Origin of the sequence: Methylobacterium gossipiicola, from assembly GCF_900113485.1 — a bacterium.
GTDB classification, from domain to species: Bacteria; Pseudomonadota; Alphaproteobacteria; order Rhizobiales; family Beijerinckiaceae; genus Methylobacterium; species Methylobacterium gossipiicola.
The window spans coordinates 1-55,059 of sequence record NZ_FOPM01000020.1 but is presented as its reverse complement, the minus strand read 5'-3'; the positions used below and the strand labels follow the sequence as shown (position 1 = coordinate 55,059).

Sequence of the window (55,059 nt, the reverse complement as noted above, 5' to 3'; positions counted from 1 at the left end):
GCCGCGCCCGATCTCATCGAGGATCACGAGGGACCGCCGCGTAGCCTGATTGAGGATCGCGGCGGTCTCCACCATCTCGACCATGAAGGTCGATTGCCCACGCGCGAGGTCGTCGGCGGCGCCGACGCGCGAGAACAGGCGGTCGACGAGCCCGAGACGGGCGCTCGCCGCCGGCACGAAGGCGCCGATCTGCGCCAGGACGGCGATGAGGGCGTTCTGGCGCAGGAAAGTCGATTTGCCGCCCATGTTCGGGCCGGTGATGAGGCGGATGCGACCCCGGCCCTCCCCCGAGAGATCGCAATCGTTGGCGATGAATGGCTCGCCCGACAGGCGCAGGGCGGCTTCGACCACGGGGTGGCGGCCGCCCGTCACGGTGAAGCCGTAGCCGTCATCGACCACGGGGCGGCGCCAATCGCGTTCCACGGCGAGGTCGGCGTGGGAGGCGGCGACGTCGAGGGCGGCGAGGGCGTCGGCCACCTCCGCGATGGCGGCGGCCTGGGCCAGGACTTCGCCGCAGAGTCCGTCGAACACCGCCGTTTCCAGGGCGAGCGCCCGGTCCGTGGCCCCCGAGATGCGCCCTTCGAGATCGCCGAGTTCGACGCTGGTGAAGCGCATGGCGTCCACCATGGTCTGGCGGTGGATGAAGGTCTCGCGCATCACCCCCTTGAGGCAGGTCTCACCGACGGCCTGCGGCACCTCGATGTAATAGCCGAGCATGTTGTTGTGCTTGATCCGCAGGGTCCGGCAGGCGGTCTCCTCGGCGTAGCGCGCCTGGAGGGCGGCGATGACCTTGCGGGAATCCTGGCCGAGCAGGCGGCACTCGTCGATCTCCGGCGAATAGCCTTCCCGGACGAAGCCCCCGTCCGTGCGCTTGAGCGGCAGGTCGTCGGCGAGGGCCGCGCGTAAATGCGCCACCAGGGCGGCGTCGACCTTTTTCAGGCGCTTTCCGAGGGTGGCGAGGTCGTCCGGTAGGGCGTCGAGGGCCGCGAGATGGCTGGCGAGAGCTTGCGCGGCGTCGAGACCGTCGCGAAGCGCCGCGAGATCGCGCGGGCCGCCCCGCCCGAGGCCGAGGCGCGACAGGGCGCGGGCGAGGTCGGGCGCGCGGGCGAGGATCTCCCGGAAGGCTTTTCGCGAGACGCCCTGCTCGGCGAGCCACGCCACCGCCGCATGGCGACGCCGGATGGCGTCGAGGTTCGTGAGCGGACCGGCGAGGTGTTCGGCGAGGAGCCGCGCGCCGCTCGCCGAGACCGTCCGGTCGATGGCGTCGAGGAGACTGCCCCTGCGCTCGCCCGACAGGGTGCGGGTGAGTTCGAGGTTCGCCCGGGTCGAGGCGTCGATGGCCAGCGTCGCCCCGCTCGCCTCGCGGACCGGCGGTGAAAGGGTCGGGCGGACCCCGATCTGCGTCCGCTCGATGTAGAGGAGGGCCGCGCCGGCCGCCGCGATCTCGGCCCGGCCGAACTGGCCGAACCCGTCGAGGGTGGAGACGCCGAACTGCGCCTTGATCCGCCGCTCCGCCGCCGCCGGCTCCAACTCGGCCTGGGCCAGGGGCGTCACCGGGGCGGGAATCTCGCGCCACAGGCGGGCCAGGGCGGGATCGGCGTGGATGGTCTCCGACAGGACGATCTCGCGCGGCTCGTGCCGGGCGATGGCCGAGGCGAGCTCTGGACCCGGCACTTCGCTCAAGGCGAAGCGGCCCGTCGAGATGTCGAGGGCCGCGAGACCGTAGACTTGGTCGGCCTCGGTCTTGCCGGCTCCGATCCTGATACGGCCGATGGCGAGGAGGATGTTGGCCCGCGCCGGATCGAGGAGCCGGTCTTCCGTGATGGTGCCGGGGGTGACGAGGCGCACCACCTCGCGTCGGACCACGGATTTCGGGCCGCGCTTCTTGGCTTCCGCCGGGTCCTCGGTCTGGGCGCAGACGGCGACGCGGTGGCCGAGGGCGATGAGGCGGCTGAGATAGTCGTCGGCGCGTTCCACCGGCACGCCGCACATGGGGATATCGGCACCGCCATGCTTGCCGCGCTTGGTCAGGACGATGCCGAGCGCCCGGGACGCGATCTCCGCGTCCTCGAAGAACAACTCGTAGAAATCGCCCATCCGGTAGAACAGCAGGCAATCGGTGTTGGCCGCCTTGATCTCGATGTACTGCGCCATCATCGGCGTCGCGCCGGCCGTGTCGAGCACCGCCGCGCTGGTGGTGTAATCAGAAGGGGCGGCGCCGGTCTTCGGGACCGAACGGACGGGACGCGGGGACGTCGCTGGGCGCTGTGACATGGCGGCAGCCTAGCAGACGCCTCGGCTCCTGATCAGCACACGCGCCGATTCCGGCTGGGGAGAAGGGTGGACAAGCCACCGGCCCAAACGGAAAGGGCCGGCGCTCGCGCACCGGCCCCTCGAAACGGTCGAACCGAAATCTCAGTAGCGGGGGCCGCCCGTGGTCTGGCCCTTCTGCTGCATGTAACCCGGCTGCTGCGGGTTGCGCGAATTCGGGTTGCTGCTCATGCGCGAGACCGGGCGGCGATGCATGTGGCGGCCGTGACCCATGCCGCGGTAGCGCATGCCCTGATAATGGCGATGACGGCTTGCCACCTGCTCGACGGAGTGGTCGCCAGCCACGATCGGGGCACCGACCGGCATGGCCGGAGCGGCGGAGACGGCGGTCATGCCGAACGCGCCGAGGAGCGTGCTGGCAGCGAGGGCGATGGCGATCTTGGTCATGCGGTTCGTCTTTCGTCGATGCCCCGAGCGGGCGTCGCGGCATCAATTCGCCGTTCGGCGTTCCGTTCCCTCGATGCGGCACGATCTTTGTTTGTAACCCCCAGACTTGGTGAATGGGTTTGTTCGGGCGGAGAGGAATAAATCGCCATTGCCCTGTTCACAGAGGGCATCGGGAGCATGTTTGTCTCCATCGCGCCTTGCTAAAATAAGAAACGCAAGGATTTCAATGAAAAATACGTTTTTCTGCTTCGAGCCAGCTTGCCGCATCATGGAGTAGGCCGATCAAGATTTCGTGTGAGAGCCATCCTCGCAGGTACAAGAAAGACGACGACGGACCGCGATAGAGGGCGCCGCATCGGCGCTCCCTGGGGGCTCGCTATCCCGCCGTCTTGCGGTTGGGACCGGTTCGCGGCACGAGCCGGATGATGTCGTCCGGTCCCGCTCCCTCCCGCGATCTGCCCATCGAGGCGGTTCTTCCCACCCTCGCGACGACGCTCGCCGCGTGCAACGCCTGTGTGCTCGTGGCTCCGCCGGGGGCCGGCAAGACCACCCGCGTGCCCCTGGCGCTCCTCGAGGCCACCTGGCTCGACGGCGCTAAGATCATCCTCCTGGAACCGCGCCGCCTCGCCGCCCGGGGCGCGGCCGAGCGCATGGCCCGGACCCTGGGCGAGCGGGTCGGTGACACCGTGGGCCTGCGGGTCCGCCTCGGCTCGAAGATCTCGGCGCGCACCCGCATCGAGGTGGTGACGGAGGGCGTCTTCACCCGCATGATCCTCGACGATCCCGAACTCACCGGGATCGGGGCCGTGCTGTTCGACGAGTTCCACGAACGCTCCCTCGACGCCGATCTCGGCCTCGCCCTCGCCCTCGATGCGCAGGGCGCGTTGCGGAACGATCTTCGCCTTCTCGTGATGTCGGCGACCCTCGACGGCGCCCGCGTCGCCGGATTGCTCGGCGACGCGCCCGTGGTGGAATCGGAAGGACGCGCCTATCCGGTCGAAACCCGCTACAGCGGTCGCGATCCGAACCAGCGCATCGAAGAGGCGATGACGGACGCCATCGCCCGGGCGCTGCGGGCCGATCCGGGCTCCGTCCTGGCCTTCCTGCCGGGGCAAGGCGAGATCCGCCGGGTCGCGACCCTGCTGGCCGAGCGGGTCGACGACACCACCGACATCGCCCCCCTGTACGGCGCCCTGACGCCGACCGAGCAGGATCGCGCCATCGCGCCCGCCTCCACCGGCCGTCGCAAGGTGGTGCTCGCCACCAGCATCGCCGAAACCTCCCTGACCATCGAGGGGGTGCGGATCGTGGTCGATTCCGGTCTGTCGCGGGTGCCGGTCTACGAGCCGGGCCTCGGACTTACCCGCCTCGTCACCGCGCGGGCCTCCCGCGCCTCCGTCGATCAGCGCCGGGGTCGTGCCGGGCGCACCGAGCCGGGGGTTTGCCACCGCCTGTGGGCCGAGGCCGCGACGAGCGCCCTCGAGCCGTTCGGGCGCCCGGAAATCCTCGCCGCCGACCTCGCGGGCCTACTCCTCGATTGCGCCGCCTGGGGCGTGGCCGACCCCACCACCCTGGCCTTCCTCGATCCGCCCCCGGCCTCGGCCCTGGCGGAAGCCCGCGCCATGCTGCGGGTTTTGGACGCCCTCGATGCCGATGGGCGCCTCACCCCCATGGGGGTGGCTCTTCGCGCCCTGCCCCTGCCGCCACGCCTCGCCCGGATGGTGGTGCAGGCGGCCGCCCGGGGTCGGGCCCGCGAAGCGGCCGCGCTGGCCGCCGTACTGGTCGAACGCGGCCTCGGCGGCGATGCCGTCGATCTCGGCGACCGGGTGGAGCGCCATACCCGCGATCGCGGCCAACGCGCCCAGGATATGCGTCGCCTCGCCGAGGGATGGGCGAATCAGGCGCGGGGGTTCGCCGCCGAACCGACGGGGCAGGCCGTCGCGCTCGACGAGCCCGGCCCCCTCCTCGCCCTCGCGTATCCCGACCGGGTGGCCCGGGCGCGGGGCCGCGATGGCGAGTTCGTCATGGTCAACGGCCGCGCCGGGCGTCTCGACCCGGCCCTGGCGCTGGCTCGCGAACCGTTCCTCGTCGTGGCCGACCTCGTCGGCACCGCCGCCAACGCCCGCATCCTCGCGGCGGCGCCCATCACCCTGGACGCCATCGAGGCCCTGTTTCCCGAGCGCATCGCCTCCGTGACGCAGGTGACGTTCGACAAGGGCGCCCGGGCCTTGCGGGCGCGGGCCCAACGCCGCCTCGGCTCGCTCACCCTTGGCGAGCGCATTCTTCCGGTGCCGGCGGATGCCGAATCCGCCGTCATCCTAGCGCAGGGCATCGCGGAATTGGGGCTCGCGGTTCTGCCGTGGACGCCCGCCCTGTCGCAGTGGCTCGCGCGCCTGCGCTTCCTGCGCAAAGCCGATCCCGCATGGCCGGACCTTTCCGACGATATTCTGACGGCGACGGCGGGCGTGTGGCTGGCGCCCGAGATCGTCGGGCGCGCGAGCCTCGACGCCGTCACGGCCGACGATCTCGGGCGGGCGCTCCACGCCCTGCTGCCGTGGGACCTGCGCGCCCGCCTCGACACGGAGGCGCCGATCCATTTCGAAGTGCCGACGGGTTCGCGCATCGCCCTCGACTACGATGCCGAGGGCGGGCCGGTGCTCGCCGTCCGCGTGCAGGAACTGTTCGGATTGGAGCGCCATCCCGCCATCGCGGGCGGGCGGGTGCCCCTCGTCCTGCACCTGCTCTCCCCGGCCTCGCGGCCGATCCAGATCACCCGTGACCTGCCGGGCTTCTGGCGCGGGTCGTGGAGCGCCGTGCGCTCCGAGATGCGGGGCCGCTATCCCCGCCACCCCTGGCCGGAGGACCCCGTGGCCGAACCGCCGACCCGGCGGGTGAAGCCACGCGGGACATGAGGATCGCGACGGGCCTTCGGCGGGTTGGCCACGCCCTCGATCCCCGTGGCCGGATGTCGGCGCGGGCTTATCGAGCCTTCGTCGTCCGGGGCCTTCTCTATGGTGCCGGCCTGCTCTGCCTCGCCATCTGGCTCGCGGCTTCGAGCGCACGCGGTCCGGCCATCGCCGTGGTGACGGCGCTTCCGATTCTGGGGCTCGTCGTCCTCGCGGCCACGGCGCGGCGCCTGCACGATCGCGACCGCTCGGCCGGTTGGCTCGTCGCCTGGGGATTCGTGCAGGCCCTCGGCTTCGCGCCCCTCGAACGATGGGTCGATACCCGACCCATCCTCGTGCTCAACGCGCTCCTGGCAATGCTCGGCTTTTCCGCTTGGTTCGTCGTCGAGACGCTCCTGCGCGCGGGCACCCCCGGCCCCAACCGGTTCGGACCGCCCCCGCCGGGGTAGGCGGCGGTCCGGGCGCCCGTCAGTGCGGCCTTGCGCCGTCCACCACCGCCCGCGCCGCCGCGAAGGCGGCGTCGGCATCGAGTTCCGTGGTGTCGAGGAGGACGGCATCCGCCGCCGCCTTGAGCGGCGCCGTCGAGCGCTGGGCGTCGCGGGCGTCGCGGGCGACGATGTCGTCGAGGATCGCTCCGAGGCTCGTGCTCTCGCCCCGGCGCTGGAGTTCGAGGTGGCGGCGACGCGCCCGCTCCTCGGGCGCCGCCGTGATGAACAGCTTCACCCGCGCGTGGGGGCAGACCACGGTGCCGATGTCGCGCCCGTCGAGGACCGCGCCCGTGGCGTTGCCGGCGAAACGCTGCTGCCAGGCGAGGAGGGCGGCCCGCACCGCCGGCACCGATGAGACCCGCGAGGCGGCTTCGCCCATGGCCCGGTCGCGCAGGCGCGGATCGGCGAGGCGATCGGCGATCAGGGTCGCGGCGGCCCGGGCGGCGGCGGCGTGATCGTCGATACTGTAGCCGGCGTCGAGGACCGTGAGGGCCACGGCGCGGTACAGCAGGCCGGTGTCGAGGTGTGGCAGGCCGTAATGGGCGGCGAGCCGCTTGGCGAGCGTGCCCTTGCCGGAGGCGGCCGGGCCGTCGATGGCGATGACGAGGGGAATGTCGCCCATCACGCGATCCGCCCGCCCAGCGCCTGCATGGTCGGCAGGAAGCTCGGGAAGCTCGTGGCGATCATGGCGCCGTCATCTACGGTGACGGGCTCGCGGGTGGCAAGACCCAGGACGAGGAACGCCATGGCGATGCGGTGGTCGAGATGCGTCGCGACCGTGCCGCCGCCCTTCGGCGCCGTGCCGTCGCCATGCACCACGAGGTCGTCGCCCTCGATGACGTGGGCGATGCCGTTGGCCTTCAGGCCATCGGCCACGGCGGCGAGGCGGTCGGATTCCTTGACCCTTAATTCGTGCAGGCCGTTCATCCGGGTGGTGCCGTCGGCGAAGGCCGCCGCGACGGCGAGGATCGGGTACTCGTCGATCATGGCGGGCGCCCGCTCCGGCGGCACGTCCACGCCCTTCAGGCGGCTCGCGCGCACCCGCAGGTCCGCCACGGTCTCGCCGCCCTCCTCGCGCTCGCGCAGGCGCTCGATGTCGGCGCCCATCTCGATGAGGGTGGTGATGAGGCCCGTGCGCAGGGGGTTCATCATCACGCCCTTGATGGTCACCTCCGAGCCCGGCACGATGAGTGCCGCGACGAGGGGGAAGGCCGCCGAGGAGGGATCGGCCGGGACCACCACGTCGGTTCCCCTCAAGGTCGGCTGGCCGGTGAGCGCGATGGTGCGGCCATGGCCCTCCGGCCCATGGGCTGTGACCTCGACATGGGCGCCGAACAGGCGCAGCATCCGTTCCGTATGGTCGCGGGTGGCCGCCGCCTCGATCACCGTGGTGACGCCCGGGGCGTTAAGGCCGGCGAGCAGCACGGCCGACTTGATCTGCGCCGAGGCCACCGGTGTCTCGTACGTGACGGGAATCGCCTCGCGGGGGCCGCGCAGGGTCAGGGGCACACGGCCGCCCTCTTCCTCGCTGACCACCTCGGTGCCCATGCGGACCAGGGGATCGAGGATGCGCCGCATGGGCCGCTTGCGGAGGGAAGCATCGCCGTCGAACGTCGCGGTAACCGGCTGGCCGCCGACGACGCCCATCATTAGGCGCGATCCGGTGCCGGCATTGCCGAAATCGAGGACGCCCTCCGGGTCGGAGAGGCCGCCGAGCCCGACGCCGACGATGCGCCATTGACCTTCGCCGAGGCGCTCCACCGTGGCGCCGAGGGCCTGCGCCGCGGCGGCGGTGCGCAGGACGTCGTCGCCTTCCAGCAACCCCTCGACGCGGGTCTCGCCGATGCTGAGCAGCCCGAGGATCATCGCCCGATGCGAGATCGACTTGTCGCCCGGCGGACGCAGCGCGCCCTGGAGGGCGAGGCCGGCCGTGGCGGTGAGGGGCTGGGGAGGAAGGTCGTGTGACACGGGCAGGGACTCGGGGTTTCGTTCAGCGTGTGTCGTGCCCGGACAAAGGCCCGGGACACCGCGCGGGAACCGGGTTCGAGGCCCGCTCGCGACAGGCCGGTTACCATGCAGCGCCGGCCACGTCATCCGAGCTGGTTTCGGCGCGATCCCCAAGAGGGCGGCGCCCGTCCATCCCGAAGCGGTCCACCGCATTTGACAGGAGCCTTGCGCGCGACTAACGGGGCGCCTCCCCCAAAATCGACTTTAGAGGTTCGCCCGTGGCCAGACCGGAACTCGGCTTGAAGCGTCAATGCATGAGCTGCGGCGCCAAGTTCTACGACCTCGACAAGGACCCGGCCACCTGCCCGAAATGCGGCACGATCTATCAGGCCGCCGCCACGTCCCGCGTCGCCGCCCCCGCCCTCGCCTCGCGCTCGGCCTCCGTGCCGGCCGATGACGACGAGGACACCGACGCCGAGAAGGGCGGCCCCGAGATCGTCTCCCTCGACGAGGTCGAGGCGGGTGACGATGACGCCGATACCGTGACCGACGACACAGATGCCGACGGCGCCGATGGCGACGACACCTTCCTCGAGGAAGAAGATGCCGGCGATGACGATGTGGCCGATCTCATCGACGGCGACCTCGAGAACGACGAGGAAGGCTGATCCCTCCCCTCCCCCTCGTTTCGTCCCGGCCGGTAAAAACTTTGCCGGCCGATGAGAAAGGGGGTTGAGGCCGAGGCGGCGGGCGAATATAGAACCGCCATCGCCGGCCGCCACTTCGGAGGCCGGTCGAAACGCTCTCGAAAACAGCTTAACGGCTGAGTTTGGAGGCGGAAACGGGGCCTTAGCTCAGCTGGGAGAGCGCTTCCATGGCATGGAAGAGGTCATCGGTTCGATCCCGTTAGGCTCCACCATCGGCTTTCCCAAAGGCCGGCAGACGTAGACAAGACCAGACGATCAAGATTGGGGCCTTAGCTCAGCTGGGAGAGCGCTTCCATGGCATGGAAGAGGTCATCGGTTCGATCCCGTTAGGCTCCACCAGTCTGGTCCGTCTTACAACACCTTCATCGCAACGGACATCCGCCCCTCGGCTCTGCCGTAACGGCGCGGGACGGACGAAGGACCGCCGTGATCGTGCGTCCGTAGCCCGGTTTCCGATGTCGACTCGATTCCCCCGATCATGAACCAACCCGTGGATCGACCGCAGCGCGAAGCTTCGGCGCAGAGCCTCGTTGCGGTTCTCACCGCGCGGCTTCTCACCGGGTCCAGCGCCACCGCTATCTTGGAGGATTGGTGCGCCGAGCGCGGTTTCCCCGACGCCCAGCTCCGGGCCGAGCGTCTTCCAGGATGCGAGCGGCCGCCCGAGGCCGCGCAGCGTGACCATTTCAATCTCGCGGCCGGCGAGACCGTGCGCCACCGCCGCGTCCGCCTCGTCTGCGGGCCTTACGTTCTCTCGATGGCGGACAATTGGTACGTCCCGGCCCGCCTCACCCCGGCCATGAATCGCAGCCTCGACACGACGGAGGTGCCGTTTGGCCGGGTGGTGAACGCGCTGGCTCCGACCCGCCGAACCCTCGACCTGCGGACCCTGTGCGCGGTCGGGGCAGACCCTGAGCCCGATATGGCGCTGTTTACCGTAACGGCTCTCCTGGCGACCCCGGACGGCGTGCCGTTCTGCGCGGTGGAGGAGACGTATTTCGGGGGGGTTTTGCGGCGATAGGCTGGGGCGCCGCGCCCGGCGGCGTCACGCGAATGAGCCGACGGGGGCAATGCAGCGCCGGGGGGCGGCGCCATGCCGTGGCGTGGAGCCCGTGAAGAGGTTCAGGAGACGAAACGGGTTTACCCGCGACGGCTCCGTGGAGCCGTCGCCCTTCGGGATGAACCCGACCTCGCTCAGCGCGCGGCGAACTCCGCAAAGGTGTCGTCCTTGGCCAGACGCAGCAGGTTCTGGCCGTAGGCGGTCTTGGCGAAGAGATTTCCCCGGGCGATGAGCTGCTCCTTGTCGATGAAGCCCTGGAGGTAGGCGATCTCCTCCAGACAGGCCACCTGAAGACCCTGACGGTGCTGTAGGGTCCGGACGAACTCGGCCGCTTCCAGCAGGCTGTCATGGGTTCCGGTGTCGAGCCAGGCGTAGCCCCGCGACATCCGCTCGACATGGAGCTGGCCCATCTCGAGATAGGCTTGGTTGACGCTCGTAATCTCGAGTTCGCCCCGGGCCGACGGTGTCACGGCGGCGGCGATGTCGAGGACCTGATTGTCGTAGAAGTACAGTCCCGTGACCGCCCAGGGGCTCTCCGGCTCCGGCGGCTTCTCGACGAGGCGCAAGGGGCGCCCCTGCTTGTCGAGGGTGACGACGCCGTAGGCCGCCGGATTGTCGACGTGATAGGCGAACACCGTGGCGCCCGCCTTCCGGTCGCGCGCCCGGGTGAGGAGTTCGCTCATCCCGTTGCCGAAGAACAGATTGTCGCCGAGCACGAGGGCGACGTCGTCCTGGCCCACGAAGTCGCGGCCGATTACGAAGGCCTGGGCCAGCCCTTCGGGGCGAGGCTGAACGGCATAGGTGAAGGTCAGGCCGAACTGCTCGCCGGTGCCGAACAGGCGCTTATAGTTGTCCAGGTGCTCGGGCGAGGAGATGATCAGGATCTCGCGGATGCCGGCGAGCATTAACACCGAGACCGGGTAGTAGATCATCGGCTTGTCATAGACCGGCAACAGCTGCTTGTTGATCGACAGGGTGGCCGGGTGCAGGCGCGTGCCCGATCCACCGGCGAGGACGATGCCCTTCATGCCCGTGTCTCCGTGTTGGTCTGAGCCGGCCCCACGAGCCGGTCGAGGATGTCGTCGAGGGCGGCTTGCCACGGGCGCGGTGCGAGGCCGTAGGCCGCCGTGAGGCTCGCCGTCGACAGGCGGGAATTGGCCGGACGCCGGGCCGGGGTCGGGTAGGCGCTGGTGGGGATGCCTGTGACGGGAACGGAGCGGCCGCCGCGCGCGGCGGAGCCCGCCACGATGGCTTGCGCAAACCCACGCCACGTGGTCGAGCCGGCATTGACGCAGTGGAACGTGCCCGTGGGGGCGTCCGCGTCGGCGGCGAGCCGCAGGGCGATCTGAGCGCAGGCGGCAGCGAGGTCGGTGGCCGAGGTCGGGCAGCCGTGCTGATCGTCCACTACGGTCAGGGCGTCCCGCTCGGCCGCGAGGCGCAGCATGGTCTTGACGAAGTTGCCCCGGTGCGGGCTCACCACCCAGGCCGTGCGCAGGATGGCGTGGCGTGGGTTGGCTGTGCGCACCGCCATCTCGCCCGCCGCCTTGCTGGCGCCGTAGACGCTGCGGGGGTTCACGGGCGCGTCGGGTTCGTAATCGCCCGCGCCGTCACCGTCGAAGACGTAATCCGTCGAGACATGGACGAGGGGGATACCCCGGTGCCGCGTCGCTTCCGCGAGAATCGCGGGGGCGAGCGCGTTAAGGCGCCACGCCGCGACGACGTCGGATTCGGCCTTGTCCACGGCGGTGTAGGCGGCTGTGTTGATGACCGCCGCATAGCTTTTGGCATCAAAGGCGCGGGCGATCGCTTCGGGATCGGTGATGTCGAGGGCCGAGCGGTCGGGTGCGTCCACCCGTACGCCCTCCGGCCAGGCATGGGCCTGCAGTTCGGTGCCGACCTGACCCGCACCGCCGAGAACGAGGATGTCCATTTAGGAGGCCTTCGTGCCGAGGCCGAGGCGTTCGCCGGTGTAGCGGCCCTCGCGGATGGGGCGCCACCACGCCTCGTTGTCGAGGTACCACCGCACGGTCTCTTCCAGGGCCGTCTCGAAGTTCTTCGTCGGCGTCCAGTTCACCTCGGCCTCCGCCTTCGACGGGTCGATGGCGTAGCGCCGGTCGTGGCCGGGGCGGTCGGCCACGTAGGTGATGAGGCGGTCGTGGGGTGCATTCTCGGGGCGCAGGCGGTCGAAGGCGGCGCAGAGCCCCTTCACCACCGCGAGGTTGTTGCGCACGGAACGCCCGCCGAGCAGGTAGGTCTCACCGAGGCACCCCCGCTCCAGCACGGCGACGAGGCCGCGGGCGTGGTCCTCGACGTGGATCCAGTCGCGCTCGTTGAGCCCGTCGCCGTAGACGGGCAGGTTCTTGCCCTCCAAGGCGTTGAGAATCATCAAGGGGATGAGTTTTTCCGGGAAGTGCCGCGGCCCGTAATTGTTCGAGCAGTTCGTGATGAGCACCGGCAGGCCGTAGGTCTCGTGCCAGGCCCGTGCCAGATGGTCGGAGGCCGCCTTCGAAGCCGAATAGGGCGAGCGCGGATCGTAGCGGCTCTCCTCCGTGAAGAAACCGTCCGGCGGCAGGGAGCCGTAGACCTCGTCGGTGGAGACGTGAAGGAAGCGGAATGCGGCCTTGGCGGCGCCGTCGAGCCCGTCCCAGTAGGTACGGGCGCCGTCGAGCATCACCTGGGTGCCGACCACGTTGGTGCGGATGAACGCGCCCGGATCGGTGATGGAGCGATCGACGTGGCTCTCGGCGGCGAGATGCATCACCGCGTCCGGCCGGAACTCGGCGTAGAGCGCGTGAACGGCCTTCGGGTCGCAGATGTCGGCTTCCACGAGGCGATGCCGGGGGTTGTCCGCGAGGGGCGCCAGGGAGACGGGGTTGGCCGCGTAGGTCAGGGCGTCGAGGGTGACGACGTCGTGACCGAGATCCTGAACGAGGTGCAGGACGAGGGCGGAGCCGATGAAGCCGCAGCCGCCGGTGACTAGGATGCGCATGCGTGTCGTCTCCTCAGCGTCGATGTCTTGTTGTCAGAACACGGTGCCGAGATCGGCGAAGCGCGGGGCGGCGCGGTCCTTGTCCGACAGGACGGCCGCTGCCTCGTCCACCGGCCAGGCGATCGCCAGATCGGGATCGTTCCAGATTAGGTTCCGGTCATGGGCCGCGCTATAATAGGCGCTGACCTTGTAGGCCACCATGGTGTCGGGCTCCAGGGTGCAGAAGCCGTGGGCGAAGCCCGCTGGAACATAGAGCTGCTCGCCGCCCTTGGCATCGAGGGTCACGGCAACGTGGCGTGCAAAAGTCGGGCTGTCGCGGCGCAGGTCCACGGCGACATCAAGGATGGAGCCGGCGAGCACCCGCACAAGCTTCGCCTGCGCGGCGGGTGCGAGCTGGAAATGCAGACCGCGCACTGTGCCGGCCTGCGCAGAGAAGGACTGGTTGTCCTGCACGAACGGTACGTCGATGCCGCCGGCCGCCAGGGTGTCGACCCGGAATGTCTCGGAGAACCAGCCCCGGTCGTCGCCGAAGCGGTTCGGAACGACGCGCTTGACCGCCGCGATCTCGGTTTCGATCACCCGCATGGTGGATCAATCCTCGCAACATCTCGAATTAGAACCGTCCTAGGCCGGGGTTCCGGCCGGGATGTCAAGGCTGTGCCGAGCCTCCATAGGCAAGACGGGTGGCACGTAGGACGGAATGCTTGCCCGTGCGACCGGCCCTACGCTATGCCCCTCGACCGCGCGGGGCGCGCCCTCAGGAGACAGTGGACGATGACCATGACGAACCGGCTGGCCTGCGCTGCCCTGGGAAGCCTTATCCTCGCCCTGGCGGGCCCGGCATCCGCCCAGAACGCGGGCGATCCCACCGGCCTCTGGCTCACCGAGACCGGTGATTCCAAGGTCCGCATCGCCCGCTGCGGCGCCGGCTATTGCGGCACCCTGGCGAGCGTGTCCGGCCCCGGCCTCGACACTCAGAATCCCGATGCCTCGCTCAAGGGCCGCAAGCTCGTCGGCGTGCAGATCATGAACGCCAACCGGCCCAAGGGCGACGGTTTCGAGGGCACGCTGTACAACCCGAAGGACGGCAAGACCTACGCGGGTTCCATGGTCCCCAAGGGTCCGAACACCGTCGAGGTCTCGGGCTGCGTCATGAGTGTGTTCTGCAAAACCCAGACGTGGAAGCGAGTGAATTGAGGCTGTCGGGAAAGACCTGCGTCGTCACCGGAGCGGCGCGTGGCATCGGCCGCGCCATCGCCGAGGCTTTTCATCGCGAGGGCGCCCGCGTCGTCGCGACGGACAAGGACGGTGCGGCGGTATCGCAAACGGCGATCGCCATCGGCTGCGAAGCCCTGCCCCTTGATGTCAGCAGGGAGGCGGATTGGGACGCCCTCGCGGTGGCGGTTCCGACCCTCGACGTGCTGGTGAACAATGCCGGCGTCACGGGCTTCGAGGACGGGATCGTCGCGCACGATCCGGAGCACGCGTCGCTCGCGGATTGGCGTGTGGTTCATGCCGTCAACCTCGACGGCACCTTCCTTGGCTGCCGCTACGCCATCCGGGCGATGAAGACGCGGGGCACGGGGTCGATCGTCAACATCTCGTCGCGCTCGGGCCTCGTCGGCATTCCGGGGGCCTCGGCCTATGCCTCGTCGAAGGCGGCGATCCGCAACCACACCAAGACCGTGGCGCTCTACTGCGCCCAGCAGGGATGGGCGATTCGCTGCAATTCGATCCACCCCGCCGCCATCCTCACTCCCATGTGGGAGCCGATGCTCGGAACCGGGCCGGACCGGCAGGCGCGGATGGACGCCCTCGTGGCCGACACGCCCCTGCGGCGCTTCGGCCGTCCCGAAGAGGTCGCGGCTTTGGCCGTCATGCTGGCTTCCGATGAGGCCGCCTACGTTACCGGGGCGGAACTCACCATCGACGGCGGCCTGCTCGCCGGATCGGCGGCGTCGCCCGGTTAGGCGACGCCTCGGCTTTCAGCCGGCCACGGTCGCCCGGATCGCATCGAGGGCCGCTTGCGCCCCCGCCCCTTCCGGCCCACCGGCTTGGGCCATGTCGCGGCGGCCGCCGCCGCCCTTGCCACCGAGATGACCCGCGCCCGCCCGCACCAGGGCGACGGCATCGAAGCGGTCCGTGAGATCGGCGGTGACGCCAACGACGAGACCGGCCTTCCCGTCAGGCGCGACGCCCACGAGGGCGACGATGCCGGAGCCGATCCGGTTCTTTCCCTCGTCGGCGAGGGACTTGAGATCGCGCATCTCGACGCCCTCGACCACGCGGGCCAGGAGCTTCACGCCGCCGAGCTCTGCGATCTCGTCACCGCCCGACCCGGCACCGCCCATGGCGAGTTTCTTGCGCGCGTCCGTGAGTTCGCGCTCCAGACGACGGCGATCCTCGATCAGGGCCGCGAGGCGGTCGGGCACGTCGGCGGTGGCGGATTTCAGGAGGCCGGCGATCTGCGCCAGGGTCTTGGCCTCTTCGGCGCGATACCGCCGGGCGGCCCCCGCCGTCAGGGCCTCGATGCGGCGGACGCCGGCGCCCACCGCGCTCTCGGCCACCACGGAGACCTGCCCGATCTCGCCCGTGCGCGCCGCATGGGTGCCGCCGCAGAGCTCCACCGAGAATGCTTTTCCGTTCTCGCCGGGCGGACCCATGGACACGACGCGGACCTCGTCGCCGTACTTCTCTCCGAACAGGGCGCGGGCGCCCGAGGCCACGGCCTCGTCCTGGGCCATGAGCTTCGTCACCACGGGGGTGTTCTGAAGGAGGACCGCGTTGGCGATGTCCTCCACGGCGCGGATCTCGGCTTCGTCGAGGGGCTTCGGATGGCTGAAGTCGAAGCGCAGGCGCTCGGCCGAGACCAGCGAGCCCTTCTGGGCGACGTGGTCGCCGAGCACCTGACGCAGGGCCTCGTGCAGAAGGTGGGTCGCCGAATGATTGGCCCGGATGGCGGCGCGGCGCTCGCCCGTGACGGCGAGTTCCACGGCCTGGTTCACGGCGAGCCGGCCCTCGTCCACGGTGACGTGGTGGACGAAGAGGTCGCCGAGCTTCTTCTCCGTGGCGGTCACCCGCGCCTTAAGGCCGGAGGCGGCGAGCGTGCCGGTGTCGCCGACCTGACCGCCGGATTCGGCATAGAACGGCGTCTGGTTGACGAGCACCAGGCCGGTCTGCCCCGCCTCGATGGCCTCGACCTCGGCGCCGTCGCGAAGAAGCGCCGTCACGATGCCCTCGGCGGACTCGGTCTCGTAGCCCAGGAATTCCGTGGCGCCGGTACGCTCCTTGAGCCCGTACCACACGGTTTCGGTGGCGGCCTCGCCCGAGCCCGTCCAGGCGGCCCGGGCCGCCTTGCGCTGGCGCTCCATGGCGGCCCCGAACGCCTCGGTGTCGACGCCGATGCCGCGGGCCTTCAAGGCGTCCTGCGTCAGGTCGAGGGGGAAGCCGTAGGTGTCGTAGAGGGTGAAGGCGGTCTCGCCGGAGAGGTTCTGACCCTGGGCGAGATCGCGGGTCTCGGCATCCAGGATGGCGAGGCCGCGCTCCAGGGTGCGGCGGAACCGGGTCTCCTCCAGCCGCAGGGTCTCGGCGATGAGGCCCTCGGCGCGACCGAGTTCGGGATAGGCCTGCCCCATCTCGCGCACCAGGGTCGGCACGAGGCGGAACATCACCGGTTCGCGCGAGCCGAGGAGTTCGAGGTGGCGCATGGCCCGGCGCATGATCCGGCGCAGGACGTAGCCCCGGCCCTCGTTGCCCGGCAGCACGCCGTCGGCGACGAGGAAGGATGAAGCGCGCAGGTGATCGGCGATCACCCGGTAGGAAGCGCGGGTCGCGGGTTCGGGCGGGCGCCCGACGGCGTGGCTCACGGCGTCGATGAGGGCGCGGAACAGGTCGGTGTCGTAGTTGCTCGTCACCCCTTGCAGGATGGCGGCCATGCGTTCGAGGCCCATGCCGGTGTCGATGCTCGGGCGCGGCAGGGCGAGGCGGTTGCCCGGCTCGACCTGCTCGTACTGCATGAACACGAGGTTCCAGAATTCGAGGAAGCGGTCGCCGTCCTCGTCCGGGGAGCCGGGGGGCCCGCCCTGGAGCCCGGGGCCCTGATCGATGAAGATCTCCGAGCACGGGCCGCACGGGCCGGTGTCACCCATCTGCCAGAAATTGTCCGAGGTGCCGATGCGGATGATCCGGTCGTCCGAGAAGCCGGCGATCTTGCGCCACAGGCCGGCGGCCTCATCGTCGTCGGCGTAGACCGTGACCAGCAAGCGGTCCTTCGACAGGCCAAATTCCTTGGTGATCAGCGTCCAGGCGAGCTCGATGGCCTGCGGCTTGAAATAGTCGCCGAAGGAAAAATTCCCCAGCATTTCGAAGAAGGTATGGTGGCGCGCCGTGTACCCGACATTGTCGAGGTCGTTGTGCTTGCCACCGGCGCGAACGCATTTCTGCGCCGTCGCGGCGCGGTCGTAGGCGCGCTTCTCGACTCCGGTGAAGACGTTCTTGAACTGCACCATGCCGGCATTGGTGAACATCAAGGTCGGGTCGTTGCGCGGCACCAGCGACGAGGACGGAACCACCTCGTGGCCGGCACGGGCGAAGTAGTCGAGGAAGGTCGACCGGATCTCGTTGACGCCGCTCATCGCAATAAAGACTCTATCCTTGGCCCCGTCGGGTCGGTGCAGGCGACCGTTTGGGCCGGTGCCCGCGCAGGCGTCTCATACGGAGGGTTCCGCCTCAAGTCACGGGCGGTTTCACGTTTCGCACCATCGGGTGCCCCTTCCGCGCGCAATGGTCTAGGTACGGTCTCTCAACGCTCAAAGGGATACCCCCGAAGATGCCCGTCGAAATCCGCCTCCTCGCCTGGTCCTGCTTCCTCGGTCTGGTGCACATCATCGCGGCGTCCGCCAGCGGCCTGCAGCAGCGTGGCGGATTCGCCTGGGCGTCGGGCAACCGCGAGGGCCAAACCCCGGAGGTGACGGGCGCCGCCGCCCGCCTCGAGAAGGCGTCGAAGAACTTCTTCGAGACGTTCCCGATCTTTGCTGCCCTGGTGCTCGCCTGCGTCGCCGTGGGGCGCCACAACACGGCGGTGGTGCTGGGCGCTTACCTCTATTTCTTCGGGCGTCTCGTCTACCTGCCGGTCTACGGCTTCGGTGTGCCCAAGGTCCGCTCCATCGTCTGGGGCGTGTCCATTGTCGGCATCCTGTTCGTCCTGTGGGGCCTTTTCATCAAGATCCTGCCGTACTGACGGCCGCGTGCGCCCGGAGAAAGCCCCCGGGCGCCGCGCTTATCTCGAGACCAGAAGCGCCCAGTAGACCCGATATTTCGAGTTCGGCGCGTAGGCCGTGGCGATGCCCATGCGGGTGGCGTCGGGCGCCAGCATCACGGCGTTGTGGGCCGGACTCTCGCGCCAGCCCGAGAAGGCTTCGGCCAGGGTGTGGTAGCCGGCCGAGAGGTTGGCGCCCGCCGACGGATGACCGAGGCGTTCCATGGCGACCCGTACGGTCTGGGCCTTGCTCGGCCGGTCGGCGGTCGCCATGGCGGCCGCTTCCGCTTCGGCGAGCTTCTGGAGTTCGGGATCGAGGCGCAGGGGTGCGAGGCCCGAGCGGGCGCGATAGGCCGAGATCATGTCGCGGGCGGTGGCTGCATCCACCTGCGCCGTCGCCGTGGTCATCGGCCAGTACAGGCTCGGCAGGGTCGCGGCGGCGGTGGTCTCCAGGGGAGGCTGCGTGGCGCAGCCACCGAGCGCCAGAATGCCGGCCAGGAGGACGCCGGTCCCGCGCACGCCCGACCATCCGTGGATCACTCGATGTCCCCTCACCCGCTCACCCCTTCGGCATCTCGCTGGCCGTCCGACCGGACAAACCGCCGGCATCCCCCTTTGGCTCCACGAACGTCGCGGCGATCCGGCCCATGGCCTCCTGGAACGGCTCCAGCCCCTGGACGACGACGTTGCTCGACGCCGGTCCCATGGCGGGAATCATTCCGACCTCTGACAAGGCCTTGAACACGGCAAAGTTCAAATCGTTCTGAACCTTCAGGCCCAAACTTACGTCGACGATCATGGCGATGAGTTCGAATTCGAGGAACGGATCGCCGATCTTGCGGAACACCACCCGGGGGGCGGGCTCCTTGAGGACGTCGGGGTGGGCGTTGGCACAGGCCACCAGCATCTCGGCGGCGCGTACGGGATCCTGATTGCGCAGGACGTTGACGGTGATGGAGACCCGGCCGGTGCGGTCGCCCCGGACCCGGTTCTTCACGATGCCGGAGATCAGGTTCGAGTTCGGGACGATGACGGCCGAACGGTCAAAGGTCTGGATCTCCGTGGAGCGCACGGAGATGCGCTTCACGATGCCCTCGCTGTCGCCGATGAGCACCTGATCGCCGACCCGGATCGGACGCTCCCACAGGAGGAGCAGCCCCGAGACGAAGTTGTTGACGATGGATTGCAGGCCGAAACCGATACCCACCGACAGGGCGCCGGCCACGATGGTGAGCTTTTCCAGGCTCAGGCCCAGATACGAGAACGACAGGGCGAGGGTGAGGAGGAACCCGCAATAGCCCGCGATGGTCGAGATGGAGTTGCGCAGGCCCGCATCGAGGTCGGTGGCCGGCAGGTAGGTGTTCTCCAGCCAACGCTGAATCGCCCGCGTGATCGCCATGCCGAGCACGAGGAGACCGATGGCCAGCGCGATGGTCGAGAGCGAGATGGTGACGTCGCCGACCTTGAACCCGAAGAAGGCGGAACGCACCGAGGTGAACACGTCGGTTGAATCGAGGCCCCACGGCGCGAGCGCCAGAAGCGCCGCAACCAGGATGAGGACCACGCGGGCAAAGCCCGAGGCCAGGACGGCGATCTGGTTCAAGGACCGCTTGCGCAGGCCGGTATTGGCCTGGAGCGCCGTGGCGATCTTGGTGTCGTCGCGTAGGGTTCCGCCGATGAAGGTGTCGGCGCTGTTGATGAACAGGAACAGGAGGACGAACAGGCTCGCAGTCCAGACAAGCTGGTCGATGAGGAAGGTCGCGAACGCCACGTAGCCGACCAGCGCCGCCGCGGCGATGACCACCACGGCGGCCCAGCCGAGGAGGCGGGCCGGTCCGCCGATGCCCGTCGTGGCCTCGGGTGCCACGTAGGGGCCGAAGCAGGCCTCCTCCTTCTCCGCCGTGTCGGCGAAGCGATGCAAGCCGATGGCGAGGATGAGGGACATGGCGAGGGCGCCGATCCCGCGCGTGGCGATAGAGATCGGCAGGGCCGCCGAGATCGCCGAGTTGAGGGCCTCGATGGATTTCACCACCGTGATCACCACCGCGATGCTCACCGCCAAGGTGACGATGCGGGAGGCGGCGGCATCGGTCATTGCCGTCATCCGCCAGGACGGCTTGTCGGGCGACAGGAGGGCGTCGGACAGGGCCTCGACGAAGGCGATGAACGCCAGGCCGCCCAGGATGGCGGCGGCCACCGGCAGGAGCCGCAGGGGCAGGAGATCCGTGGCGTCGAGGGCGTAGTAGACGGCATAGCTGCCCAGCACCGCCGGAACGGTGCCGAGGAGGAAGACCCGCCAGGCGGCGAGGAGCTTCTTGCGCTGCGAGGGATCGACGGCCTTGCCGTCGCGCCGCCCGAGGCGCGGCGCGATGTTCCGGCGTCCGAAATACAGGGCGATGGAGATGCCGAAGGCGACGCCGAGGAGGATCAGGTTGCCGATGGTGCCGTTGCGGGCGAAGAGTTCCGCGGTGTCCGAGATGGCGTTCTGGAGGGCGCGGACATCGCGCGGCACGTCGGCCGCGATCTTCATCCACAGGCTCGGGCTGACGAGGGCCGTCGAGCGCTCGAACAGGTCGCGCGTGAAGGCGGCGCGACGCCGGTTCGTCACCTGATCGATGATCTGGTCGCTCTGCACGAGGAGGGATTTCGCCAGGCGCTGGGTCTCGTCGATCTCGGCGACGGCCTGCTCACGCTCCGTCCGCTCGCGGGCGACATCCTCGCCCTCCGGACCCTCCTTGGGTTTGGGGCCGAGCTGGGTCAGGCGTTCACGCGCCGCCTCCAGGCGCGGCGTCGTCACCTCGATGACGTGCCGGATGCGGTCCGCGATGCCGTCGACGCCATCGCGGGCACGGGTGAGATCGCCGCTGCCGACCTTCTGGCCGGACAGGATCTTTTCGCGCTGTTCGAGCTCGTCCTTCGCCTTGTCGAGGGTCTCGCGGACCGTCTTGATCTCCTCGGAGACGGGTTTGGGCGCCGGTGGCTTGGCGGGCGCGGGCTGGGCGGCCGGCTGAGTCCCGGGTGCCGCCGGTTGAGCGGCGGGGGGAGCGCCCGGCTGTCCGGCGGGCGCGGGGGCCGGTGGTGCCCCGGGCGCCGTGGGTGGGGTGGCCTGAGCCGTCGAGGCCGCCTCCCCGCCATGCGTGCCACCGGCGAGCAGGCCGAGGCCGAGCCAGCCCGCCAACGCCAGGCGAGCGAGGCGCCTCGCGCCGGGCCTGCGACGGATGTCCCGCGACGTGGGGCGCTGCGCGGTTCGGGCGTTCGTATCCTGCAAGATGCCGTCCTTGGGCGTTTCGAACCCCCCTCCGGTGCCGCGCGCGTCCACCCCGATGGGCAACGGGATCTGTCGAGCGCGCCCGAGGGGGCTACGGGGCGGGAGCCGTCGCCTTCGCCGATCAATGGGGCGAAAGGCTGACGCCGCCGGTTCGCCCGGGGCAGCCCGAACGTCCTGGGGGCATGACGTCACGCCTGCGCGGGATGACCTTCACAAGCATGTCATGCTGATATTAGACTAAGCCGCGATGGACTCTGCCTTTTCGTATCGATGCGAGGGGGTGGTGACGGTCGTCGGCGTCGATGGACGTTGCCACGAACCGGGCGTTCCCGCCCGATGCGACCGCTTTTGGCTTAAGCCCTCCCCCCGGACGATGCGCGCACCCGCTCCAGGGCGCGGGGGGTGTCCACAAACCTCGATCGGGACTGCAAGCGCCTGCGGCCCGATCCGCGGCCGGCGCCGGGCGGCCCGGTTCAAGCTTCGAAAAATCCTCATCTTCCATCGGACAGGGGCAGCGTGCCGGGCGATTCCCGCGCGTTGTCCCCCTGTCGACCCGTCGAGAGAGTAAGCGCCATGCTGGATCTCCAAACGCTCGTTCTGAACGCGGATTACCGGCCGCTGTCGTACAATCCCCTTTCGCTGTGGTCGTGGAAGGACGCCTTCACCGCCCTGTTCCTCGACCGCGTCACCCTGGTGGCGAGCTACGACGTCGAGGCCCGCAGCCCGAGCCGGTCGTTACGGGTGCCGAGCGTCGTCGCCCTCAAGAGCTACGTCACCCTGGCGCGAAGTCCCGCTTTCACGCGCTACAACATCTACCTGCGCGACACCTTCTCCTGCCAATATTGCGGCCTGCGCCTGCCCTCGGGCGGCCTGACCTTCGACCACGTGGTGCCGCGCTCGCGGGGCGGCCTGTCGAGTTGGGAGAACGTCGTCGCGGCCTGCTCGCCGTGCAATCTGCGCAAGGCCAACCGCACGCCGGCCGAGGCCGAGATGCCGCTCTTGAACGAGCCGCACCGCCCGACGCGGCACGAATTGCACCGCCGCCAGCCGGAATTCGACCACCGGCAGTACCACCACACCTGGATGGATTACCTCTATTGGGATTCCGAACTGGAAAGCTGAACGGTCCCTCGGACAGGTGCTCGGGATCGCGTCAGAACTTCACCGCCGCGCCACCCCGCACGGTGTTCAGGTTGACCTTGTGGCCGTCGAAATCGTTGAAAAGCACGTACTGGTACTCGCCGCGTAGAATAATGTTCTGGGTCAATGCATATTCGAGTCCAGCTCCCAAGGCGATACCAGCAACCACCTTCGTGGAGGCGCGAGTCACAACGCGGGGGGGCGGAAGGCGGCTGCTGTCTGGATTCGACGCATTGAAGGAGGCGTAACCGAAATTGCCGACGTTCACTTGGGCGCCGGGACTTGTAGTAGTTACATTCGTCACGCCTGCAGTCGTCGTCGCTGTCGTGGTCGTGGCACTGGCAGCGACATTCGCCTTGTACGCAGCTTGGTCGTATCCGTAGTTACTGATGGCAACCGCATCGGTCACCTGTGCTCGGCCGATGGCCACACCACCTGTCACGAAAGGTAGGAAGTTGCCGAAGTTATACCCGGCTCGAGCGCGTACAGTCCCAAAATCTTCGATTCGTGTGGTAGAAAGACCGGCCAATGTGACGGTCTCCAAGTAGCCCAAGCTCGTCGTTGCGAAACGCGAGACTCGATCCGACGATTGGCCCGACTTCTCAAAGCGTGTGTAATCTGCTTCGACACCCACGACGGTCTCGTCAAATTGGTAGTTGAAGCCAGCATAAGCGCCGTAACTTGTCCCATCAATGCGCTGCGACCGAGGGCTCAGCAGCGTCGAGGCGTTGAGTTGCGATTCGGCCGTCGTTGCGATCAGCGCCCCCGCAACGAGGGGCTGAAACGTATTCCGGAAACCGAGTGCGGCAGAGGTATACCCCCCGTGTCCACCGACATACACACCATTCCAATCGATGATCGGTGCCGCCGGCTCGTAATCCGGGCCGCGCAGGACGCCGTAATCGAGATCGGCCGCCGTGGCGATTGTGGCGCCGCCGAGGGTGAGCGTGGTCAGGAGCGTGAGGGCCAGGATCCGCATCGATGTCGTCCTCGGAGGCTCGGAGGACTGGATTTCCGCCAAGCCCATGCGCCAACGGATAGGTGATTAACCTTAAGGGTTCGTTGTCTCGCCCGTTTCGTAGGGGTTGCCGCCGCTCCACATGACCGGCATGTCCCGGAAACTCGGAAGGGCTCCGATACTATCCGCGAAGGTGTAGCGCAGGCCGATTCGGACTTCGTTGGCGGCGAGATCCTTGAGGCGGGTGCGACCGCCGTAGGCGTCGGAGCCCGAGGCGGCTCGGCCGAGAGCGACGTAGCGATAGCTCGCATCGAGGCTCAATCCGGCCCAGAGGGCGTAGGACACGCCGCCCGTGAGGGACCACGCGAAATCCGTCACCGATCGATTGGGGCGCGCCACGGCCGTCCGGGCACCGATGCCGGGATTGCCGTCGCAGGCGTCGAGGAGGCAGGTGGTCTGCGTGTAGCCCCGGCGGAAATCCTTCTGCGCGAAGCCGAAACCGGCACCGAGATACGGCGTCAGGCCCCACCACGTTCCAAGATCGGCATAGACGTTGACGAGGCCCGTGAGCACGCCGAGACGACCGGCTTCGACGTTGTACCCCGTGGCGAAATTGCTGCGCGAGGAATAGGCGCTGTAACCGGCGGGCATGCGCTGGTCGAGGGTGGCGTCGATGCGCAGCCAGGGGGTGACGCGGTAACCGACGCCGCCGCCATAGCCGGGCTCGTGCCCGAGGGTGCGGCGAACCAGGGGCGGCATGCCCGGATCGCTGGGATCCGGCAGAATCGCATCCGTCGGACGCAGGAGGTAGCTCTCCGTGAAGTCGGCCCGCAGGTACCAGCCGCCTCCGATGGCGACGGGCGCCGGTTCGGGCGGCAGCAAGTCGGCACTTCGCACCGGGGTTTGGAACGCAAGGGTCAGTCCGGCGCCGATCAGGACGGCGCGCATCGCCGACACGGTCGGGCGCACGGCGCTTGGCTGTCGAATCATGGTCTTCCCCGGACTTGCGAAAGCTGTCTGGGCGATTTCAATGCCCCTCAAGATTTATCTTGTGCAGCAAGAGGGTTAGCGTCCGATTAAATGCAAAATCTTCAACGCAAGCCGAGTCAGTACAAGTGACATGAAAACGGCGCGAACCCCGAGGTTCACGCCGTTTCGATCTTTCAAGACAGGGTACTGATCGCTTCAGTATTTGCGGATCAGCGGGGCCGGCTCGGGCTGATATTCGGCCACGGCGCCGACGCCGCCGATCAGCCAACGCATGCCGATGCGGACGTCGTGCGAGGTGATTTCTTTCAGGCGATAGGAGGCGCCACCGCAACCCGGATCGTTGAAACACGTCACCGGACCGGTGCCGGCATGGCCGAGGTTCAGGTAGCGGTAGCCGAGTTCGAGCTTCAGGTTCGGCGTCACGCTGTAGCCGAGACCGGCCATGGCGGCCCAGGCGAGGGTGGTGGTGCGCTTCGTCGCCGCGATCCCGAATCCGCCCGCGGCCGACCCGGCCCCGGTGTCGTTGAAGCCGCTGATGGTGTGGAAGGCTGCGCCGATGCCGCCGCCGACGAAGGGTGTCAGGCCGTACCAGGTGCCGAGATCGATGTAGCCGTTGGCCATGGCGACGACGGAGGACAGATTGCCCTGATCGTAGTCGATACCCTTGGCCGGCACGCCATTGGGATAGGGGAGATTGAACTTCTCCACGAAGGAGAACCGGCTACCGCCGCGATACTCGCCGGTGATGTCTCCGCGCAGGAAGCCGTTGAACTGGTAACCGATACCGCCACCGGCGAAGACCTGGTCACCCATGTTCTTCTGATGAATCACGTAATCGCCGGGCAGGACTCCGCCCTTCACCGTCGTCACGACCTTCTCGTAGCTCACGGCGCCGACACCGACATCGCCGCGCAGGTACCAGGCTCCGCCGATCTCGACGGGCGGCGGCAGCGGCTCGGGCGGCAGGGGCGGAAGCAGGTCGGCGGCATACCCGAGGCAGGGCGCTCCTACGCTCGCAAGGAGCGTCAAGGAGCGCACCAAAGCATTCAGCTTGGAGCGGCGCATGGAATTCAGTCCTTCACTCGACCGTTTGCCGGGGGCGAAAGGCACCGGCTCTGATGACGAGGACATCCTTGCGGCAAGCGAGTTAAAGGTGGTTTAACGTTAAATCTTATCCTTGCCGAAGCGTTTCAGCCCCGGCGGCGTCCGATTGTCTTCAAGCGCCGCGCGGGCTTTGGGTGGGTCTCTGCTTTGAGCGAGGGGAAACCGGATCGGGAGCCGAAGCGCATCCTTTCCTCCGATGAGCGGTCGGCGTGCCGACCACGCGCATTGTCACGGATGGCGTGTGCGGGATTTCGCCTCCAGCCTGGATAGGCCGTCAGGACGTCATCGCCCGCGCCGCGGCGTCCAACCCCCAACGCACGAGATCTTCGGCTTCGGCCGCCGAGCCGGCTTCCGCGTAGCAGCGCAACTCCGGGGCGTTGCCGGACGCCCGGAAATGGATCGTCCGCGCGCCGTCGAGATCGATCCGGATTCCGTCCTGTCCGTCGACGGCGACCGGTGTGCCGATGGGTGCCAGGAAGGTCTGCCGGAACGAGGTCTCACCAAGGCGCGCCAGGAAGGCCCCACTCCGCTCGGGCGCGATTTCGGGCAAACGCGAACTCGCCATCTCGCCGGCATCGAGGGACGTCACCAGGGCGGCCAGCGTCGAACCGGCTTCGCGGGCGGTGGCAAGGCTCGCTAGGATCGGCAACACGGCATCGCGCGTGGGCAGGGCGGGGAGGCTTCTTCCGGCTCGGGTCACGGGGGAGCCGAGGAGGAATCCGCCATTCGCCTCGAACCCGGCGACCGTTGCGAAGCCGGCGCCCTTCGCCTGCTCCATCCCGGCGATGACGAAGGGTGAACCGACGCGCGTGCGGATGACCTGCCGAAATCCACCGGACCGCTCGATGGCGGAGCCGGCCGTCACGGGCACGACCACCGCCTCGATCCCGAGGTAGCGGGCGGTGATTAAGCCGAGGACATCCCCGCGCAGGATTCGCCCCGTCGCGTCGGCGACCAGGGGACGGTCGGCATCCCCGTCCGTCGTCACGAGGGCATCGAAGTTGCCCGACGCCATGATGTCCCGGATGAAGGCGATGTCCTCCGGGCGATGGGCTTCGGTATCGATGGGCACGAAGCGGTCGGAACGGCCAATGGGAACGGCCTGGGCACCCAGGGCCGAAAGCAGGTCGGCCATCAGGTCGCGGGCGACGGAACTCTGCTGATAGACGGCGATCCGCAGGCCCGCGAGGAGATCGGGCGCGAAGGCGTCGCGGTAGCGACGGCGATACCGTTCCGCAGCGTCGGGGTCGGGTGTCGCCGGCACGTCGGGCGGCAGGGCGTCGGCGCGGGCGATGGGGCCGAGTGCATTGAGGATGGCGGATTCATCGGCCTTGGTGATCTCGCCATCGGGTCGATAGAATTTCAGCCCGTTGCGATCGTCCGGAATGTGACTTCCCGTCACCATGACGGCGCAGGTTCCGCGTCGCATCGCCTCGAGGGCGAGGGCCGGGGTCGGCAACGCGCCACAGTCGATGGCCCGGAAGCCCGCCATCGCCGCCGCGTTGGCGACGGTCGCGGCGATGCCGGCGCTGCTCGCACGCAGGTCCCGGCCAAGGACGACGCTGCGCTCGGGGCCGGCCGTTTTGGCGACGGAGCGGAAGAACGCGCCGGCATAGGCATCGCTCGCTCCGCCCGCGAGGTCCGTCACGAGGCCGCGCAGGCCACTCGTCCCGAATTTCAGATCGCTCATCGCTCCAATCCTTCGCCGGCCCGGGCTCGCCGGGGCTTTACACCGTCCGGGTTGGATGGCCGTCCTCAGGCGGCGGCCTTGGCCACGGCCTCCACCACCGTATCGACCACGTCCGACACCAGGTGGCGGTCGTCGCCTTCCGCCATGACGCGGATCACCGGTTCGGTGCCGGAGGCCCGGATCACGAGACGACCCTCGTCACCGAGGCGCTCGCGGGCCTGGGCGATGGCGGTGACGACGGATTCCGTCCGCAGGGGTTCGCCCGAGCGGTAGCGCACGTTGCGCAGGATCTGCGGCAGCGGATCGAAGCAGTGGCACACCTCGCTGACGGCGCGCTCCGACCGCTTGACCACGCTGAGAAGCTGTAGGGCGGCGACGAGGCCGTCGCCCGTCGTGGCGTAGTCCGACATGATGATGTGACCGGATTGCTCGCCGCCGAGGTTGTAGCCGTGCTCGCGCATGTGTTCGAGGACGTAGCGGTCCCCCACGGCCGTTCGGGCCAGGGACAGGCCGATGCCGCCGAGATAGCGTTCGAGGCCGAGGTTGGACATGATCGTCGCGACGAGTCCGGGCTGGGTCAGGCGGTCGTCCTCCTTCCACGAGCGGGCGACCACGGCCATGAGCTGATCGCCATCGACGGACTGCCCCTTTTCGTCGACGATGAGGACGCGGTCCGCATCGCCGTCCAGGGCGATGCCGATATCGGCACGCAATTCCCGGACCTTCGCGGAGAGAGCCGCCGGTGCCGTCGAACCGACATCCTGGTTGATGTTGAAGCCGTCCGGCTCGTCACCGATGGCGATCACCTCGGCGCCGAGTTCCCACAGAGTCTCGGGGGCGACGCGGTAGGCGGCGCCGTTGGCGCAATCGACGACGATCCGCAGGCCGTCGAGGGTGACGTTGCGCGGCAGGGAGCGCTTGGCGAACTCGATGTAGCGGGCGTGCACGCTCTCGATGCGCTTGGCACGGCCGAGGTCGCGGGAACCCGACAGGCGCTTGTGCAACTCGCCGTCGATGAGGGCTTCGATCGCCCGCTCGACGTCGTCGCTGAGCTTGAACCCGTCCGGGCCGAATAGCTTGATGCCGTTGTCCTCGAACGGGTTGTGGGAAGCCGAGATCATCACGCCGAGATCGGCCCGCATGGAGCGCGTCAGCATGGCCACGGCCGGCGTCGGCATCGGGCCAAGCTGCAGCACGTCCATGCCGACGGAGGTGAAGCCCGCGATGAGGGCGGTCTCGATCATGTAGCCCGAGAGGCGGGTATCCTTGCCGATCACAACGCGGTGGCGATGGTCGCCCCGCTGGAAGATCAGTCCGGCCGCTTGGCCGACCTTCAGAGCCAGTTCGGGTGTGATGACCCCGTTGGCGCGGCCCCGGATCCCGTCGGTCCCGAAATACTTGCGCGACATGGCTGACGATCCGTCTGTTTCAGAGGCGGCGGGCTCCCAGCGCGCGATGGACCCGAGGCGGCCCCTCGCGGCGTTCCACGCCACGGTCGGTCGGGAGGATAGGCGCGCAACCCTGAACCGGTGGTTTCGGGCTGCGACCATCCTCGGATATGCGAGAGCCCGCCTTGCGGGCGGGCTCTCTTGTCGTTCGATGAACGCCGGCGATCAGGCCTGGGGCTGTGGCTCGTATCCGCCATCGGTCTCGCGAGGACGACCGCGACCGGCGGAGGGCACCGAGGACCCGCGCACGGTGCTGGACGGTCCGTCACCGGAATCACGAACCGGCGGCTTGCCGGCGATGAGATTGCGGATCTCGTCACCCGAAAGGGTTTCGTACTCGAGCAGGCCCTGGGCGAGGGCTTCAAGATCGTCCTTGTGCTCGCCGAGGATGCGGCGGGCCTCTTCGAGGCCGGTCTCGACGAGGCGGCGAACCTCCGCGTCGATCTTCTGAGCCGTGGCTTCCGAAACCGTCTGCTGACGGCCCATGGACATCCCGAGGAACACTTCGTCGTTGTTCTCGCCATACGCGACGGTGCCGAGCTCGGGGCTGAAGCCCCAGCGCGTGACCATCATGCGGGCGAGGCGCGTGGCCTGCTCGATGTCTGACTGGGCGCCCGAGGTCACCTTGTCCGCCCCGAAGATCATCTCCTCGGCGATGCGTCCACCCATCATGATGGCGAGGCGCGAGGTCATCTGCTCGAAGCTCATGGAGAGCTTGTCGCGCTCCGGCAGCTGCATGACCATACCGAGGGCCCGACCGCGCGGAATGATCGTCGCCTTGTGCACCGGATCGGTGGCGGGCACGTTGAAGGCGACGATGGCGTGGCCACCCTCGTGATAGGCGGTGAGGCGCTTCTCGTCCTCGGTCATCACCAGGGTCCGGCGCTCGGCCCCCATCATGACCTTGTCCTTGGCGTCCTCGAACTCGTGCATGGTGACGATGCGCTTGCCGCGCCGCGCCGCCAGCAGGGCCGACTCGTTGACGAGGTTCATGAGGTCGGCGCCCGAGAAGCCCGGCGTGCCGCGCGCGATCACCTTGAGGTCGACATCCGGTGCCAGGGGCACCTTGCGGACGTGGACGCGCAGGATGCGCTCGCGGCCGATCACGTCTGGGTTCGGCACCATGATCTGGCGGTCGAAGCGGCCCGGACGCAGCAGGGCGGGGTCGAGGACGTCGGGCCGGTTGGTGGCCGCGATGATGATCACGCCCTCGTTGGCCTCGAACCCGTCCATCTCTACGAGGAGTTGGTTGAGGGTCTGCTCGCGCTCATCGTTGCCGCCGCCGAGGCCGGCGCCGCGATGGCGGCCCACGGCGTCGATCTCGTCGATGAAGATGATGCACGGCGCGTTCTTCTTCGCCTGCTCGAACATGTCACGGACGCGGGACGCGCCGACGCCGACGAACATCTCGACGAAGTCCGAACCCGAAATGGTGAAGAACGGCACGTTCGCCTCACCCGCCACCGCGCGGGCGATGAGGGTCTTACCCGTACCGGGGGGCCCCACGAGAAGCACGCCGCGCGGGATACGGCCGCCGAGGCGCTGGAACTTCTGCGGGTCGCGCAGGAACTCGACGATCTCCTGAAGATCTTCCTTGGCCTCTTCGACGCCGGCCACGTCCTCGAAGCTCACGCGGCCGGACGCCTCCGTGAGGAGCTTCGCCTTCGACTTGCCGAAGCCCATGGCGCGGCCGGCGCCCGACTGCATCTGCCGGGACAGGAAGATCCACGCGCCGATGAACACGAGGATCGGCAGCCAGCTCACGAGAAGCTGGATGAACCACGGGGTGTTGTCGGACGGCGGACGGGCGGAGATCTGCACGCCCTTGCTCTGCAGCTTCGACACCAGGCTCGGGTCGTTCGGCGCATAGGAGGTGAAGTTGCCGCCGCCGACGTAGGAGCCGCTGACGTCCTGCCCGGAGATCACAACCGTCTGAATCTTGCCGGCATCGGCGTCGTTCAGGAGCTGGCTGTAGGCGATCTCGGTGCCGCCGCCACGATGTCCCGGATTCTGGAACAGGGTGACGAGGGCGAGCACGAGCAGGAAGATGACGACCCACAAGGCGAAGTTGCGGAAATTCGGGTTCATCGATCAATCCCTGGGGGGTGTCCGGGTCCGCTCTGCGAAGCAGCGGATATCAGTCCGGGCACTCCGGGCCAATGTAGGCACCCCCGCTCCCCTTGCCAAGTAAATCGCGCGCGCCTGCGGCAAGGCCGTCCGCGCCGCTCTTGCGGGCGGGAGCCGGCGCCAGGGTAAGCCCCCTCCCCCGCGACAGGGCGAGGAGGCATCCGCCCAGCGTCCGGCGCAGGGGCGTGCCGGTTGCGAGGGCCGGGCGAAGGGCCTCGAGTACCAATCCTTCCAGACGCTCCAGGCGCGCCCGACCACCGGCCCCGTCGAGAGCCTGCGCGATGACGCGGATCAGGATCGCGTCCGGCAGGGCCTCCAGCGTGGGGGCGTCGAGGCGCACCAGGGCGGGGGCTTCGGCCGGGCGGCGCGCTGCCGCGTAGGCGTCGCGGGCGGCCCGCGCGAGGGCGTCGTCGTCGCGGGCGCAGCGCGCGGCGAGGCGGCACAGGCGGGCGTCGCTCAGGCCCTCCCGAGCCAGATCGGGCAGGAGGCCGCGAAGGCGGGCGCGGGCGAAACGCGGGTCGGCGTTCGACGGATCTTGGATGGGGATAAGTCTCAAGCCGGCGCAATACGCGACGAGACTGGCTTTCGAAAGACCGAGGAGCGGGCGTCCGAGGCGCACGGTTCCGGTCAGGGCGCGCTCGGGGCGCATACCGGCGAGGCCGGCCGGACCGCTGCCGGCGAGGAGCCGCATGAGGACGGTTTCGGCCTGATCGTCCCGCGTGTGTCCGGTGAGCACCCAGGTGGCACCGACGCTCTCCGCATATCGGGCCAGAAGGTCGTAGCGGGCCGAGCGGGCGGCCGCCTGCAGCCCCGTGGCCGGCTTCGATCCGGTCCAGGTCAGGGTTCGATGCGGGAGTCCGAGTCGTAGGGCGGTATCCGCGACGCCGGAAGCCTCGGCGGCGGAGGCGGTTCGCAGGCCGTGATCGACGGTGGCGACGTGGAGCGGCACCGTCGCGCCGGCCCGGCAAGCGGCATGCAGGAGCGCCATGGAATCGGGACCGCCCGAAACCGCCAGAACCACGCCCCCATGCGGGGCCGCCGGGGCGACATAAGGCATGAGCGCCGCCTCGGCGGCGATGGAGTCGGGCTCGGGCGCGGTCACGCCGCGCAGCGGGCGCGCTTCTGCTCGCGGGTCACGCCCTGGCGCACGGCGGGGGAGGCACTCGGGAACTTGCGCTCGAGTTCGGCCAGCGTCGCGCATGCCTGCTCCTTCGCCCCGAGGGCGTGGAGGGAGGTCCCGAGCTTCAGCATGGCCTCGGGCGCCTGGGCCGAGCGAGCATAGTCCGTCGAGACCTTCAGGAACTGCTCGGCCGCCTCGCGGTTGCGGTTGCGCTGCAAGTAGCTTTCACCCAGCCAGTAGGTCGCGGCCGGCACGAGCCCGTCGCGGGGGTGGGACTGAATGAATTGGCGCAGGCCCATTTCGGCCTGCTCGTATTGCCGCTGCAGGATGTAGCTGTACGCCGCCTCGTAATCGGCCCGGGCGTCACCCGTGCCCGTGGCGGCCACGCTGCTGCCTTGACGGGCCGGCGGGGCGATGGCGCCCGTCGTCGGCACGCGCGGCGGTGGCGTCAGGTCGACGGGCTCGCCGTAACCGGAGGGAGCGGGCCCGGCCTCGTCGTCTTCGATGTCCGCCACGGCGGGCGGCACTGCGCGCGGGCGCGGCGCCTCGGCAACGGGAGAGCTCGGTGGGGTCGTGCCGAGGGGCATCGGTGCGCCCGGGCGTCCCGGATTCTGCTCGGGGTCGAAGGCGTCGCTGCGCTTGGCCGGCTTCTGCGCCGCCGGATTGCCTCCGGGCACCGGAGCGGGCCGCCCACCCTTGTCACCCCCCTTGGCTTCCTGCAGCCGGAACTCGACATCTTCCTGGAACTTGCGCAGCTGCTCCTTCAACTGGCGGTTCTCGTGCTGAAGCGTCTCGATCTGTCCCGCCTGCTGGCGCGACTGGTTCTCCAAGCGGTTCAGCCGCACGACGAAATCGGAGCCGTCCTGAGCCGCGGCGGGCAGCAAGGCCGCGACGCTGAAACAGGTGGCGAGGAGGAGGCGACGGAGCATGGCGATCGGCACCGGTGAACGTGTCCCGTAAAGGCCGGCAACGCGGCCCTTGCGCCCCATAACAGGTGTGCCGCATCGCGGCAAAAATTCGACGCGCCCGTCGCAGCCAGGCCGGGCGAGGCGCGGCAGTGGCGCTCAGGACCCTGCGCCGCGATCCAGCACGGTGACGGCACGGCGGTTCTGCGACCAGCACGAGATGTCGTTGCAGACGGCCACGGGACGCTCCTTGCCGTACGAGACGGTGCGAATGCGGCTCGAGGCGATCCCACGCGCGGCGAGGTAATCGTTCACGGCCTGGGCACGGCGGGCGCCGAGGGAGAAATTGTATTCCCGGGTGCCGCGCTCGTCGGCGTGGCCCTCGATGAGGAAGGTGTAGCGCGGGTAACGCTGAAGCCAGGCCGCCTGCTTGTCGAGGGTGGCGGTGGCGGTTGGGGTCAGGTCCGTGGAATCGGATTCGAAGAACACGCGGTCGCCGATGTTCACCACGAAATCCTGGGCACTGCCGGGGGTACCGGCCCCGGCGCCGTAAGCACCGCCGGCACCGCCCGCGCCACTGGCTCCGAAGCCGGAGGCGTCGGCGAGATCCTTGTCGTTGCTGCAGGCTGCGACGCTGAGGGCGGCGCAGAGGGCCGCCGCGAGGCTCATCACGCGGGAGCGCGCAATCGTGACCATGGTCTGTTCTCCTCGGACGGCACCTGCGCCCGGCCCGTGCCCGGTGGTGGCCCGCACGGCAGCGCCTTAAGGCTCGTGGGTCTAATCCGGTCAGGTTAAGCGAAGGTTCCGTCAACCTTGACGAAACGTCTTGGCCATCGAATGACGGCTTGTGCCGTGCGCGACCGCACGCCGTTCGAGAACGGCCAAAGAACGGGCAGGGAGCTGACGCGTTCGAGGCCGCGTCCCGACGGATGGGAGCTTACCGCGCGGGTCGATCCGGAACCGCGCTGCTTTCAGGCGACACAGATGGCCGGCGGGGGCTCGACCACGCGGCCGACGAGGTCTTCGATCGCCGCGATGGCGCCTTTGGCCGCCGCGTGGGCGGCATCCAGGGGATCGGCCAAGTCGGAACCGAGCCGGCAAGCCTGTTCCATCTCGATGCAGCGACGGGACAATTCGAAGAATCCGAGGGAGCCGCTCACCGACAGGAGGGCGTGGGCGTCGTTCCGCAGGGCGGTGCGATTGATGACCGGCGCGAGGAACCGCTGACCGATCTCGTCCTTCAGGTGCCCGAGGAGTTCCATCAGGCGAACATGCCCGAACACGCCTTCGAGTTCCATGAGCGTCGAGGGATCGTAGACCGGGAGCGCGCCGGAGGAATCAGCCTGCGCATGCAGGCTCGTCGTCTCGTCATGAGCGGTGGCCGAATCGGTGGGTGCTGACAGTCTCGGCACGGCGGGTCGCGGGTCTGAGCAGGGAGGATTAACCAATACAGCATAGCTTCCCGAGTGGAAAGAGTTGGAAAATGCGATGGACTCCTCCGATCGAGTTTTAATTGTTGAGGATAACTACCTCTTGCTCGACCTGCTCACCCGGGCCTGCGAGCGGAGCGGTTGCACCGTCGCCGCCGCTTCGAGCGGCGAAGCGGCCCTGATGGTGATTCGCGAGCTGGGCGCGACGATCGCCTGGCTGTGCACCGATATCGACCTGCCGGGCCTCGTCGATGGCTGGAGCGTGGCCGACACATTCCGTGCCCTGCATCCCGACCGTCCCGTGGTCTACATTTCGGGCGCGGTGCATTCGCGGCAGCGGGCCGTCAGCACCAGTCTGTTCGTCTCCAAGCCGTTTCAGCTTCGACCTTTCGCGGACCTCGCGTCCAGCCTCGCCGCCGGAGCGTACCCGCGCGCCGCCGCCGACCTGCGCGCCGCGGGTTGAGCATCACCGCTCAGCCCGAAACGCGGGCCACCCTATCGGAATAGCGCCCGCACCGCCGGATCGTCGCGCCAAGCGGAGACGCGCGAGCAGACGAGCCCCTCGACGGGAAGCCGGGCATAGATCTCGAAACTGCCGGTGACGAAGGCCGGGAGATCGAGGAGCGTCGCCACGCCGTCCCGCTCCTTCGGTTTGAACCGCGTGCCGCCGACGAGGCCGTATCGGCGAGCGATTTCCGGGTAGAGCGGCCATACCGCGTCCGCCGCGAGGGCATCGACGAGGTAATCCTCCACGGCGACGTCGACCGGGGACAAGCCGGCTTCCCGGGCGAGACGATGCGCGAGGTCGCCGAGCACGAACAGCTTCGGGTGATTGAGAACGTGCATGAAACAGCCGCGCCGCGACCAGCGCGCCAGTTCGGCGTCCAGGGGAAAGCCGATGTCGCGGGCGCTGCCGAGGAGATACGCGCTCGCATCGTTCCAGGCGTCGTAATAGCCGAGACGCCCGAACACGTCGTCGCGAAACAGCCCCAGGGTTTGCGCCACCGTCCGGCCTTCGCGGTAGGCGCACAGGACGATGGCCGAGTGGTACGGCCCGACGGGCGAAGGCACGAGGCGGGCGGCCGAGAGGGCACCGATATCGCCGACATGGACCATGTCCGGGTGGAAGGCCGGAAACAGGATCGTGGGGAAGAGGCGCAGGCGCGCGTCGCCCTCCGCAAGGGCGTGGACGTTGCCGCCCTTGAGGAGCCCTTCCGGAAAGAACTGCGAGAAGACGTGGTCGAACGGGGCGAGGCTGCGCCTCAAGGTCGCCAGACTACCCTGCTGGCGGCGCAGGGCCGCGAGGGACAGGACGGTCACCCGCGCATCGGGAAGAATCAGGCGCAGGGCACGGCCGACTCCCTCGGCCTGACAATTGCCCAGCACGGCGATGCGCGGCCCCCGGCGCTCCGGCCCCGCGTCGAGGTCGGGGCGACGCCACGGTCCCGCCCAGGATGGTGACCAAGAGGTTGCGGAGCGGAGGGATCGCCCGAGGGTTTCGATCCGTCCGAAGGCCCGGTACGGCCAGCCTGTGAGCGATCGGATGAGAGGTGCCGCCGTGGTGATGAACCCTTACGCCGATCTACCGGCCGAGCGATTCTGGCGCAAGGTCGTGGCCGGGGTGCCGCCCTTCGCCCTGGCGCCGGGGCCGAGCGGCGCGTTCTCCATCGCCCCCGGCGCGCGGGTGGCGACCGCCGGTTCCTGCTTCGCCCAGCACGTCTCCCGCGCCCTGACGGAGGCCGGGTTCGGCCGCTATCTCGCGGAGGCGGCCCCGGAGGGATTGTCGGCCGAAGACGCGGAGGCGCGCCAGTACGGCGTCTATTCCGCCCGCTACGGCAACGTCTACACGGCGCGCCAACTCCTGCAGCTGTTCGACCGGGCCTACGGCACCTACCAACCCGAGCTCGTCGCCTGGACCCGGCCCGACGGACGCCGCGTCGATCCGTTCCGCCCTGCCGTCGAGCCAGCCGGCTACGCGGACGATGCCACGCTGCTCGCCGCCCGCGCGGAACACCTCGCGGCCGTGCGGCGGATGTTCGAGGAGCTCGACGTCTTCGTGTTCACCCTCGGGCTCACGGAGGGCTGGGAACACCGGGCCGATGGTGCCGTCCTCCCGGTTGCGCCGGGGGTGATCGCCGATGGGTTCGACCCGGCCCGCTACGCCTTCGTCAATGCCCGCGCCGGGGCGGTGCGGGACGACATGCTGGCGTTCCTCGCCCGGTTGTTCGCCGTGAATGCCCGCGCCCGGGTGATCCTCACGGTGTCGCCGGTGCCGCTCATTGCCTCCTATGCCGACCGGCACGTCCTCGTGTCGAACGCTTACAGCAAGGCGGCCCTGCGGGTGGCGGCGGAGGAGATCGTGGAGGCCGAGCCGCGAGCGGTCTATTTTCCCGCCTACGAGATCGTGACGAGCACGGCGAATGCCGGCCGCTACTATGCCGACGACCTGAGATCGGTGACGCCGGAGGGCGTCGCCCACGTCATGCGGGTGTTCCTCGCCGCCTTCACCGATGCGCCGCCCCTGACGCGGGTGCCGCACCCCCTCGGCCTGGAATACGCCCGGGCCGCCACGGTGGTGTGCGACGAGGAAGCCATCGAGCGGAGTCTGGTCTGAGCGTTACTGCAGGCGCTTGAAATAGGTGTCGCCGGCCGCGCGTTTCAGCTCGGCCCCGGCCTCCGCGCCGATCCGCGCGGCATCGGCGACGCTCCCTGAGCGCTGGACCGCCCAGTGGGCGCTGCCATCGGGGAGGAACAGGAGGCCGTCGAGGGACAGGGTATCGCCCGTGATCCGGGCCAGGGCCGCGATGGGCGTGCGGCACGAACCGTCGAGTTCGGCGAGCAGACCGCGCTCGGCGTCGAGTTCGGCGGTGGCGCGCGGACAGGCGAGGGGAGCGAGGAGTGTCCGCACTTCGGCATCGGCCTCTCGGCACTCGATGCCGAGCGCCCCCTGCGCAACGGCCGGCAGCATCTCGTCGACGGCGAGCACGCTGCGGGCCATCTCGGTCATGCCGAGGCGTTCCAGGCCGCACAGGGCCAGGAGGGTCGCGTCGCAGGTCCCCTCCTCCAGCTTGCGCATCCGGGTGTTGGCATTACCCCGCAGGGGCACGATGCGCAGGTCCGGGCGGCGCATGAGCACCTGCGCCGCCCGCCGCAGGGACGAGGTGCCGACGCGGGCGCCCGCCTCCAAGTCCGAAAACCCCGTGGCCCGGGGCGACAGGAACGCGTCGCGGGGATCGTCGCGTTCGAGGATACAGGCGATGACGAGGCCCTCGGGCAGCCAGGTCTCGACGTCCTTCATGGAATGCACGGCGACATCGACCACGTCGGCGAAGAGCGCCTGTTCGAGCTCTTTGGTAAACAGGCCCTTGCCGCCGATCTCCGAGAGGGGGCGGTCGAGGATACGGTCCGCGACGGTGTTGACCACCACGATCTCGGTCTCGAGCCCGGGATTGGCCGCGACGATCCGGTCCCGCACCAGTCCGGTCTGGGCCAGCGCCATGGGGCTGCCGCGTGTACCGATGCGGAGGGGGCGCTGGATCATGGGCGGGGATCGCTCCGGAGAGGGGCCTGACGCCGTGGTACGCAGTCCGCGCGGCCCTGTCACCGGGCCGGGCGGTCGGAAGCCGAATTCGATCCGGCGGATTTGAGCGATCGCCTTATGGCGAACTTATCGGGTCGGCGTGTTCTGTGCGCCTGCGTTGAGGGGGAAAGGCGGGGGATGGCATTGGGCAAGGGAGGGCAGGCCGTGCTCGATCCGGTCCACGCGGCCGGGGCGACACCCTCGGGGCACCCCGGCCGCGCGGCGCGCTCCGCTCCCCGCCGTCGCGGACCGGGCCTGTTGACGCGCCTGTTCCTAGTGGGCTCCGTCACATCCTTCTGCGTCTTCGCCCTGTCGGCCATGATGCCCTGCGGCGGCGGCGGGCTTCCGGGCTTCCTGCCGCGGGCGCTCATGGACGCCGCCTGCGCCCGCCGGGATGTGTTGGAGCAGATCCTCACCCTGCCGTCGCGGCTGCGCGCCATCGCGATGGCGTTGCGATGAGACCCGTTCGATGACAACGACCGATGGGGCGATCTTGGCGGGTGATGAGCCGGCCGTGGAACACGCCGCCGATGACGATCCGGCGGCAGGGGTACCCGAGGAACATGAGCGCCTCGGCGGCGCGTTCAGGCAGGCGTCGCGCCAGCGGACATCCCGCGCGGCTTGGATCGGCCGGAAACTCGGCCTTGCCCTGGATTTCGTGCTGCTCAGCCTGCCGGTCCCGATCGTCATCATGCTGCCGCCCGTTCTCGAATGCCGGAACGTGGCGCAGGCGATCGGGTTCTTCGCGGGCGATTCCTTTGAAGCCTGCATCCAGCGGCGGATCGACGCGCGCTGGACGCATCTCGATGCACGCATCAAGATGATCGTGCGTGGATCGGGTCAATGATGCGCGGTCAGAACGCCTGAAGCGTCAACTCCGTGTGCTCGACGCTGGGCGGCGCTTCGAAGAACGGCGACACCATGGCCCTGTAATCCTGCCACGCCTGCGAGCCGGTGAACTCTTGAGTGTGGTTCTCCAGCGTCTCCCACTCGATGAGCAGGCGGTATCGCTGCGGCTTCTCGACGGAGCGGCGCACGGCGAAGCTGCGGCAGCCCTTGGCGGCGCGGAAGATTTCGGCCGCCTTGGCGATGTTCGCCTCGAAGTCGGGTTCGGTGCCGGGCTTGAGGTCGATCTGGGCGATTTCGAGGATCATGACGGGTCCTTGGAACGGGGTCAGCGGAGGGGGCGGCCCAGGGTCCGGGCGAGGATGCGCTGGGGGCTGCGCTCGGGATCGGCCTGATCCTTCACGGCGAGATAGGCGGTCTGTTCCAGCATGTAGCGGCCGCCCATGGCGCCATGCATCACCAGATCCGAGAATGTCACCCAGGTCTCGCCCGGCGCGAAGCGCACGTCGGCCTGGGGGGCGTTGGCCTGATAGTCCATGTCCCGCTTCAGGGCGTCGTGAAGGTGCAGCATGAGGTGGTCGTATTCCGAGCGCCGCGCCTTGGTGATCTTGAGCGCCGCGAGGAGACGGGCCGACAGGGGCGAGTAGCCTGGCAGGGCCGGCACGAATTTGCCCGCCATGGAGGCGAAATCCTCGCCGACCCGCCACAGGCGCGGCTCGCCCTGCGGGTTGATGTTGCGGAAGATCCGCAGGATCCGCTTCTCGCCGATGGGATTCGACGGAAAGGCATCGACATGCAGACGGGTGTCGTCGCGCCGCCAGCTCAGCTTGCGCCTGTCGACCTCGAACGGCCGGTACGAGGTGCCGGCGAAAGCGACCTTGCCCGCATAGGCCGGCAGGTACCGGGTGACGAGTGCCTCGGCGAAGGCGCGGTACCGGATGAGGAGCTGGCGCAGGGCTTCCTGCTCCTCGGCCGTGCCGGCGGCGCCCCGCAACTCGGCCGTCGCGCCCCGGATGTTGACGTTCTTGGCCTTGCCGTCGGCGAAGGGACGTTCGACGAACCGTTCCTCGAACGGGCTGAACGGGAAGTCGAGGTCGGAAAATCTGAGGACCGCTCCGCCCTCGAGGGCTTCGACGAGGGACGGTCCCGGGGACGGCCCCTCGCGGGAAACGGAAACGATCGGGCTGATCATCGCGGGGTGGCGTCCTGTTCCGGGCGGGCGGGTCCGACGTTTATCCGAAGCTCACGCGAGAGACCAACCCGCACGGGCGCTCGACATCCTGACGGATACCGGTGGATGACGGTCCGACCCGGTTGTCAGGACGGGATTTGACGCTCAACCATGGGGTTCGGGTCGCGCGCAACTCCTGCGCGCGCGGCACGTTTGTGTCACGGCCGAGGTTTCGCAGCGGCGGAGACCGGCGGCAGCGGGGATGCCACATGGCGACGTTGAAGGAATTCGAGGAGTCGCTCCGCGAGCACGGCATGCTCATGGCGCTCGCGCTTCTGGAGCGCCTGCGCGAGCGAGACCGGGCGACGCGCACCATCAAGCCGGCCCGGCGTCTCACCGGTCAGAAGATGACGCCGGAACTCGCCCGCGCGATCCTCGATCTCCATGCCACCACGGGCATGACCCAGCAGGAAATCGCCTTCAAGGTCGGGGTGAACCAGGGGCGGGTCAACGAGGTGATCAAGCGCGGCAAATGGCTCGACGACGATCCCAACGCACCCGAAGCCATCGCCCGTGACCGGGCCAAGGCGAAGGTCAGGGCCGAGCTCCAGCCCAAGCGCCCGCCGGTCAAGCGCGCCGCGAAGCCCGCGTCCCGAACACCGGCCGCCTCCGCGCGGCGCCCGAGCCAGCAGGGGCAGCTCGTCTTCGGCGACCTTTAGATCGCGCACGATGACGCCCCCTGGGATCGGTGGCGGTGCCCCGGTGTTGTCCCCCCGGTGGCGCGCCGTGGTGGGCGCGAGAAGGGGCCGACACGATGACGCGTTTCCTGGCCGTGCTGTTGTCCCTCGGTGCCGTCGGTTCGGCGCAGGCGCAGCGGGCCTCGACCATTGCCATGGACTGCGCCCAGGCCCGCGCGACGGTGTCGCGTCAGGGCGCCATCGTCCTCGGGACCGGTGGCGCGACCTACGATCGGTTCGTGCGCGACCGCAGCTTCTGCGAGATCACCGAAATCACGATTCCGGCCTTCGTCCCCACACGCGACGATGCGAATTGTTTCGTGGGCTACCGCTGCAAGGAGCCGGGGCGCGGCGACCGCTTCGACGACGGCTTCTGAGTTCCTGTCAGACTGGCATACGAAAACGCCCCGGCCTGACGGCCGGGGCGTTCGATCCTAAATCTCTACCGGGCTCATTAGGCGGCCTGCTGCACCGAACCCTCGATCGTGGGGGTCGCCGAAGCGCGTCCCGTGGCGATCTGGATCTGGCGCGGCTTCTTGGCCTCCGGGATCTCGCGCACGAGGTCGATGTGGAGGAGGCCGTTCTCCAGCACCGCACCCGTCACCTGCACGTAATCGGCGAGCTGGAAGCGGCGCTCGAACGCCCGGGCGGCGATACCCTGATGCAGGAACGTCGCGGGCTTGTTCGCATCCGCCGCCCGCTCGCCCTTCAGGGTCAGGGCGTTCTCCTTCACCTCGATGGAGAGATCGGCGTCCGTGAAGCCCGCCACCGCGACGGTGATGCGGTAGGCGTTCTCGCCGGTGCGCTCGATGTTGTAGGGCGGGTAGGTCGGAGCCTGATCGGCGGTGACGTACTGATCGAGGGCCGAGAACAGGCGGTCGAAGCCGACGGTGGAACGGTAGAGGGGAGCAAGGTCGAACTGGCGCATGACATATTCTCCGTAAGAAGCAACATGCTTAGATCGGGTCCGCCCGAGGGCCGGACCGGTCGCACCGCCGTAACGGCCGGTGCGTCCATGATATTGGCGGACCGGTTTGTCCTCGCAAGACCCTGGATCGACGGCTCGCGTTCGAAAATCCGAAATTTTTTCGTGCGAGACCCTGCATGGGCGCAGCCGTGGACAACGGGTGCTTGTCGAAGAAGGAAGGTCCGATGCCGACACTGAATTCGACCCCCGACAATCCGGTACCGCCCGGCGGCACTCTGCACGCGGTGCGCACGCAGGACGGCGTCGATCTCCGGGCCGCCCTCTGGCGGCCCACCACCCGCCTCGTGAAGGGCACCGTGTGCCTGCTCCAGGGCCGGGCCGAGTTCATCGAGAAATACTACGAGACCATCGGCGACCTGCGCCGCCGGGGGTTCGCCGTGGTGGCGTTCGACTGGCGCGGCCAGGGGGAATCGCAGCGCCTGACCAACGATGCCCATCGGGGGCATGTCGCGCGATTCTCGGATTATCTCCTCGATCTGAAGGCCGTGGAGGACTCCGTCCTCGCCCCCCTGATGCCGTATCCGCATTTCGCCCTCGCCCATTCCATGGGGGGGGCCGTGGCCTTCGCGGCCGCCGCCGAGGGCCGGTTACCGTTCGTCCGCATCGTCACCGTGGCGCCGATGCTCGCCCTCCGCATGGTCCGCTGGCCCTCGGGGGCGTCGCTCCTCGCCCGCGCCCTGCACCGGATCGGTCTGGGGCGCCGCTACATTCCGTTCGGCGGGCCGGTCTCCATCGGCACCAAACCGTTCGCGGGAAACCGGCTCTCGGGCGATCCCATGCGCTACGCCCGCAACGCCGAGGCCGCCCGCATCGTCGGAGCGGGCGCCGTGGGCGATCCGAGCATCGCCTGGCTCGCCGAGGCGTTCCGCGCCATGGCGCGCTTGCGCGACCGGCGCGTCGCCGGCCGCATCGATATTCCGGCTCTCATCGTCGGGGCCGGGGCCGATCCCGTCTGCGAGACCCGGGCGGCGGAACGGTTCGTCCGGATGGCGCGGGGGGCCCACATCCTAGTGCTGCCCGGCGCCCGCCATGAAATCCTGTCGGAGGCGGACGGCATCCGGGCGGAGTTCTGGGCGGCTTTCGATGCGTTCATGCCCGGGGAAGCCGTCGGCGCCCGGGTGGGCGCGGTCCACGCCCAGGCATGAGCCGCGATCAGGGATTGAGGAGCCGAAGGGCCTCGGCGTGGAGGGCTTCGTCGGCCGCCGCCACGATGCGCCCTCCCCCGGCGGCCGAGCCACCGTCCCAGGTCGTGACGACGCCGCCCGCCCCTTCGATGATGGGGATGAGCGCGACGATGTCGTAGGGCTTCAGCCCCGCCTCGACCACGAGGTCGATCTGGCCCGCCGCCAGCATGCAATAGGCATAGCAATCGGTGCCGTAGCGCGACAGGCGCACGGCCGATTCGAGGGCGGCGAAGCCTTCTCGCTCGGAGCCGTCGCCGAACAGGCGTGGATCGGTCGTGGCGAGGAGCGCGTGTCGGAGGTCGGTGCCGCGGCGGGTGCGCAGAATCCGCTCACCCCGGGCCGAGCGTAGGCGGGCGGTGGCGCCATCGCCGGAGAAGCGCTCGCCGAGGTAGGGCTGGTGCATCAGCCCCCGCACCGGTACGCCGTTGCGGGCGAGCCCGATGAGGGTGCCCCAGGTCGGCAGGCCGGCCATGAAGGCGCGGGTGCCGTCGATGGGATCGAGCACCCAGACGCATTCGGCGTCGAGATTCTCGGAGCCGAATTCCTCGCCCAGAATACCGTGGGTCGGGAAACTGCGGCGGATGAGGCCGCGCAAGATCACTTCCGCCGCACGGTCGGCTTCCGTCACGGGATCGAAGGTGCCGCCATGCCCCTTGTCGTCGATGCCGAAGGCGGCGCGGAAGAACGGCAGGATCGCCTGCCCCGATTCCGAGGCGAGATCGTCCATGAACCGCGCGAGATCGACGACGCTCATCGGGTTTCCTGTTCGCTGAGGCCAACCGCCGCAGCGAAGCGGAAGGGGCGACCCGTCGTCAAGTCCTCGCCATGGGACACGCTTGGATCAGGCGGGGATCGCCGTTCCCACGGGGTGCGGGGCCGGCCGGTCCACGTCCCGGGGCGCCGGAGCGTTCGGATCGGCCGCGACCACGATGGCCTCGACGGCCCCCCGGAGGGAGGTGACGTGCATGTCCGCCGGGATCGCCCGGCGCTGGGCTGCCTCGTCGAGGCCGTTCTCGTCGGCCTGCCACAGGCCGACGACCATATGGGCCTGGGGCAGCTTGCGCTTCATCCGCTCGGCCAACCGCCGCAGGTGGGTCGGCTCGCCGCTGATCGCCGTCGAGACGATGCAGACGATCCGGGCCGCGCCGGGATCGAAGCCGTCGATGCGGGCGCGGGCGACATCGGAGAACGGCACGAGACGGGCGCCGATGCCACGATTGCCGAGGAGCTGGGCAAGGATGGCGCAGGCGGCTCCGTCGACGAAGCTCCGCCCGGCCACGCACAGGACCAGTCCGTCCCGCGAGGCCGTCGGCGCGGCGGATGACGAGTCCTCGCCATCCCCGGCGGCATCCTCGTGGTCGGCGAGATCCTCCACGAGACCGGAGAGGCTCTGGCGGATGTCGGTCTTCTGCTCCGGCGTCAGCACGCCCCGCGCGGCATCCCGCGCCGCGAGTTCGAGGCCCTTGATGACCACCTCGTCGTAATAGGTCACGAGGGGCGCGGTCTTGAGGAACAGTTCGGCGTGCTCCTGCACCTCGTCGGGGTCGCCGGCGAGAATCCGTTGGTAGAAATTCTCCACCGGTGTCAGCGCCGGCCGGTCGCCGAACAGCACGTCGAGGAATTCGAGCTTGTCCACGTGCCGCCCGAGCACCACGAGGCAGACGGTGAGCGGCGTCGAGAGCAGGAGGCCGACCGGTCCCCACAACCAGGTCCAGAACAGGGCGGACACGAGGACCGCGAAGGGCGACATGCCGGTGGAGTGACCATAGAGCATCGGCTCGATGAAATGGCCGACCAGGGGCTCGAGGATCACGAACAGGATCAGGGTCTCGACCACCATCGACCAGCCGGGATCGACGGCGGCCGCGAGGGCCAGGGGAAACAGCGCCGACACGAAGGCGCCGATATACGGCACGAACCGCATCAGGGCGGAGAAGATGCCCCATAGGACCGGGCTCGGTACGCCGATGAGGTAGAGGCCGATGCCGACGACGAGACCGAACGAGGCGTTGAGCGCGAGCTGGACGAGAAAATACCGGCTCAGGCGCTTGGCCGCATCGTCCATGGCGACGGTGGTGCGGTGCAAATCGCTCGATCCGGCGAGGCGTATCATCCGGTCGCGGAGATCCTCACGCTGCATCAGCAGAAACAGCAGCACCACGAAGACGATGCCGATGGTGGCGAGCGGATGCAGGATCGGCGACAGCAGGGTGCCGGCCAGGGTCAGGGCGTCGGGCGCGCGGTCCTTGACCTCGACGAGGATCGCCCGGTCAGGCGGCGGTGCATCGGGCTTGGCCTCAGTTTCCGGCTTCGGCTTCGAATCGTCCCGGTGCATGGTCCGGCCGATGCTGGCGACGTAGTCGGCCATGCGCCCGGCCGGTGAATCCTGCAGCCCTTCGAGCTTGTGCTCGATGGTGGTGCGGTACCGTGGCACGTCGTGCGCGATGTCGGCGAGTTGCACCCCGATGAGGGCGCCCAGTGCCCCGACGACGCTCAGAGTCATCAGCACCGAGACGGCCACCGACAGGAAGCGCCCGAAATGCAGGCGCCGCAGAAAGTTCACCAGTGGGCCGAGGACGAACGACAGCAGGATCGCGATGGCGATGGGAATGAGCACGTCGCGGCCGAGATACAGGCCCGTGACGATGAGCGCCGCCACGATGAGGGGCGAGGTGACGGTCTTGGTCGGGGTTCCGGCGGCGGGAATACGGGTCGGACGCGGCGCCATCAACGAGGATCGTGCCGAAGGGTTTGCATCGGGTCTCGTCGCCATGCCGGTTCCGTCTCGACGCTCCGTGGGGGCGCCGAACGGCGCCGCTTCTCAGCAACGGTGCGGCCTCGCAAAACGATCCCTCGTGGGCGGGCTGAACCTCGCGATTCCGTGATCACGCCGTGAAGGGCGCAAGGGTCCAGCCCGCCTCTTCCAAGCCCGAGCGCACGGAGCGGGCGATCGCCACGGCGTGCGGATCGTCGCCATGGACGCAAACCGTGTCGATGGCGACGGGGATGCGCCGCCCCGACGGGGTGATGAGAGCCCCCTCCTCCACCATGGACCGGGTCCGGGCCGCGACCTGGGTCGCATCGGTGATCACCGCCCCCACCTGGGATCGGGGCGCGAGCTGTCCATCCTCCGCATAGGCGCGGTCGGCGTAGATTTCCCGGACGATCCCGAGGCCGGCGGCCTCCGCCGCGCGCTCGGCGGCGAGGCCCGGCATCACCACGACGAGGAGACCGCGATCCACTCCGCGCACGGCGCGCGCGATGGCTCGGGCGACGTCGTCCTCCGCATTGGAGAGATTGGCGAGGGCCCCGTGCGCCTTCACATGGGTGACACGATGGCCGGCAAGAGCCGCGCAAGCCTGGAGGGCGCCGATCTGGTAGGCGATATCGGCCTCGATCTCCCCCGGCGTCGCGCGGATCACCCGACGGCCGAAGCCGCGCAGGTCGGCGAAACCGGGATGGGCGCCGACCGCCACGCCGCGCGCCTTGGCGGCCCGCGTCGTCGCCACCATGATGGCTGGGTCACCGCCGTGGAAACCGCAGGCGACGTTGGCCGAGGTGACGATATCCAGAAGGGCGTTGTCGTCGCCCATGGTGAAGGCGCCGTACCCCTCGCCGAGATCGGCGTTGAGATCGATCCGCACGATGCGTCTCCGGCACTCACACCAGAACCGGCATCGCGTCGGCGTCGGGCGTCTCGAACACCCGGCGGTAGCGCGCGACCTCCGCCTCCGGCCCGATGGCCTTCGAGGGATTGTCCGAGATCTTCACCGTGGGCCGCCCATCGGCGTCGATGACCTTGCACACGATGGAGATGGGATCGAGGCGGCCATCCGGCACGAGCCCGCGAAAGTCGTTGGTCAGCAGGGTGCCCCAGCCGTAGCCGATGCGCATCCGCCCGTGAAAATGGGCATGAATCGACTCGATGGTGTCGATGTCGAGCCCGTCGGAGAAGATCGCGAGTTTTTCGCGCGGATCCGAGCCTCGCGAACGCCACCACGCGATGGCCTCCTCGCCGCCCGCGATGGGCTCTTTCGAATCGATGCGGATCCCCGTCCAGGCGTTGATCCAGTCGGGCGCGTGGGCGAGGAATCCGCTGGTCCCGTAAGTGTCGGGCAGCATCACCAGGAGGTTGCCGCCGTAATCCTGCTGCCAGTCGGCGAGGACGTCGTAGGGGGCGCGGGCCAGGGCCGCGTCGTCGTCGGCCAGGGCCGAATAGACCATGGGCAATTCGTGGGCGTTGGTGCCGACCGCTTCCACCTCCCGGCGGAGCGCGATGAGACAGTTCGAGGTCCCGAGGAAGCGGTCTCCGAGGCCCGCCCCCATGGCTTCGACGCACCAATCCTGCCACAGGAACCCGTGGCGCCGACGCGTCCCGAAATCCGCGATGGAGAGGTCCGGCAGGGCGCGCAGCCGCTCGATCTTCTCCCACACGCGGGTCATGGCGCGGGCGTAGAGAACCTGGAGTTCGAGCTTGCCCATGTGGCGCACGACACCGCGCGTCCGCAACTCGTTGAGGATCGACAGGGCCGGCACCTCCCACATGGTGGTTTCGATCCACGGGCCGTGGAAGGTGAGGACGTATTGTCCGTCGCGGGCCTCCAACTCGTATTCGGGCAGGCGAAACCCCTCCAGCCAGTCCATGAAATCGGGGGCGAACATCTGGCGCTGGCCGTAGAAGGTGTTGCCGCGCAGCCAAGTCGCCTCGCCCCGGCTGAGCCTCAGGCTGCGGGCATGGTCGAGCTGTTCGCGCAGTTCGCCCTCATCGACGAAGTCGGCGAGGCGCACGCGGGTGGAGCGGTTCTGAATGCCGAAGGTGACGCGCGTGTCGCGACGGCGGCGAAAGATCGTCTGCGCCATCAACAGCTTGTAGAAATCCGTGTCGAGGAGCGACCGGACGATGGGATCGATCTTGAAGCTGTGATTGTACACGCGGGTCGCGAGGTCGAGCATGGTCGGTCACGGTCCGACGCGGGTCCCCCTGCCCGCTCGCCCGCATTGAGCGCATGGGCTTCGCCGCAAAGTCAATCGCACCTGCGATCGGGGAACGGCAAAAGGGCAGCCACCCTGTGGGTGACTGCCCTCGACAAGCAAGAACCTGCGCGTGCGGTCAGGCGAGATCGACCTTCTTGGTCTCGGTCTTCGGCGACTCGCCGGTCAGTGCCGCCTTGAGGTAGCCGTAGATGTGCAGGGCCGTGGCGTTGGGGCTGTCCCAGTACTCGCCCTTCTCCGGGTGGATGCGGAGCAGCGCAACCTCCGGATCCTCCTTCCCGTTGGGGAACCAAGTCTTCATGCTCTCGCTCCACTTCGAGTCGATGACGGACTGGTCGGTGACGATCTCGGCCTTGCCGGCGACGGAGACGTAAGTCTGGCTCGACGGATCGGAATAGGCGAGGTTGACCTGATTGTCCTTGCTGATCTCGGCTGTCTTGGGCGAGTGCAGCTTGGTGAAGAACCACAGATCGCCGTTCTCGTCCGCGTCCTGGCACCACATCGGCCGGCTGTAGAGCTTTCCATCCGGATCGGCGGTGGTCATCATCGCGACCTTGATGTCCTTGATGAGGGCGAAGAGCTTCTTGGCGCCCTCGTGATCGCGGTGGTTGCCCTGATGCATGGGTTGGACTCTCCGACTTGAATGCGATGTGTGCCGCGGTGACTTCCCGGAACGGAAGCTGCCGGCGGCTTCGTGGGCTCAACGGACGAGCTTCGTATTGGTTTCGCGCCGATCGGCCGCGTGCCGTGGGCTTGCGCTCCCTGCCCCGTCATGCTGTCCCGTGGCAGACAGGTTCGCCTGACCTCCGATCCGGTCGGCGTGCCGAGCAATCGTATCCGGGCCGACCCGCCCCCTGCCCCGAAGGAGCCCGAGCGTGGCGATCACCCGCGACGATGTCCTCAAGACCCTGTCGACCGTTACCGTCGATGCCGGCGGCACCACGCTCCCGGCCTCGGGCCGCCTGTCCCAGGTGGTGGTCGATCCGAACGGCCGGGTGATGTTCTCGATCCTCATCGATCCGAGCGAGGCGGAGCGGTTCGAGCCGATCCGCCGCCAGGCCGAGGGAGCGATTCTGGCGACCCCTGGGGTATCGGGCGTTTTCGCGAGCCTGACCTCGGAGCGCGGTCCCAACCATCCGGCGCAGGGGCAGGCGCCCCAGCCGCCCGCCCCCGGCCGCCCGGCCGCCCCCCCGCCGCCCCGCACCGGGCCTGCCCTGCCGGGCGTTCGTCACATCGTGGCGGTGGCGTCCGGCAAGGGCGGCGTCGGCAAGTCGACGACGGCCTGCAACCTCGCCCTGGCGCTCGCCGCGCAGGGGTTGAAGGTCGGTTTGCTCGATGCCGACATCTACGGCCCGTCCGTACCGAAGCTGTTCGGCCTGTCCGGCAAGCCCCGGGTCATCGAGGAGCGCATGCTCGCCCCCATGGAGGGCTACGGCATCAAGGTCATGTCCATCGGCTTCCTCATCGAGGCCGAGACGGCGATGATCTGGCGTGGCCCCATGGTGCAGTCGGCCATCACGCAGATGCTGCGCGAGGTGGCCTGGGGCGACCTCGACATCCTCGTGGTCGACATGCCGCCCGGCACCGGCGACGCCCAGCTCACCATGGCGCAGGCGACACCCCTGTCGGGCGCCGTCATCGTCTCGACGCCGCAGGATCTCGCCCTCATCGACGCCCGGCGCGGCGTCACCATGTTCCGCAAGGTCTCGGTGCCGATCCTCGGCGTCATCGAGAACATGGCGACCTTCGTCTGCCCGAATTGCGGACATGCCTCGCACATCTTCGGCCATGGCGGCGCCCGCGACGAGGCGGCACGCCTCGACGTGCCGTTCCTCGGCGAGATTCCCCTCAACATGACGATCCGCGAAAGTTCGGATGCCGGGCGTCCGGTGGTGGCCGTCGATCCGGACGGGCCGCAGGCCAAGGTCTACCGCGACATCGCCGCCAAGCTCTGGACCAACCTCAACGGCGCGCCCGCGACCCGCGCGGCTCCGCGCATCGTCTTCGAGTAGTGCCGAGAAACGGCATTCTCGGCGTTGTCCTCGCCGGGGGCCTGTCGCGGCGCATGGGCGGGGGCGACAAGCCCCTGCGGTCGCTTGCCGGCCGTACGCTCCTCGACCGGGTGGTGGGGCGCTTCGCGCCGCAATGCGGCACGGGCCTGATCCTCAATGCCAACGGCGACCCGTCCCGGTTCGGGCCGTTCCCCGGGCGAATCGTGCCCGATGACGTTCCGGATCATGCCGGTCCCCTGGCGGGGGTTCTCGCGGCCCTCGATCACGCCGCTGCCGAACATCCCGGGATCGCGCAGGTGGCGAGCATCACCGGGGACGCGCCGTTCCTGCCCCTCGACCTCGTCGCCCGCCTGGCCGAGGCCGCGCGCGCGGCTCCCATCGCCATGGCGGCCTCGAACGGGCGCGAGCACTTCACCGTGGCACTGTGGCCCGTCGCCCTTCGGACGGCCTTGCGCGAATACCTCGTCGATCGGAATGAGCGGCGGGTCGGCGGCTTCCTGCGCGAGCAGGGGGCGGTGGCGGTGGATTGGGCCGCCGCGCCCGTCGATCCGTTCTGGAACCTGAACACGCCGGACGACCTCGCCCAGGCCGAAGCCTACCTCGCGGGCTCATAGCTCCGTCACGGCAGGCGTCGCCAGCGCGGATACAGGACCCCGAGGGCGAGGCCCCCGAGGACGAGCAGAGCCGCGCCGATCTTCCATGGCGGCAGGGGCTCGCCGAGCCACAGGGCGGACGCACCCATGCCAAAGACCGGGACCAGCAGGGCCAGGGGCGTAACGAGGGCGGCCGGATGGCGGGCGAGCAGCCATCCCCAGGCGGCATAGCCGAACAGGGCATTGCCGACCGCCTGCCACAGCACGGCGGCCCAGGTCGCCGCATCGGCCCGCATCACCCCGTCGCGGATGGCGTCCCAGCCCTCCAGGAGGAACGACAGGGCGAGGAGCGGCGGCGCCGAGAACAGGCTCGCCCAGATCACATAGGACAGCATGCTGCGCACGCCGCTCGCCCGCGCCACCATGTTGCCGGCGGCCCAGCTGAAGCCCGCCAGGAGCACGAGGCCGAGCCCGAGGGGCGTGGTGGTGGCGTCGGTGTGGAGCGCGATGACGAGGATGCCGGAGACCGCGAGGGCCAGCGCCACCCATTGGTCGCCGCGCACGCGCTCACCCGTCAGCCACATGGACAGGCCGATGGTGAAGAACACCTGCACCTGCACCACCAGGGAGGCGAGGCCGGGCGCGATGTCTCCACGCAGGGCGACGAACAGCAGGCCGAACTGCCCGGCGCCGATGAGAAGGCCGTAGGCCGCGAGGTTGCGCCAGGACGCGGCGGGCCGCGGCAGCAGGAACACGCCCGGTAGGGCCGCGAGGGCGAACCGAAGGCCCGCGAACAGCAGGGGCGGCAGGTGGTCGAGTCCGATGCGGATCACGACGAAGTTGCTGCCCCAGACCGCCACCACGGCGAGCGCCAGCAGGAGATCGCGCGGGGGAAGTGTCGCGGGATTCATCGGTTCATTCGCTCCCGTACCGGGCTCTGAAATGAAGAAAGGCCCGCACGAGGATCGTGCGGGCCTTCATTCTGGAATGTCCCGGCGCGCCTCAGGCGGTGCCGACGGTCGCCTTGACGATCTTGTCGGGGGAGCGCGGCGGCTCGCCCTTGTTGAGGGTGTCGACGACGTCCATGCCCTCCGTGACCTTGCCCCAGACGGTGTACTGCTTGTCGAGGAAGCGGGCATCGCCGAAGCAGATGAAGAACTGCGAATTGGCCGAGTGCGGGAAGTTGGTGCGGGCCATGGAGCAGATGCCACGCACGTGCGGCTCGGCATTGAACTCGGCGTTGAGATCGGGGAGGTCCGAACCGCCCGAGCCGGTGCCCGTGGGGTCGCCCGTCTGGGCCATGAAGCCGTCGATGACGCGGTGGAACGGCACGCCGTCGTAGAAGCCTTGCGCCGCGAGCGTCTTCAAACGCTCGACGTGGTTCGGGGCGAGGTCGGGGCGCAGGCCGATGACGACGCGGCCCTTGGTGGTCTCGAGGGTGATGGTCTCGTTATCTGCCATGGCTCTAGATTCCTTGTCCTCTGGGTCCGAGATGGATGAAGCGGAGCGCGATGGGGCGCCCCGCGATGGCCGCCCCCAGGGCGGGCGTGACCCGCGCGGGCGTACAGCGCCGGACCGCCGCGACGGCAGCCTCCGCCAGCAGGGCGCGGGCCCGGCCGTCGCCGCCTTCCGTTGCGAAGGTGATGCGCGGGGTTCCGATGACCGATCCGTCCCGGCGAAGGGCGAATCGGGCCGTAATCTCGGTGCGCTCGAAGCGAGCGAGGCCCTCCGGTACGGTCCAGCAAGCGGCGAGCGCCGGGTAGAGGGCCTTCAGGGTGTCGACCGGAGCGCCCGGACCTTGCGCCATCCCCTGTGCGGGCTGCGGAACCTGCACGGTTCCCCGCAGGGTTTCGGGCAAGGTCAGTGGCCCCGTCGGGGGCGCGGCCAGAGCCGGGCCGCTCCACGCCACGAGGGCGAGGACGGCCATACGCTGCCGAAACCCCGGCACGCCGCCGTCCCGATACTACTTGGCGCCCTGTGCCATCTGCATCTTCACGATCTTGTCGGGGTCCTGCACGGCGCCGCCGGGCGCACCGGGGGCGGCCTTCTTGATCTTGTCGACGGCCTCCATGCCCGACGAGACGACGCCGATGACCGTGTATTGCCCGTTGAGGAACGGCGCGTCGGCGAGGCAGATGAAGAACTGCGAGTTCGCCGAGTTCGGATCGCTCGCCCGGGCCATGCCGAGGGTGCCGCGACGGAACGGAGTCTGGGAGAACTCGGCCGGAATGTTCGGCAGGTTCGAGCCACCGGTGCCGTTGCCGCGCGGATCGCCGGTCTGGGCCATGAAGCCGTCCATGACGCGGTGGAACTTGAGGCCGTTGTAGAAGCCCTGCTTGATCAGGGTCTTGAGCTGGGCCACGTGCTTCGGGGCGAGATCCGGCCGCAGTTCAATGGTGACGCGCCCGTCCTTGGTGTCGAGGAACACGGTGTTCTCGTCGGCGGCCTGGGCCGTGGGCGCGAAGGCAACGAGGGCGGCGATCCCCAAGAGGGCGAGGCGGCGGTTGAATCCGAACGGCATGGAACTCTCTCTCATTCGTCTTGAATGGGCCGGCGCGATCAGGCGCGACCGAAGCGGGTGGACAGGCGCTCGGCGACCAGGGCCGGCACGAAGGGGGAGACGTCGCCGCCCATGGCGGCGATCTGCCGAACCAGGGTCGCGGTGATGGGCCGGACGCCGGTGGAGGCCGGTAGAAACACCGTCTGGACTTCCGGCGCCATGGCGCCGTTCATGCCCGCGAGCTGCATCTCGTAGTCGAGATCGGTGCCGTCGCGCAGACCCCGGATGAACAGGGTCGCGCCGTGGCGCCGCGCGGCCGTCACGGCGAGGTCGTCGAACGACACGATCTCCAAACGCGCATTCTCCGCTTGGGCGAGCGGCGTGCAGGTGGCGCGCAGGAGATCGGCGCGCTCCTCGGCGGTGAACATCGGCGTCTTGCCCGGATGCACCCCGATGGCGATGACCAGGTTCTGCACGAGGCGGCACGCCTGACGGATGACGTCGAGGTGTCCGTTTGTGACCGGGTCGAAGGAGCCGGCATAGAGCGCGGTGCGGATCATCGCGACCCGAGGTAGAGCATTTCGCGCTTGAGTGAAACCTTGCCCGGCGGGATCGATGCGGATCGCCCTCGGCTGCCCGTCGCTTTTCAACGTGCCTAGTTTGGCGCGCCTGACCTTCGGACGGAGCGTGTCCGCCTCGCAGGCCGGCCGACTGAACACACGTTCCTCGACCAGGGCTCCTTGCGCATTGGATACGCGCCGCGTCTCGCCCCGGGATAGGCGCGTTGGCGTGCATTGATTCACATAAATCAGGACTATTTTAATGAGATTCGTTCATCGGTCATGTTGTGTTCAGAGCTTGAGCTATGGCGCATCGATTTGAAAAGACAAATCCGGTATTCGCAAAGTTTTGGATAGATCATGCGCGACCAGACATGGATGTACAGTCCGCCGCGGTGGCGGCTCATCCGTTGGCTCACGAATGCCGGCCCTGATGTCCCGACAGAAATTCACATCGCACTGATCCGAAGCTTGTTCGGCACCCTGCCGCTTCTCGCCGGAGCTGTCGTCAACACGCTGCTCGTATCGGCCTGCGTCGCCTATCGCATCCCGCGTCCGGAGTTTCTGATTTGGTGCGCCGTGGACGTTCTCATCTGCGCGCTGCGTGTGGGGCTCCTGATCGCCGCAAGGCGGGCGGCGGCGCAACGGCGTGAGACGCCGACGGACCTCTACATCCTGCTCGGTCTCGCCTGGGCCGCGAGTCTCGGATACGGCCTGTTTGTCAGCTTCCTGCATCAGGATTGGGTCGTGACCGGCCTGATCGGCATGTCATCCGCTGCCGTCGTGGGCGGAATCGCCTTCCGGAATTTCGGAGCTCCGCGCCTCGTGGCTGTGATGATCATCACCGCGTTCGCCCCGGGCGTGCTGGCCGTTCCGTTTTCCGGCGAGCCGATCATGCTCATCGTCCTTATCCAAGCTCCGTTCTACCTCGTGAGCATGAGCATCGCCGGCTTCCGCCTGAACCGAATGCTCGTCACCACCATGCGGGCCGAGCGTGAGAACGCATTCCGAGCCCAGCACGACAGTCTGACCGGCCTGTTGAACAGGGCTGGCCTCATGGCGGCGATGGGAGGGCAGCCAGGAGAAAACAAGGCGTTGTTCTTCCTCGACCTCGACGGCTTCAAGGCCGTCAACGATGTCCATGGCCATGCGGCGGGCGACATGCTGCTTCAGGCCGTGGCCGACCGCCTACGCAATCGCCTCGGCCCGGGCGATCTCCTCGCGCGCCTCGGCGGCGACGAGTTCGTCGTGCTCACGGATGAAGATTCACGTTCCGCGCTCCTGACTTTCGCCGAGCGGATGCGAGAACAGGTCTCGGTGCCATATGCGCTGGGTTCGGATCGGACCGTCCGGATCGGCGTCAGTATCGGCCTCGCCCTGGCGTCCGAACACGGCTCCGACCTGGCGAATCTGCTCTCCGCAGCGGACGCGGCCCTCTACGAGGCCAAGGCAAAGGGCAAGGACCGCTGTTACGTCGCCTCGGCCCTCGCCGCCTGAGCCGTTTCCGGCCTGCCGTTGAGCGGGGGATGATCTTCGACGACAGGCCCGCCGGAGACGGGCGGGCCTGTTTCGCTCGCGCTTACACCACCGCTTCGCCGGTGATTTCGCCGGCCCCGTCGCCCGCCTCGTCCTCTCCTTCGATGTGCT

Annotated in this window: 54 protein-coding genes and 2 tRNA genes (1 of these 56 only partly in view); 20 read left to right on the top strand and 36 right to left on the bottom strand. The window is 68.8% G+C overall.

From position 1 onward, the window contains the following. Together mutS and BM249_RS16145 are read right to left on the bottom strand one after the other, a co-directional pair. Window positions 1-2,274 carry the 5' portion of a DNA mismatch repair protein MutS gene (gene mutS, locus BM249_RS16150; RefSeq protein WP_091973903.1) on the bottom strand. 501 nt of this gene lie to the left of the window's left edge, so 2,274 of the gene's 2,775 nt are visible here — the first part of the coding sequence; the start codon lies at window positions 2,272-2,274; its stop codon lies off the left edge, out of view. A 141-nt stretch (window positions 2,275-2,415) separates the two neighbouring features. Then, window positions 2,416-2,718 carry a hypothetical protein gene (locus BM249_RS16145; protein ID WP_091973900.1) on the bottom strand — a complete coding sequence of 101 codons (303 nt, stop codon included), beginning with the start codon at window positions 2,716-2,718 and terminating at the stop codon, window positions 2,416-2,418. A 422-nt stretch (window positions 2,719-3,140) separates the two neighbouring features. Between BM249_RS16145 and hrpB the strand changes: the two genes are divergently transcribed. Together hrpB and BM249_RS16135 are read left to right on the top strand one after the other, a co-directional pair. Continuing rightward, window positions 3,141-5,630 (top strand): ATP-dependent helicase HrpB, encoded by a 2,490-nt coding sequence (hrpB, locus tag BM249_RS16140; protein WP_425284841.1) that lies wholly within the window; start codon window positions 3,141-3,143, stop codon window positions 5,628-5,630. Further along, the gene (locus BM249_RS16135) at window positions 5,627-6,073 is read left to right on the top strand and encodes a DUF805 domain-containing protein (RefSeq protein WP_091973897.1); all 447 of its coding nucleotides are present in this window, start codon (window positions 5,627-5,629) and stop codon (window positions 6,071-6,073) included. The genes hrpB and BM249_RS16135 overlap by 4 nt, the downstream gene beginning before the upstream one ends. 19 nt (window positions 6,074-6,092) lie before the next feature. On the opposite strand, the gene cmk is transcribed toward BM249_RS16135, so the two are convergent. Both cmk and aroA read right to left on the bottom strand, forming a co-directional pair. After that, window positions 6,093-6,734 carry a (d)CMP kinase gene (cmk, locus tag BM249_RS16130; RefSeq protein ID WP_091973894.1) on the bottom strand — a complete coding sequence of 214 codons (642 nt, stop codon included), beginning with the start codon at window positions 6,732-6,734 and terminating at the stop codon, window positions 6,093-6,095. Then, window positions 6,734-8,080 (bottom strand): 3-phosphoshikimate 1-carboxyvinyltransferase, encoded by a 1,347-nt coding sequence (gene aroA / locus BM249_RS16125; RefSeq protein WP_091973892.1) that lies wholly within the window; start codon window positions 8,078-8,080, stop codon window positions 6,734-6,736. The genes cmk and aroA overlap by 1 nt, the downstream gene beginning before the upstream one ends. 257 nt (window positions 8,081-8,337) lie before the next feature. Between aroA and BM249_RS16120 the strand changes: the two genes are divergently transcribed. From BM249_RS16120 to BM249_RS16105, 4 genes are all read left to right on the top strand, one after another. Continuing rightward, window positions 8,338-8,727: a TIGR02300 family protein gene (locus tag BM249_RS16120; protein WP_091973889.1), complete on the top strand. Its 390-nt coding sequence runs from the start codon at window positions 8,338-8,340 to the stop codon at window positions 8,725-8,727. A 175-nt stretch (window positions 8,728-8,902) separates the two neighbouring features. Beyond that, window positions 8,903-8,978, top strand: a tRNA-Ala gene (locus tag BM249_RS16115). Between the two features lie 51 nt (window positions 8,979-9,029). Then, window positions 9,030-9,105: transfer RNA gene (locus tag BM249_RS16110), tRNA-Ala, on the top strand. A gap of 139 nt (window positions 9,106-9,244) precedes the next feature. Then, window positions 9,245-9,784, top strand: a complete 540-nt coding sequence (locus BM249_RS16105; protein ID WP_091973886.1) for a hypothetical protein — start codon at window positions 9,245-9,247, stop codon at window positions 9,782-9,784. 173 nt (window positions 9,785-9,957) lie between these two features. Here BM249_RS16105 and rfbA read toward each other — a convergent pair whose 3' ends face one another. The 4 genes from rfbA to rfbC are packed head-to-tail and all read right to left on the bottom strand — an operon-like array spanning window position 9,958 to window position 13,397. Then, window positions 9,958-10,851 (bottom strand): glucose-1-phosphate thymidylyltransferase RfbA, encoded by an 894-nt coding sequence (gene rfbA / locus BM249_RS16100; RefSeq protein WP_091973883.1) that lies wholly within the window; start codon window positions 10,849-10,851, stop codon window positions 9,958-9,960. Beyond that, window positions 10,848-11,753 (bottom strand): dTDP-4-dehydrorhamnose reductase, encoded by a 906-nt coding sequence (rfbD, locus tag BM249_RS16095; RefSeq protein WP_091973880.1) that lies wholly within the window; start codon window positions 11,751-11,753, stop codon window positions 10,848-10,850. The genes rfbA and rfbD overlap by 4 nt, the downstream gene beginning before the upstream one ends. Beyond that, window positions 11,754-12,812, bottom strand: a complete 1,059-nt coding sequence (gene rfbB, locus BM249_RS16090; RefSeq protein WP_091973877.1) for a dTDP-glucose 4,6-dehydratase — start codon at window positions 12,810-12,812, stop codon at window positions 11,754-11,756. A 33-nt stretch (window positions 12,813-12,845) separates the two neighbouring features. Then, window positions 12,846-13,397, bottom strand: coding sequence for a dTDP-4-dehydrorhamnose 3,5-epimerase (gene rfbC, locus BM249_RS16085; RefSeq protein WP_091973874.1), 552 nt, complete (start codon window positions 13,395-13,397; stop codon window positions 12,846-12,848). A 195-nt stretch (window positions 13,398-13,592) separates the two neighbouring features. Between rfbC and BM249_RS16080 the strand changes: the two genes are divergently transcribed. Together BM249_RS16080 and BM249_RS16075 are read left to right on the top strand one after the other, a co-directional pair. Further along, complete coding sequence (locus BM249_RS16080) at window positions 13,593-14,009, top strand: DUF2147 domain-containing protein (RefSeq protein ID WP_425284842.1); 417 nt, start codon at window positions 13,593-13,595, stop codon at window positions 14,007-14,009. Beyond that, on the top strand, window positions 14,006-14,782 hold the full coding sequence (locus tag BM249_RS16075; RefSeq protein WP_091973867.1) for an SDR family NAD(P)-dependent oxidoreductase: 777 nt from the start codon (window positions 14,006-14,008) through the stop codon (window positions 14,780-14,782). Before BM249_RS16080 ends, BM249_RS16075 begins: the two co-directional genes overlap by 4 nt. 15 nt (window positions 14,783-14,797) lie before the next feature. On the opposite strand, the gene alaS is transcribed toward BM249_RS16075, so the two are convergent. Continuing rightward, window positions 14,798-17,446 (bottom strand): alanine--tRNA ligase, encoded by a 2,649-nt coding sequence (gene alaS, locus BM249_RS16070; RefSeq protein ID WP_091973865.1) that lies wholly within the window; start codon window positions 17,444-17,446, stop codon window positions 14,798-14,800. Window positions 17,447-17,640: 194 nt separating this feature from the next. On the opposite strand from alaS, the gene BM249_RS16065 reads away from it, so the two are divergent. Beyond that, on the top strand, window positions 17,641-18,051 hold the full coding sequence (locus BM249_RS16065) for an MAPEG family protein (RefSeq protein WP_091973861.1): 411 nt from the start codon (window positions 17,641-17,643) through the stop codon (window positions 18,049-18,051). Between the two features lie 39 nt (window positions 18,052-18,090). On the opposite strand, the gene BM249_RS16060 is transcribed toward BM249_RS16065, so the two are convergent. Both BM249_RS16060 and BM249_RS16055 read right to left on the bottom strand, forming a co-directional pair. Further along, window positions 18,091-18,588, bottom strand: a complete 498-nt coding sequence (locus tag BM249_RS16060; protein ID WP_425284840.1) for a CAP domain-containing protein — start codon at window positions 18,586-18,588, stop codon at window positions 18,091-18,093. A 40-nt stretch (window positions 18,589-18,628) separates the two neighbouring features. Next, window positions 18,629-21,247 carry a DUF3772 domain-containing protein gene (locus BM249_RS16055; protein ID WP_244528818.1) on the bottom strand — a complete coding sequence of 873 codons (2,619 nt, stop codon included), beginning with the start codon at window positions 21,245-21,247 and terminating at the stop codon, window positions 18,629-18,631. A 663-nt stretch (window positions 21,248-21,910) separates the two neighbouring features. Here BM249_RS16055 and BM249_RS16050 point away from each other — a divergent pair. Continuing rightward, window positions 21,911-22,459 (top strand): HNH endonuclease, encoded by a 549-nt coding sequence (locus BM249_RS16050; protein ID WP_091973855.1) that lies wholly within the window; start codon window positions 21,911-21,913, stop codon window positions 22,457-22,459. A 31-nt stretch (window positions 22,460-22,490) separates the two neighbouring features. Here BM249_RS16050 and BM249_RS16045 read toward each other — a convergent pair whose 3' ends face one another. From BM249_RS16045 to BM249_RS16000, 10 genes are all read right to left on the bottom strand, one after another. After that, entirely contained in the window at window positions 22,491-23,456 is a 966-nt protein-coding gene (locus tag BM249_RS16045) for an outer membrane protein (RefSeq protein WP_091973967.1), read from the bottom strand. A gap of 72 nt (window positions 23,457-23,528) precedes the next feature. Continuing rightward, window positions 23,529-24,383 (bottom strand): outer membrane protein, encoded by an 855-nt coding sequence (locus BM249_RS16040; protein ID WP_091973964.1) that lies wholly within the window; start codon window positions 24,381-24,383, stop codon window positions 23,529-23,531. 237 nt (window positions 24,384-24,620) lie between these two features. Further along, window positions 24,621-25,490 carry an outer membrane protein gene (locus tag BM249_RS16035; protein ID WP_091973852.1) on the bottom strand — a complete coding sequence of 290 codons (870 nt, stop codon included), beginning with the start codon at window positions 25,488-25,490 and terminating at the stop codon, window positions 24,621-24,623. A gap of 313 nt (window positions 25,491-25,803) precedes the next feature. Further along, window positions 25,804-27,219, bottom strand: coding sequence for a phosphohexomutase domain-containing protein (locus tag BM249_RS16030; RefSeq protein WP_091973850.1), 1,416 nt, complete (start codon window positions 27,217-27,219; stop codon window positions 25,804-25,806). A gap of 65 nt (window positions 27,220-27,284) precedes the next feature. Beyond that, complete coding sequence (gene glmM, locus BM249_RS16025) at window positions 27,285-28,628, bottom strand: phosphoglucosamine mutase (RefSeq protein ID WP_091973847.1); 1,344 nt, start codon at window positions 28,626-28,628, stop codon at window positions 27,285-27,287. 204 nt (window positions 28,629-28,832) lie between these two features. Further along, the gene (ftsH, locus tag BM249_RS16020; protein ID WP_091973844.1) at window positions 28,833-30,755 is read right to left on the bottom strand and encodes an ATP-dependent zinc metalloprotease FtsH; all 1,923 of its coding nucleotides are present in this window, start codon (window positions 30,753-30,755) and stop codon (window positions 28,833-28,835) included. A gap of 49 nt (window positions 30,756-30,804) precedes the next feature. Continuing rightward, window positions 30,805-31,851, bottom strand: coding sequence for a tRNA lysidine(34) synthetase TilS (tilS, locus tag BM249_RS16015; protein ID WP_177232437.1), 1,047 nt, complete (start codon window positions 31,849-31,851; stop codon window positions 30,805-30,807). Between the two features lie 41 nt (window positions 31,852-31,892). Further along, window positions 31,893-32,843, bottom strand: coding sequence for a tol-pal system protein YbgF (gene ybgF, locus BM249_RS16010; protein ID WP_091973959.1), 951 nt, complete (start codon window positions 32,841-32,843; stop codon window positions 31,893-31,895). A 135-nt stretch (window positions 32,844-32,978) separates the two neighbouring features. After that, window positions 32,979-33,515, bottom strand: coding sequence for a peptidoglycan-associated lipoprotein Pal (gene pal / locus BM249_RS16005; protein ID WP_091973841.1), 537 nt, complete (start codon window positions 33,513-33,515; stop codon window positions 32,979-32,981). Between the two features lie 275 nt (window positions 33,516-33,790). After that, a complete protein-coding gene (locus tag BM249_RS16000; protein WP_244528814.1) occupies window positions 33,791-34,231 on the bottom strand; it encodes an Hpt domain-containing protein in 441 nt (146 codons plus the stop codon). 121 nt (window positions 34,232-34,352) lie between these two features. On the opposite strand from BM249_RS16000, the gene BM249_RS15995 reads away from it, so the two are divergent. Then, window positions 34,353-34,712, top strand: coding sequence for a response regulator (locus BM249_RS15995; protein ID WP_244528813.1), 360 nt, complete (start codon window positions 34,353-34,355; stop codon window positions 34,710-34,712). A gap of 32 nt (window positions 34,713-34,744) precedes the next feature. Here BM249_RS15995 and BM249_RS15990 read toward each other — a convergent pair whose 3' ends face one another. Continuing rightward, complete coding sequence (locus tag BM249_RS15990) at window positions 34,745-35,635, bottom strand: WcbI family polysaccharide biosynthesis putative acetyltransferase (RefSeq protein ID WP_091973832.1); 891 nt, start codon at window positions 35,633-35,635, stop codon at window positions 34,745-34,747. 178 nt (window positions 35,636-35,813) lie between these two features. Between BM249_RS15990 and BM249_RS15985 the strand changes: the two genes are divergently transcribed. After that, window positions 35,814-36,863, top strand: a complete 1,050-nt coding sequence (locus BM249_RS15985; RefSeq protein ID WP_091973829.1) for a GSCFA domain-containing protein — start codon at window positions 35,814-35,816, stop codon at window positions 36,861-36,863. 3 nt (window positions 36,864-36,866) lie between these two features. Here BM249_RS15985 and hemC read toward each other — a convergent pair whose 3' ends face one another. After that, the gene (gene hemC / locus BM249_RS15980; RefSeq protein WP_091973827.1) at window positions 36,867-37,790 is read right to left on the bottom strand and encodes a hydroxymethylbilane synthase; all 924 of its coding nucleotides are present in this window, start codon (window positions 37,788-37,790) and stop codon (window positions 36,867-36,869) included. 177 nt (window positions 37,791-37,967) lie between these two features. Between hemC and BM249_RS15975 the strand changes: the two genes are divergently transcribed. Together BM249_RS15975 and BM249_RS15970 are read left to right on the top strand one after the other, a co-directional pair. Further along, entirely contained in the window at window positions 37,968-38,288 is a 321-nt protein-coding gene (locus tag BM249_RS15975; protein ID WP_091973824.1) for a hypothetical protein, read from the top strand. A gap of 55 nt (window positions 38,289-38,343) precedes the next feature. After that, a complete protein-coding gene (locus BM249_RS15970; protein ID WP_143103783.1) occupies window positions 38,344-38,676 on the top strand; it encodes a hypothetical protein in 333 nt (110 codons plus the stop codon). 7 nt (window positions 38,677-38,683) lie between these two features. Here the strand turns inward: BM249_RS15970 and BM249_RS15965 are convergent, their stop codons facing one another. Together BM249_RS15965 and kdoO are read right to left on the bottom strand one after the other, a co-directional pair. Next, window positions 38,684-38,983, bottom strand: coding sequence for an antibiotic biosynthesis monooxygenase family protein (locus BM249_RS15965; RefSeq protein WP_091973818.1), 300 nt, complete (start codon window positions 38,981-38,983; stop codon window positions 38,684-38,686). A 20-nt stretch (window positions 38,984-39,003) separates the two neighbouring features. Further along, on the bottom strand, window positions 39,004-39,867 hold the full coding sequence (kdoO, locus tag BM249_RS15960; protein WP_091973815.1) for a Kdo hydroxylase KdoO: 864 nt from the start codon (window positions 39,865-39,867) through the stop codon (window positions 39,004-39,006). Between the two features lie 248 nt (window positions 39,868-40,115). Here kdoO and BM249_RS15955 point away from each other — a divergent pair, with 248 nt between their 5' ends. After that, window positions 40,116-40,565 carry an RNA polymerase subunit sigma-70 gene (locus BM249_RS15955; RefSeq protein WP_091973812.1) on the top strand — a complete coding sequence of 150 codons (450 nt, stop codon included), beginning with the start codon at window positions 40,116-40,118 and terminating at the stop codon, window positions 40,563-40,565. Between the two features lie 95 nt (window positions 40,566-40,660). Continuing rightward, a complete protein-coding gene (locus BM249_RS15950) occupies window positions 40,661-40,960 on the top strand; it encodes a hypothetical protein (RefSeq protein ID WP_091973810.1) in 300 nt (99 codons plus the stop codon). 77 nt (window positions 40,961-41,037) lie between these two features. Here BM249_RS15950 and BM249_RS15945 read toward each other — a convergent pair whose 3' ends face one another. Further along, window positions 41,038-41,511: an Hsp20 family protein gene (locus BM249_RS15945; RefSeq protein ID WP_091973807.1), complete on the bottom strand. Its 474-nt coding sequence runs from the start codon at window positions 41,509-41,511 to the stop codon at window positions 41,038-41,040. Window positions 41,512-41,735: 224 nt separating this feature from the next. Between BM249_RS15945 and BM249_RS15940 the strand changes: the two genes are divergently transcribed. Continuing rightward, a complete protein-coding gene (locus tag BM249_RS15940; protein WP_091973956.1) occupies window positions 41,736-42,716 on the top strand; it encodes an alpha/beta fold hydrolase in 981 nt (326 codons plus the stop codon). Between the two features lie 7 nt (window positions 42,717-42,723). Here the strand turns inward: BM249_RS15940 and hisN are convergent, their stop codons facing one another. The 5 genes from hisN to BM249_RS15915 form a co-directional block, all read right to left on the bottom strand. Continuing rightward, window positions 42,724-43,509: a histidinol-phosphatase gene (hisN, locus tag BM249_RS15935; protein WP_091973804.1), complete on the bottom strand. Its 786-nt coding sequence runs from the start codon at window positions 43,507-43,509 to the stop codon at window positions 42,724-42,726. A gap of 87 nt (window positions 43,510-43,596) precedes the next feature. Continuing rightward, window positions 43,597-45,483, bottom strand: a complete 1,887-nt coding sequence (locus BM249_RS15930; RefSeq protein WP_091973801.1) for an AI-2E family transporter — start codon at window positions 45,481-45,483, stop codon at window positions 43,597-43,599. Window positions 45,484-45,640: 157 nt separating this feature from the next. After that, complete coding sequence (locus BM249_RS15925) at window positions 45,641-46,399, bottom strand: LamB/YcsF family protein (RefSeq protein ID WP_091973798.1); 759 nt, start codon at window positions 46,397-46,399, stop codon at window positions 45,641-45,643. Between the two features lie 16 nt (window positions 46,400-46,415). Then, entirely contained in the window at window positions 46,416-47,708 is a 1,293-nt protein-coding gene (locus BM249_RS15920; RefSeq protein ID WP_091973795.1) for a nicotinate phosphoribosyltransferase, read from the bottom strand. A 157-nt stretch (window positions 47,709-47,865) separates the two neighbouring features. Further along, a complete protein-coding gene (locus BM249_RS15915; protein WP_091973792.1) occupies window positions 47,866-48,369 on the bottom strand; it encodes a pyridoxamine 5'-phosphate oxidase family protein in 504 nt (167 codons plus the stop codon). A 253-nt stretch (window positions 48,370-48,622) separates the two neighbouring features. Between BM249_RS15915 and BM249_RS15910 the strand changes: the two genes are divergently transcribed. After that, complete coding sequence (locus tag BM249_RS15910) at window positions 48,623-49,759, top strand: Mrp/NBP35 family ATP-binding protein (RefSeq protein WP_091973789.1); 1,137 nt, start codon at window positions 48,623-48,625, stop codon at window positions 49,757-49,759. Between the two features lie 53 nt (window positions 49,760-49,812). Then, window positions 49,813-50,373, top strand: a complete 561-nt coding sequence (mobA, locus tag BM249_RS15905; RefSeq protein WP_091973953.1) for a molybdenum cofactor guanylyltransferase — start codon at window positions 49,813-49,815, stop codon at window positions 50,371-50,373. Between the two features lie 5 nt (window positions 50,374-50,378). On the opposite strand, the gene BM249_RS15900 is transcribed toward mobA, so the two are convergent. The 5 genes from BM249_RS15900 to coaD all read right to left on the bottom strand — a co-directional run bounded on the left by BM249_RS15900 (window position 50,379) and on the right by coaD (window position 53,412). After that, the gene (locus BM249_RS15900; protein WP_091973786.1) at window positions 50,379-51,263 is read right to left on the bottom strand and encodes an EamA family transporter; all 885 of its coding nucleotides are present in this window, start codon (window positions 51,261-51,263) and stop codon (window positions 50,379-50,381) included. Window positions 51,264-51,354: 91 nt separating this feature from the next. Further along, window positions 51,355-51,813: a peptidylprolyl isomerase gene (locus BM249_RS15895; RefSeq protein WP_091973782.1), complete on the bottom strand. Its 459-nt coding sequence runs from the start codon at window positions 51,811-51,813 to the stop codon at window positions 51,355-51,357. Window positions 51,814-51,817: 4 nt separating this feature from the next. After that, window positions 51,818-52,279, bottom strand: coding sequence for a hypothetical protein (locus BM249_RS15890; protein WP_244528811.1), 462 nt, complete (start codon window positions 52,277-52,279; stop codon window positions 51,818-51,820). Between the two features lie 36 nt (window positions 52,280-52,315). After that, window positions 52,316-52,873, bottom strand: coding sequence for a peptidylprolyl isomerase (locus BM249_RS15885; protein WP_091973779.1), 558 nt, complete (start codon window positions 52,871-52,873; stop codon window positions 52,316-52,318). A 38-nt stretch (window positions 52,874-52,911) separates the two neighbouring features. Then, a complete protein-coding gene (gene coaD, locus BM249_RS15880) occupies window positions 52,912-53,412 on the bottom strand; it encodes a pantetheine-phosphate adenylyltransferase (RefSeq protein WP_091973775.1) in 501 nt (166 codons plus the stop codon). Window positions 53,413-53,883: 471 nt separating this feature from the next. On the opposite strand from coaD, the gene BM249_RS15875 reads away from it, so the two are divergent. Beyond that, window positions 53,884-54,909 (top strand): GGDEF domain-containing protein, encoded by a 1,026-nt coding sequence (locus tag BM249_RS15875; protein ID WP_244528809.1) that lies wholly within the window; start codon window positions 53,884-53,886, stop codon window positions 54,907-54,909. The last annotated feature ends 150 nt before the right edge of the window (window positions 54,910-55,059 follow it).

Coding starts and splice junctions, on each gene's coding strand:
- BM249_RS16145 (WP_091973900.1), bottom strand. CDS start 2,718: ATGACCAAGATCGCCATCGCCCTCGCTGCCAGCACGCTCCTCGGCGCG.
- hrpB (WP_425284841.1), top strand. CDS start 3,141: ATGATGTCGTCCGGTCCCGCTCCCTCCCGCGATCTGCCCATCGAGGCG.
- BM249_RS16135 (WP_091973897.1), top strand. CDS start 5,627: ATGAGGATCGCGACGGGCCTTCGGCGGGTTGGCCACGCCCTCGATCCC.
- cmk (WP_091973894.1), bottom strand. CDS start 6,734: ATGGGCGACATTCCCCTCGTCATCGCCATCGACGGCCCGGCCGCCTCC.
- BM249_RS16105 (WP_091973886.1), top strand. CDS start 9,245: ATGAACCAACCCGTGGATCGACCGCAGCGCGAAGCTTCGGCGCAGAGC.
- rfbA (WP_091973883.1), bottom strand. CDS start 10,851: ATGAAGGGCATCGTCCTCGCCGGTGGATCGGGCACGCGCCTGCACCCG.
- rfbD (WP_091973880.1), bottom strand. CDS start 11,753: ATGGACATCCTCGTTCTCGGCGGTGCGGGTCAGGTCGGCACCGAACTG.
- rfbB (WP_091973877.1), bottom strand. CDS start 12,812: ATGCGCATCCTAGTCACCGGCGGCTGCGGCTTCATCGGCTCCGCCCTC.
- rfbC (WP_091973874.1), bottom strand. CDS start 13,397: ATGCGGGTGATCGAAACCGAGATCGCGGCGGTCAAGCGCGTCGTTCCG.
- BM249_RS16080 (WP_425284842.1), top strand. CDS start 13,593: ATGACGAACCGGCTGGCCTGCGCTGCCCTGGGAAGCCTTATCCTCGCC.
- alaS (WP_091973865.1), bottom strand. CDS start 17,446: ATGAGCGGCGTCAACGAGATCCGGTCGACCTTCCTCGACTACTTCGCC.
- BM249_RS16065 (WP_091973861.1), top strand. CDS start 17,641: ATGCCCGTCGAAATCCGCCTCCTCGCCTGGTCCTGCTTCCTCGGTCTG.
- BM249_RS16050 (WP_091973855.1), top strand. CDS start 21,911: ATGCTGGATCTCCAAACGCTCGTTCTGAACGCGGATTACCGGCCGCTG.
- BM249_RS16045 (WP_091973967.1), bottom strand. CDS start 23,456: ATGCGGATCCTGGCCCTCACGCTCCTGACCACGCTCACCCTCGGCGGC.
- BM249_RS16040 (WP_091973964.1), bottom strand. CDS start 24,383: ATGCGCGCCGTCCTGATCGGCGCCGGACTGACCCTTGCGTTCCAAACC.
- BM249_RS16035 (WP_091973852.1), bottom strand. CDS start 25,490: ATGCGCCGCTCCAAGCTGAATGCTTTGGTGCGCTCCTTGACGCTCCTT.
- BM249_RS16030 (WP_091973850.1), bottom strand. CDS start 27,219: ATGAGCGATCTGAAATTCGGGACGAGTGGCCTGCGCGGCCTCGTGACG.
- glmM (WP_091973847.1), bottom strand. CDS start 28,628: ATGTCGCGCAAGTATTTCGGGACCGACGGGATCCGGGGCCGCGCCAAC.
- ftsH (WP_091973844.1), bottom strand. CDS start 30,755: ATGAACCCGAATTTCCGCAACTTCGCCTTGTGGGTCGTCATCTTCCTG.
- tilS (WP_177232437.1), bottom strand. CDS start 31,851: ATGCCTTATGTCGCCCCGGCGGCCCCGCATGGGGGCGTGGTTCTGGCG.
- ybgF (WP_091973959.1), bottom strand. CDS start 32,843: ATGCTCCGTCGCCTCCTCCTCGCCACCTGTTTCAGCGTCGCGGCCTTG.
- pal (WP_091973841.1), bottom strand. CDS start 33,515: ATGGTCACGATTGCGCGCTCCCGCGTGATGAGCCTCGCGGCGGCCCTC.
- BM249_RS15985 (WP_091973829.1), top strand. CDS start 35,814: ATGAACCCTTACGCCGATCTACCGGCCGAGCGATTCTGGCGCAAGGTC.
- hemC (WP_091973827.1), bottom strand. CDS start 37,790: ATGATCCAGCGCCCCCTCCGCATCGGTACACGCGGCAGCCCCATGGCG.
- BM249_RS15975 (WP_091973824.1), top strand. CDS start 37,968: ATGGCATTGGGCAAGGGAGGGCAGGCCGTGCTCGATCCGGTCCACGCG.
- BM249_RS15965 (WP_091973818.1), bottom strand. CDS start 38,983: ATGATCCTCGAAATCGCCCAGATCGACCTCAAGCCCGGCACCGAACCC.
- kdoO (WP_091973815.1), bottom strand. CDS start 39,867: ATGATCAGCCCGATCGTTTCCGTTTCCCGCGAGGGGCCGTCCCCGGGA.
- BM249_RS15955 (WP_091973812.1), top strand. CDS start 40,116: ATGGCGACGTTGAAGGAATTCGAGGAGTCGCTCCGCGAGCACGGCATG.
- BM249_RS15950 (WP_091973810.1), top strand. CDS start 40,661: ATGACGCGTTTCCTGGCCGTGCTGTTGTCCCTCGGTGCCGTCGGTTCG.
- BM249_RS15945 (WP_091973807.1), bottom strand. CDS start 41,511: ATGCGCCAGTTCGACCTTGCTCCCCTCTACCGTTCCACCGTCGGCTTC.
- BM249_RS15940 (WP_091973956.1), top strand. CDS start 41,736: ATGCCGACACTGAATTCGACCCCCGACAATCCGGTACCGCCCGGCGGC.
- hisN (WP_091973804.1), bottom strand. CDS start 43,509: ATGAGCGTCGTCGATCTCGCGCGGTTCATGGACGATCTCGCCTCGGAA.
- BM249_RS15930 (WP_091973801.1), bottom strand. CDS start 45,483: ATGGCGCCGCGTCCGACCCGTATTCCCGCCGCCGGAACCCCGACCAAG.
- BM249_RS15920 (WP_091973795.1), bottom strand. CDS start 47,708: ATGCTCGACCTCGCGACCCGCGTGTACAATCACAGCTTCAAGATCGAT.
- BM249_RS15915 (WP_091973792.1), bottom strand. CDS start 48,369: ATGCATCAGGGCAACCACCGCGATCACGAGGGCGCCAAGAAGCTCTTC.
- mobA (WP_091973953.1), top strand. CDS start 49,813: ATGGGCGGGGGCGACAAGCCCCTGCGGTCGCTTGCCGGCCGTACGCTC.
- BM249_RS15900 (WP_091973786.1), bottom strand. CDS start 51,263: ATGAATCCCGCGACACTTCCCCCGCGCGATCTCCTGCTGGCGCTCGCC.
- BM249_RS15895 (WP_091973782.1), bottom strand. CDS start 51,813: ATGGCAGATAACGAGACCATCACCCTCGAGACCACCAAGGGCCGCGTC.
- BM249_RS15890 (WP_244528811.1), bottom strand. CDS start 52,279: ATGGCCGTCCTCGCCCTCGTGGCGTGGAGCGGCCCGGCTCTGGCCGCG.
- BM249_RS15885 (WP_091973779.1), bottom strand. CDS start 52,873: ATGCCGTTCGGATTCAACCGCCGCCTCGCCCTCTTGGGGATCGCCGCC.
- coaD (WP_091973775.1), bottom strand. CDS start 53,412: ATGATCCGCACCGCGCTCTATGCCGGCTCCTTCGACCCGGTCACAAAC.